55 protein-coding genes and 4 tRNA genes (2 of these 59 running past the window's edge) are annotated in these 55129 nt (G+C 73.3%); 24 read left to right on the top strand and 35 right to left on the bottom strand.

What is annotated here, in order from left to right; genetic code table 11:
* Positions 1-854, bottom strand: the 5' portion of a protein-coding gene (locus VKK44_RS22425; RefSeq protein ID WP_343443191.1) for an LCP family protein. 220 nt of this gene lie to the left of the window's left edge; only the first 854 of its 1074 coding nucleotides appear in the window; its start codon is at positions 852-854; its stop codon lies beyond the left edge, outside the window.
* Between the two features lie 157 nt (positions 855-1011).
* Here VKK44_RS22425 and VKK44_RS22420 point away from each other — a divergent pair, with 157 nt between their 5' ends.
* Positions 1012-1308 carry a hypothetical protein gene (locus tag VKK44_RS22420; RefSeq protein ID WP_343443190.1) on the top strand — a complete coding sequence of 99 codons (297 nt, stop codon included), beginning with the start codon at positions 1012-1014 and terminating at the stop codon, positions 1306-1308.
* A gap of 54 nt (positions 1309-1362) precedes the next feature.
* On the top strand, positions 1363-2532 hold the full coding sequence (locus VKK44_RS22415) for an expansin EXLX1 family cellulose-binding protein (protein WP_343443189.1): 1170 nt from the start codon (positions 1363-1365) through the stop codon (positions 2530-2532).
* Positions 2533-2591: 59 nt separating this feature from the next.
* Here the strand turns inward: VKK44_RS22415 and VKK44_RS22410 are convergent, their stop codons facing one another.
* The 4 genes from VKK44_RS22410 to bcp all read right to left on the bottom strand — a co-directional run bounded on the left by VKK44_RS22410 (position 2592) and on the right by bcp (position 4372).
* The gene (locus VKK44_RS22410) at positions 2592-3116 is read right to left on the bottom strand and encodes a GNAT family N-acetyltransferase (protein WP_343443188.1); all 525 of its coding nucleotides are present in this window, start codon (positions 3114-3116) and stop codon (positions 2592-2594) included.
* Between the two features lie 89 nt (positions 3117-3205).
* Positions 3206-3283, bottom strand: a tRNA-Leu gene (locus tag VKK44_RS22405).
* On the bottom strand, positions 3274-3870 hold the full coding sequence (locus VKK44_RS22400; RefSeq protein WP_343443187.1) for an HNH endonuclease signature motif containing protein: 597 nt from the start codon (positions 3868-3870) through the stop codon (positions 3274-3276). The genes VKK44_RS22405 and VKK44_RS22400 overlap by 10 nt, the downstream gene beginning before the upstream one ends.
* Before the next feature lie 31 nt (positions 3871-3901).
* The gene (gene bcp / locus VKK44_RS22395; RefSeq protein ID WP_343443186.1) at positions 3902-4372 is read right to left on the bottom strand and encodes a thioredoxin-dependent thiol peroxidase; all 471 of its coding nucleotides are present in this window, start codon (positions 4370-4372) and stop codon (positions 3902-3904) included.
* 124 nt (positions 4373-4496) lie between these two features.
* Between bcp and VKK44_RS22390 the strand changes: the two genes are divergently transcribed.
* The 4 genes from VKK44_RS22390 to VKK44_RS22375 are packed head-to-tail and all read left to right on the top strand — an operon-like array spanning position 4497 to position 7159.
* The gene (locus VKK44_RS22390; RefSeq protein WP_343443185.1) at positions 4497-5219 is read left to right on the top strand and encodes an energy-coupling factor ABC transporter permease; all 723 of its coding nucleotides are present in this window, start codon (positions 4497-4499) and stop codon (positions 5217-5219) included.
* The gene (locus VKK44_RS22385) at positions 5216-5611 is read left to right on the top strand and encodes a PDGLE domain-containing protein (RefSeq protein WP_343443184.1); all 396 of its coding nucleotides are present in this window, start codon (positions 5216-5218) and stop codon (positions 5609-5611) included. The genes VKK44_RS22390 and VKK44_RS22385 overlap by 4 nt, the downstream gene beginning before the upstream one ends.
* A gap of 16 nt (positions 5612-5627) precedes the next feature.
* On the top strand, positions 5628-6398 hold the full coding sequence (gene cbiQ / locus VKK44_RS22380; RefSeq protein WP_343443183.1) for a cobalt ECF transporter T component CbiQ: 771 nt from the start codon (positions 5628-5630) through the stop codon (positions 6396-6398).
* Complete coding sequence (locus VKK44_RS22375; protein WP_343443182.1) at positions 6395-7159, top strand: energy-coupling factor ABC transporter ATP-binding protein; 765 nt, start codon at positions 6395-6397, stop codon at positions 7157-7159. Before cbiQ ends, VKK44_RS22375 begins: the two co-directional genes overlap by 4 nt.
* A 98-nt stretch (positions 7160-7257) precedes the next feature.
* On the opposite strand, the gene VKK44_RS22370 is transcribed toward VKK44_RS22375, so the two are convergent.
* The 4 genes from VKK44_RS22370 to VKK44_RS22355 are packed head-to-tail and all read right to left on the bottom strand — an operon-like array spanning position 7258 to position 10215.
* Positions 7258-8373 carry a hypothetical protein gene (locus VKK44_RS22370; protein WP_343443181.1) on the bottom strand — a complete coding sequence of 372 codons (1116 nt, stop codon included), beginning with the start codon at positions 8371-8373 and terminating at the stop codon, positions 7258-7260.
* Entirely contained in the window at positions 8370-9086 is a 717-nt protein-coding gene (locus tag VKK44_RS22365; protein ID WP_343443180.1) for a DsbA family protein, read from the bottom strand. Before VKK44_RS22365 ends, VKK44_RS22370 begins: the two co-directional genes overlap by 4 nt.
* Entirely contained in the window at positions 9079-9597 is a 519-nt protein-coding gene (locus tag VKK44_RS22360; protein ID WP_343443179.1) for a MauE/DoxX family redox-associated membrane protein, read from the bottom strand. The genes VKK44_RS22365 and VKK44_RS22360 overlap by 8 nt, the downstream gene beginning before the upstream one ends.
* Positions 9598-9627: 30 nt before the next feature.
* A complete protein-coding gene (locus VKK44_RS22355) occupies positions 9628-10215 on the bottom strand; it encodes a sigma-70 family RNA polymerase sigma factor (protein WP_343443178.1) in 588 nt (195 codons plus the stop codon).
* A 201-nt stretch (positions 10216-10416) separates the two neighbouring features.
* Between VKK44_RS22355 and VKK44_RS22350 the strand changes: the two genes are divergently transcribed.
* The 3 genes from VKK44_RS22350 to VKK44_RS22340 all read left to right on the top strand — a co-directional run bounded on the left by VKK44_RS22350 (position 10417) and on the right by VKK44_RS22340 (position 13885).
* Positions 10417-12084 carry a copper resistance CopC/CopD family protein gene (locus tag VKK44_RS22350; protein ID WP_458351554.1) on the top strand — a complete coding sequence of 556 codons (1668 nt, stop codon included), beginning with the start codon at positions 10417-10419 and terminating at the stop codon, positions 12082-12084.
* A 16-nt stretch (positions 12085-12100) separates the two neighbouring features.
* Entirely contained in the window at positions 12101-12832 is a 732-nt protein-coding gene (locus VKK44_RS22345) for a YcnI family copper-binding membrane protein (RefSeq protein ID WP_343443176.1), read from the top strand.
* 144 nt (positions 12833-12976) lie between these two features.
* The gene (locus VKK44_RS22340; protein ID WP_343447975.1) at positions 12977-13885 is read left to right on the top strand and encodes a hypothetical protein; all 909 of its coding nucleotides are present in this window, start codon (positions 12977-12979) and stop codon (positions 13883-13885) included.
* 111 nt (positions 13886-13996) lie between these two features.
* Here the strand turns inward: VKK44_RS22340 and VKK44_RS22335 are convergent, their stop codons facing one another.
* The gene (locus VKK44_RS22335; protein ID WP_343443175.1) at positions 13997-15280 is read right to left on the bottom strand and encodes a glycosyltransferase family 87 protein; all 1284 of its coding nucleotides are present in this window, start codon (positions 15278-15280) and stop codon (positions 13997-13999) included.
* A 106-nt stretch (positions 15281-15386) separates the two neighbouring features.
* On the opposite strand from VKK44_RS22335, the gene orn reads away from it, so the two are divergent.
* Positions 15387-15944 (top strand): oligoribonuclease, encoded by a 558-nt coding sequence (gene orn, locus VKK44_RS22330; RefSeq protein WP_343447857.1) that lies wholly within the window; start codon positions 15387-15389, stop codon positions 15942-15944.
* A gap of 90 nt (positions 15945-16034) precedes the next feature.
* Positions 16035-16110, top strand: a tRNA-His gene (locus VKK44_RS22325).
* A 51-nt stretch (positions 16111-16161) separates the two neighbouring features.
* On the opposite strand, the gene VKK44_RS22320 is transcribed toward VKK44_RS22325, so the two are convergent.
* Both VKK44_RS22320 and VKK44_RS22315 read right to left on the bottom strand, forming a co-directional pair.
* The gene (locus tag VKK44_RS22320; RefSeq protein WP_343443174.1) at positions 16162-17460 is read right to left on the bottom strand and encodes a L,D-transpeptidase; all 1299 of its coding nucleotides are present in this window, start codon (positions 17458-17460) and stop codon (positions 16162-16164) included.
* Between the two features lie 189 nt (positions 17461-17649).
* Positions 17650-18927: a L,D-transpeptidase gene (locus VKK44_RS22315; protein ID WP_343443173.1), complete on the bottom strand. Its 1278-nt coding sequence runs from the start codon at positions 18925-18927 to the stop codon at positions 17650-17652.
* A gap of 187 nt (positions 18928-19114) precedes the next feature.
* Between VKK44_RS22315 and VKK44_RS22310 the strand changes: the two genes are divergently transcribed.
* Positions 19115-19190, top strand: a tRNA-Lys gene (locus VKK44_RS22310).
* A gap of 174 nt (positions 19191-19364) precedes the next feature.
* Here VKK44_RS22310 and VKK44_RS22305 read toward each other — a convergent pair.
* Together VKK44_RS22305 and VKK44_RS22300 are read right to left on the bottom strand one after the other, a co-directional pair.
* Complete coding sequence (locus tag VKK44_RS22305; protein WP_343443172.1) at positions 19365-20939, bottom strand: cellulose binding domain-containing protein; 1575 nt, start codon at positions 20937-20939, stop codon at positions 19365-19367.
* Between the two features lie 34 nt (positions 20940-20973).
* On the bottom strand, positions 20974-22095 hold the full coding sequence (locus VKK44_RS22300) for a polysaccharide deacetylase family protein (protein WP_343443171.1): 1122 nt from the start codon (positions 22093-22095) through the stop codon (positions 20974-20976).
* A gap of 285 nt (positions 22096-22380) precedes the next feature.
* On the opposite strand from VKK44_RS22300, the gene VKK44_RS22295 reads away from it, so the two are divergent.
* Positions 22381-23037 (top strand): flavodoxin family protein, encoded by a 657-nt coding sequence (locus tag VKK44_RS22295; protein ID WP_343443170.1) that lies wholly within the window; start codon positions 22381-22383, stop codon positions 23035-23037.
* Here VKK44_RS22295 and VKK44_RS22290 read toward each other — a convergent pair.
* The 6 genes from VKK44_RS22290 to VKK44_RS22265 form a co-directional block, all read right to left on the bottom strand.
* Positions 22980-23513 carry a hypothetical protein gene (locus VKK44_RS22290; RefSeq protein ID WP_343443169.1) on the bottom strand — a complete coding sequence of 178 codons (534 nt, stop codon included), beginning with the start codon at positions 23511-23513 and terminating at the stop codon, positions 22980-22982. The two genes, VKK44_RS22295 and VKK44_RS22290, sit on opposite strands and share 58 nt — an antisense overlap.
* Positions 23510-23890: a carboxymuconolactone decarboxylase family protein gene (locus tag VKK44_RS22285; protein ID WP_107156245.1), complete on the bottom strand. Its 381-nt coding sequence runs from the start codon at positions 23888-23890 to the stop codon at positions 23510-23512. Before VKK44_RS22285 ends, VKK44_RS22290 begins: the two co-directional genes overlap by 4 nt.
* A 2-nt stretch (positions 23891-23892) precedes the next feature.
* Positions 23893-25005, bottom strand: coding sequence for an MFS transporter (locus VKK44_RS22280; RefSeq protein WP_343443168.1), 1113 nt, complete (start codon positions 25003-25005; stop codon positions 23893-23895).
* 106 nt (positions 25006-25111) lie between these two features.
* Entirely contained in the window at positions 25112-25624 is a 513-nt protein-coding gene (locus VKK44_RS22275) for an aromatic-ring-hydroxylating dioxygenase subunit beta (RefSeq protein WP_343443167.1), read from the bottom strand.
* Positions 25621-26940, bottom strand: a complete 1320-nt coding sequence (locus VKK44_RS22270; RefSeq protein ID WP_343443166.1) for an aromatic ring-hydroxylating oxygenase subunit alpha — start codon at positions 26938-26940, stop codon at positions 25621-25623. Before VKK44_RS22270 ends, VKK44_RS22275 begins: the two co-directional genes overlap by 4 nt.
* Positions 26937-28103, bottom strand: a complete 1167-nt coding sequence (locus VKK44_RS22265) for a glycosyltransferase (RefSeq protein WP_343443165.1) — start codon at positions 28101-28103, stop codon at positions 26937-26939. The genes VKK44_RS22270 and VKK44_RS22265 overlap by 4 nt, the downstream gene beginning before the upstream one ends.
* 470 nt (positions 28104-28573) lie before the next feature.
* On the opposite strand from VKK44_RS22265, the gene VKK44_RS22260 reads away from it, so the two are divergent.
* Both VKK44_RS22260 and VKK44_RS22255 read left to right on the top strand, forming a co-directional pair.
* Complete coding sequence (locus tag VKK44_RS22260; protein ID WP_343443164.1) at positions 28574-31645, top strand: VWD domain-containing protein; 3072 nt, start codon at positions 28574-28576, stop codon at positions 31643-31645.
* 61 nt (positions 31646-31706) lie between these two features.
* A tRNA-Lys gene (locus VKK44_RS22255) sits at positions 31707-31782 on the top strand.
* 69 nt (positions 31783-31851) lie between these two features.
* Here VKK44_RS22255 and VKK44_RS22250 read toward each other — a convergent pair.
* Together VKK44_RS22250 and VKK44_RS22245 are read right to left on the bottom strand one after the other, a co-directional pair.
* Positions 31852-33690 carry a hypothetical protein gene (locus tag VKK44_RS22250; RefSeq protein ID WP_343443163.1) on the bottom strand — a complete coding sequence of 613 codons (1839 nt, stop codon included), beginning with the start codon at positions 33688-33690 and terminating at the stop codon, positions 31852-31854.
* On the bottom strand, positions 33687-34355 hold the full coding sequence (locus VKK44_RS22245) for a hypothetical protein (RefSeq protein WP_343443162.1): 669 nt from the start codon (positions 34353-34355) through the stop codon (positions 33687-33689). The genes VKK44_RS22250 and VKK44_RS22245 overlap by 4 nt, the downstream gene beginning before the upstream one ends.
* 30 nt (positions 34356-34385) lie before the next feature.
* On the opposite strand from VKK44_RS22245, the gene VKK44_RS22240 reads away from it, so the two are divergent.
* Positions 34386-35003, top strand: a complete 618-nt coding sequence (locus VKK44_RS22240; protein ID WP_343443161.1) for a DinB family protein — start codon at positions 34386-34388, stop codon at positions 35001-35003.
* A 20-nt stretch (positions 35004-35023) separates the two neighbouring features.
* Here VKK44_RS22240 and VKK44_RS22235 read toward each other — a convergent pair whose 3' ends face one another.
* On the bottom strand, positions 35024-36130 hold the full coding sequence (locus tag VKK44_RS22235) for an FAD-dependent oxidoreductase (RefSeq protein WP_343447855.1): 1107 nt from the start codon (positions 36128-36130) through the stop codon (positions 35024-35026).
* 30 nt (positions 36131-36160) lie between these two features.
* On the opposite strand from VKK44_RS22235, the gene VKK44_RS22230 reads away from it, so the two are divergent.
* Positions 36161-36880: a TetR/AcrR family transcriptional regulator C-terminal domain-containing protein gene (locus VKK44_RS22230; RefSeq protein ID WP_343443160.1), complete on the top strand. Its 720-nt coding sequence runs from the start codon at positions 36161-36163 to the stop codon at positions 36878-36880.
* 27 nt (positions 36881-36907) lie between these two features.
* Here the strand turns inward: VKK44_RS22230 and VKK44_RS22225 are convergent, their stop codons facing one another.
* Both VKK44_RS22225 and VKK44_RS22220 read right to left on the bottom strand, forming a co-directional pair.
* Complete coding sequence (locus tag VKK44_RS22225; RefSeq protein WP_343443159.1) at positions 36908-38584, bottom strand: Na+/H+ antiporter; 1677 nt, start codon at positions 38582-38584, stop codon at positions 36908-36910.
* 11 nt (positions 38585-38595) lie between these two features.
* The gene (locus tag VKK44_RS22220; RefSeq protein WP_343443158.1) at positions 38596-38745 is read right to left on the bottom strand and encodes a hypothetical protein; all 150 of its coding nucleotides are present in this window, start codon (positions 38743-38745) and stop codon (positions 38596-38598) included.
* A 310-nt stretch (positions 38746-39055) separates the two neighbouring features.
* Here VKK44_RS22220 and VKK44_RS22215 point away from each other — a divergent pair, with 310 nt between their 5' ends.
* From VKK44_RS22215 to VKK44_RS22200, 4 genes are all read left to right on the top strand, one after another.
* Positions 39056-40411, top strand: a complete 1356-nt coding sequence (locus VKK44_RS22215; protein WP_343443157.1) for a ricin-type beta-trefoil lectin domain protein — start codon at positions 39056-39058, stop codon at positions 40409-40411.
* An 88-nt stretch (positions 40412-40499) separates the two neighbouring features.
* A complete protein-coding gene (locus VKK44_RS22210) occupies positions 40500-42905 on the top strand; it encodes a ricin-type beta-trefoil lectin domain protein (RefSeq protein WP_458351553.1) in 2406 nt (801 codons plus the stop codon).
* A 75-nt stretch (positions 42906-42980) separates the two neighbouring features.
* Positions 42981-43586, top strand: a complete 606-nt coding sequence (locus VKK44_RS22205; RefSeq protein WP_343443156.1) for a DUF4760 domain-containing protein — start codon at positions 42981-42983, stop codon at positions 43584-43586.
* Positions 43587-43726: 140 nt separating this feature from the next.
* A complete protein-coding gene (locus VKK44_RS22200) occupies positions 43727-44464 on the top strand; it encodes a Clp protease N-terminal domain-containing protein (RefSeq protein WP_343443155.1) in 738 nt (245 codons plus the stop codon).
* Between the two features lie 47 nt (positions 44465-44511).
* Here VKK44_RS22200 and VKK44_RS22195 read toward each other — a convergent pair whose 3' ends face one another.
* The 4 genes from VKK44_RS22195 to VKK44_RS22180 form a co-directional block, all read right to left on the bottom strand.
* Positions 44512-45030 (bottom strand): hypothetical protein, encoded by a 519-nt coding sequence (locus VKK44_RS22195; RefSeq protein WP_343443154.1) that lies wholly within the window; start codon positions 45028-45030, stop codon positions 44512-44514.
* Between the two features lie 104 nt (positions 45031-45134).
* Entirely contained in the window at positions 45135-45320 is a 186-nt protein-coding gene (locus VKK44_RS22190; protein ID WP_343443153.1) for a DNA repair protein, read from the bottom strand.
* 82 nt (positions 45321-45402) lie between these two features.
* Positions 45403-46425, bottom strand: coding sequence for a sensor histidine kinase (locus VKK44_RS22185; protein WP_343443152.1), 1023 nt, complete (start codon positions 46423-46425; stop codon positions 45403-45405).
* A complete protein-coding gene (locus tag VKK44_RS22180; RefSeq protein WP_343443151.1) occupies positions 46418-47113 on the bottom strand; it encodes a response regulator transcription factor in 696 nt (231 codons plus the stop codon). Before VKK44_RS22180 ends, VKK44_RS22185 begins: the two co-directional genes overlap by 8 nt.
* A 116-nt stretch (positions 47114-47229) precedes the next feature.
* Between VKK44_RS22180 and VKK44_RS22175 the strand changes: the two genes are divergently transcribed.
* Complete coding sequence (locus VKK44_RS22175; RefSeq protein ID WP_343443150.1) at positions 47230-47895, top strand: GNAT family N-acetyltransferase; 666 nt, start codon at positions 47230-47232, stop codon at positions 47893-47895.
* A 172-nt stretch (positions 47896-48067) separates the two neighbouring features.
* Here VKK44_RS22175 and VKK44_RS22170 read toward each other — a convergent pair whose 3' ends face one another.
* From VKK44_RS22170 to VKK44_RS22155, 4 genes are all read right to left on the bottom strand, one after another.
* On the bottom strand, positions 48068-48775 hold the full coding sequence (locus VKK44_RS22170; protein ID WP_343443149.1) for a TetR/AcrR family transcriptional regulator: 708 nt from the start codon (positions 48773-48775) through the stop codon (positions 48068-48070).
* Positions 48738-49196: a thiol-disulfide oxidoreductase DCC family protein gene (locus VKK44_RS22165; RefSeq protein ID WP_343443148.1), complete on the bottom strand. Its 459-nt coding sequence runs from the start codon at positions 49194-49196 to the stop codon at positions 48738-48740. Before VKK44_RS22165 ends, VKK44_RS22170 begins: the two co-directional genes overlap by 38 nt.
* Positions 49193-49678: a hypothetical protein gene (locus VKK44_RS22160; protein ID WP_343443147.1), complete on the bottom strand. Its 486-nt coding sequence runs from the start codon at positions 49676-49678 to the stop codon at positions 49193-49195. The genes VKK44_RS22165 and VKK44_RS22160 overlap by 4 nt, the downstream gene beginning before the upstream one ends.
* Positions 49679-49816: 138 nt before the next feature.
* Complete coding sequence (locus tag VKK44_RS22155) at positions 49817-51271, bottom strand: glycoside hydrolase family 3 protein (protein WP_343443146.1); 1455 nt, start codon at positions 51269-51271, stop codon at positions 49817-49819.
* A gap of 124 nt (positions 51272-51395) precedes the next feature.
* On the opposite strand from VKK44_RS22155, the gene VKK44_RS22150 reads away from it, so the two are divergent.
* On the top strand, positions 51396-52601 hold the full coding sequence (locus VKK44_RS22150; RefSeq protein ID WP_343443145.1) for an ROK family transcriptional regulator: 1206 nt from the start codon (positions 51396-51398) through the stop codon (positions 52599-52601).
* 112 nt (positions 52602-52713) lie between these two features.
* Here VKK44_RS22150 and VKK44_RS22145 read toward each other — a convergent pair whose 3' ends face one another.
* A complete protein-coding gene (locus tag VKK44_RS22145) occupies positions 52714-53724 on the bottom strand; it encodes an ABC transporter permease subunit (protein WP_343443144.1) in 1011 nt (336 codons plus the stop codon).
* Positions 53721-54725, bottom strand: coding sequence for an ATP-binding cassette domain-containing protein (locus VKK44_RS22140; RefSeq protein WP_343443143.1), 1005 nt, complete (start codon positions 54723-54725; stop codon positions 53721-53723). Before VKK44_RS22140 ends, VKK44_RS22145 begins: the two co-directional genes overlap by 4 nt.
* Positions 54726-54801: 76 nt before the next feature.
* Here VKK44_RS22140 and VKK44_RS22135 point away from each other — a divergent pair, with 76 nt between their 5' ends.
* Positions 54802-55129 carry the 5' end (the start) of an ABC transporter ATP-binding protein gene (locus tag VKK44_RS22135; protein WP_343443142.1) on the top strand. Its footprint extends 569 nt past the window's final position, so only the first 328 of its 897 coding nucleotides appear in the window; it begins with the start codon at positions 54802-54804; its stop codon lies off the right edge, out of view.

Genomic DNA, 55129 nt, shown 5'->3' with positions numbered 1-55129 from the left:
CTCACCGCGCTCGACGTGGCCCGGACGAACGAGTTGAGCTTGGCCGGGTTCGCCAGCACACCGCCGGAGGCGGCCTTGTCCAGGATCGCCTTGATCACCTGCTGCTGGTGCCGGATGCGGGCGAAGTCGCCGTCGGGGAAGGCGTGCCGCTCCCGCGCGTAGTCCAGCGCGGCGGCCCCGTCCATGGTCTGCCGGCCCCGGTCGAACGTCCGGGTGCCGATCAGCGAGTACTTCGTGGTGAAACCCTTCTCCACGTCGATCTCGACGCCGCCCAGCGCGTCGATGATCTCCTTGAAACCGGCGAAGTCGACCATCGCCACGGTGTCCACCCGCACGCCGCTGAACTTCTCCACGGTCTGCACCATCAGCGGCACACCACCCCAGGCGTACGCGGCGTTGATCTTCGCGTCCCGGCCGCCCCGGCCCTGCTTCGAGCGCGGCACCGCCGTCCAGGTGTCCCGGGGGATCGAGATGAGCTGCGCGCTCGACCGGTCCCTCGGCAGGTGCGCCAGGATGATCGTGTCGCTGCGCGAACCACCGGTGCTCTCCGGGTCGCGGGAGTCACTGCCCAGGATCATGATGTTCATCGCGCCCTTGGCGCCGACCTGCGGCCGGGCCTGCTCGGGCACGTCGGCGAACGCGTCCACCCGCTCGATCGAGTTGTCGACGGAGCGGTAGTAGAGCCCGCCGGCCAACGCGCCGCCGCCGGCCAGCAGCACCACCGCGAGCAGCAGGACCAGGGCGACCCGCCGGCCCCGCCGGCGTCGCGGCGTCGGCTCCTCCGGCCCCTCCGGCTCCACATCGGACGCCGGGACGCTGGTGTCGGGGTCGGCGGGCGGCTGGCGGTCGGACATGCCGAGGATGCTACTGATTCACGTTCCGGCGTGGTGGCCCTCGTCCGGACGGACGACCCCGGCCGCCGGTCGGGCCACCCGGCCGGCGTGGGCCTTGCGGCCGGCGGTCACCGGATCGATGATGACCGAAGTGACCGGATCGGACCGAGGAGTCGAGATGCAGGTGCTCCACCAGCCGCGGGTGGCGTGGGACGCGGCCCGGGTGATCGGCGACGCGCTCAGGGACGACACTCTGTTCGACTGGCTCCGCCAGGAGTTCGGCAGCCTGTTCGGGCCCGCCGCCGGGGACGCCCTCGCCGAGAGCCGCGACCGGGTCCGCTGGGCCGGCGACGCCCGACTGCCGGTCGAGACCGGCCTCTGGCGGGTCCGCCTGGAGGACGCGCTGCGGCAGCGCCCGGAGCTCGCCGACGAGCTGGCCGGCCTCGCCTCGGTCGCCCGCGCGCACCGGTCTTAGCTTTCGCTTAGCCCGCTTGTCCGGCGACCACCCGGTCCGGCAGCATCGACCGGCGTGACCGACGGCAGCGCGCCCCACCCACCGACGCCCACCGGCGACGAGCCCCCGCCCGCCGGGCCCGGCCGTCGCCGCGCCCCGGCCCGGGCCCGCCGCCGGCTCGTCGCCGCCGGCCTGGCCGCCCTCGCCGCCGTGGTCGCGGTGACCCTCGCGGTACGCGGCGGCGCCGCCCCCGCCTGCGCCGCCCCACCCCGCGTGGCCCTGCCGCCGGCCGCCGTCGCGCCTCGCGTGGCCCTGCCGCTGGCCGCCGTCGCGCCTCGCGTGGCCCTGCCGCTGGCCGCCGTCGCGCCTCGCGTGGCCCTGCCGCTGGCCGCCGTCGCGCCTCGCGTGGCCCTGCCGCTGGCCGCCGTCGCGACTCGCGTGGCCCTGCCGCTGGCCGCCCCGCCGGTCGGCGGCGCCACGCACACCGGCAAGGCCACGTTCTACGACTCGAAGGGCGCCGGCGGCAACTGCTCCCGGCCCGCCGCGCCCGCCAACCGGCTCTACGTCGCGCTCGGCCCGAGCGAGTACGCGGCCGGCGCGTCCTGCGGCGGCTTCCTCGACGTCACCGGCCCGCGCGGCACCGTCCGGGTGCTCGTCATGGACCAGTGCCCGGAGTGCGCACCCGGGCACCTCGACCTCTCCGCCGAGGCGTTCGCCCGGATCGCCGACCCGGTGCAGGGCGTGGTGAAGATCAGCTACCGGGCCGTGGTGGACCCGCCGCTGCCCGGCCCGCTCACGTTCCGCCTCAAGGAGGGCGCGTCGCAGTGGTGGTTCGCCGTCCTGGTCGGCGACCACGGCAACCCGCTGCGCTCGGTGGAGGTCCGCCAGAACGGCTCGTGGCGCGCGGCGGCGCGTGAGGACTACAACTACTGGCTGATTCCGTCCGGCGCCGGCCCCGGCCCGTACGCGATCCGGGTCACCGACGTGTCCGGTCACCGGGCCACCGCCACCGGCATCCGGATGCTCCCCGGCCAGGTGCAGCGCAGCAGCACCCGGATGTACGGCGCCGGCATCGCCACCACCGCCCGTACGCCGAAGCCGTCCCGCTCCCCGTCGCCCCTCCACCCGACCCCGACCCGTACCGCCTCCCCGCCCCCGTCACCCCCGCTGTCGACCACCTCACCCGCGGCCACCCCACCCCCGCTCACGCCCCTCCGCGAGGCCGCCGCCCCCACCTGCGCCTGACCCGCGCCCCCGCGCCCCCTGGGAGCCCATGCCCGGCGGGCGTGCGGTCACACGGGCGGTCACAGGCGGGGGAGGTCCCGCCACATGAGGATCTCGTCCCGGGAGTCGGTGGGGGACAGGCGCAGGGCGGCGGGGAGCCGGCCGACCTCGCGGTAGCCGAGGCGGTGGTAGAAGCGATCCAGGCCGAGCCCGTCGCGGACTGTCACGTGCAGCGCCTCCACGCCCAGCGAGCGGGCCACCCGCTCGGCCTCGCGCATCAGCGCCGCACCGTGGCCGCGTCCCTGGGTGTCGGGATGCACCATGACGCGCTTGAGCACCCGCCAGTGCGTCTTGAGGTGGAAGCGGTTGTCGGCGATGACCAGGACGGCGACGAGCCGGTCACCCTGGTAGCCGGCCAGCAGCCGGTCCGGTCCGTCGGCGACCTCGGCGAGCGTCGACTCGGCGACCGGCCGCACCTCGGCGGCGCTCACCGGGGCGACGAAGCCGACCGCGCCGCCGGCGTTCGTCACCTCCACCCAGAGGGCGACGAGCCGTTCGCGCAGCTCGGGGGTCAGGTCGGGGTCAAGCACGAAACGCAGGTCCACGCCGCCATCCTGCGCGTGACGACACGGCCCGGACCTGCGTTCGTGACCTTCCCGACAGTCGCCGGTGCCGGGCGGCACCGGCGAACGGGTGGTAGGGCCGGCGGGACTCGAACCCGCACTGGTGCGGACCTAAACCGCATGCCTCCTGCCAATTGGGCTACGACCCCTTCACGGTGAACACCGTCGTCCTCCACGGCCATTCTGGCCGACGCCGCAGGCGCCTGCCGATCGGGAAGCCGGTCGGTGTCACAGCCTCCGGATCGTAGACCACGTCCGGCGCCGGCACGGCCGGCCTCCGGTTGCCGGCGTACGTGGCGGTCTGGCTGTGGCAGTTCGGGCAGAGCAGCCGCAGGTTGCGTGGCCGGTTGTCCAGGAAGTCGCCGTTGATGTGGTCGACGTGCAGCGTGAGCGGTGCACCCTGCCAGGTGGCGCCGATCCCGCACGCCTCGCACTCCTCCGGCAGGCCGATCGCGTACAGCGCCCGCCTGAGCCGATGGCCGGCAACCCTGCGGCTGCCTTCCGGGCGGTTCGCGAGCAGCGCCGTCACCGGCAGGCGGACGCCGCGCCCGCCCCTGTTGTGGGCCTGCCCGGTGAAGTGCGAGGTGTCGATGCCGAAGCGCTTGAGCTGCCGGCTGATGTGCGCGTGCGACCCGCCGCTGACCCGCACCCCGAGCAGCCGCATGACCTCGGTGACGCTGTGGGCCTGCGCGGCGGTCGCGGCCAGCAGCTCGGGGGAGTACCGGTAGCGAACCACGTGCCGACGGTAGCGGCGGCCTCCGACAGGTTCAGTCGAGACCGAGGTCGCGGCGCAGCTTGGCGACGTGCCCGGTGGCCTTGACGTTGTAGAGCGCCCGCTCGACCTTGCCGTCGGCGTCGATGACGAACGTGGAGCGGATCACGCCGGTGACGGTGCGCCCGTAGGACTGCTTCTCGCCGTACGCCCCGTACGCGGTCAGCACCGCCTTGTCCTCGTCGGCGACCAGCGGGAACGTGATGGCGTCCCGCTCGCGGAACTTCGCCAGCTTCGCCGGCTTGTCGGGCGAGATGCCGACCACCTGGTAGCCGGCGGACTGCAGCGAGGCGAGCGAGTCGCGGAAGTCGCACGCCTGCTTCGTGCAGCCGGGCGTCATGGCGGCCGGGTACGCGTACAGGATGACCTTGCGACCGCGCAGGTCGGCCAGGGAGAGCGTCGCGCCGTCGTCGGTGGGGAGGGTGAATTCGGGGGCGGGGTCGCCGGGGTTCAGGCGGTCGGTCATGGCGGTGACGATACCGCTGCCCGGGGGTCGGTGGCGGACGGCGACGCGCGGCCGGACGGTGATCATCACCATGGCTTGTTGCAAGGGATTGGCAACAACGCCGTCCGGGAAATAGGCTCGGCCCGTGGAAACCCTGGCGATGCACATCTCCAACGGGATCATCGACGGTCCCGTCGCCGCGATCTTCGCGGCCTTCGCGCTCGCCGCGCTCACGTTCTGCGTGCTGCGCGGCCGGGCCGACCTCGACGACCGGCTGGCGCCGATGGCCGGCCTGGTGGCGGCGTTCATCTTCGCCGTGCAGATGCTCAACTTCCCGATCTTCACCGCCGGCGTGAGCGGTCACCTGCTCGGTGGCGCGCTCGCGGCGCTGCTGGTCGGCCCCTGGGTGGGCGCGCTCTGCGTCGCCGTGGTGCTGGTCGTGCAGGCCCTGGTGTTCGGCGACGGCGGGGTGGCCATGCTCGGCCTCAACATCACCAACATGGCGATCCTCGGCACCGCCGCCGCGTACCTGCTGATCGCGTTGCTGCTGCGGGTGCTGCCGCGCACCCCGGCCGGGCTGGCCGTCACCGCGTTCGTCTCCGCGCTGGTCAGCGTCGTGGTCGCGTCGCAGGGCTTCGTGCTCCAGTACTGGCTGGGCGGCACCACCGACCTCGGTGGCAACCTCGGCGGGCTGGCCGGCACCATGGCCGTCGCCCACCTGCTGATCGGCATCGGCGAGGGCCTGATCACCGCCACCACAGTGGTCACCGTCGCCCGGGTCCGCCCCGATCTGGTGTACGCGCTGCGCGCCCTGAAGAAGCCGGCCGTCCCGGTTCCCGCCGTCCCGGTCGCCGGAGGTGCCCGATGAGCAAGCGTTCCTGGCCGTTCCTCCTCGGTGGCCTGCTGGTCGCCCTGCTGCTGGCCGGCGTGGTCAGCAACTACGCGTCGTCGCACCCGGACGGCTTGGACTCGTCGCTGCTCAAGGGCTGCACGGTGAACGCCGACGACGAGATCACCGGCGGTAGCTGCCCGGCCCAGCAGGCGAAGGACCACGAGTTGGCGGACAGCCCGCTGGCCGACTACGGCGTCCGGGGGATCGGCAACGACTTCCTCTCCACCGGCCTGTCCGGAGTGTTCGGCGTGCTGCTTACGTTCGCGCTCGGCGGTGGCTTGTTCTGGCTGGCCCGCCGCCGTGGCCCGGCGACCGGCCCGGCGACCGGCGACAGCGGGACCACGACCCAGCCCGCCGGCACCCGCTGAGCCGGGGGAGCGACGAATGGGCGCCGGGCACGGGCACGTGCTCTACCGCGAGTCCGGCTCGCCGGTGCACCGCCTCCCACCTGAGGTGAAGATCACCGCCATGGTGCTGTTCACCGTGGCGGTGGTGGCCACGCCACGGGAGGCGTACTGGGCGTTCGGGGGGTACGCGCTGCTGGTCGCCGCCGTGGCGGCCCTGGCCCGGGTCGGCCCGCGCTGGCTGCTCGGCCGGGCGCTGATCGAGCTGCCGTTCGTGCTGTTCGCGTTCGCGCTGCCGTTCCTGGGCGCCGGCGAGCGGGTCGGGGTGGCCGGGCTGAGCCTCTCCGTCGACGGGCTGCACGGCGCGTTCAACATCCTGGCCAAGGGCACGCTGGGCGTTCTCGCGTCGCTCCTGCTGGCCGCGACCACGACGACCCGGGACCTGATCCTCGGGCTGGACCGGCTGCGCTGCCCGCAGATCCTCACCCAGATCGCCACGTTCATGCTGCGCTACCTGGAGGTGCTGGTCGGGGAGGCCCGGCGGATGCGGCTGGCCCGGGTGTCCCGGGGCGACGACCCGCGTTTCCTCTGGCAGCTACGCGGCTTCGCGGCCGGGGTCGGCGCGCTCTTCCTGCGGGCGTTCGAGCGCGGCGAGCGGGTCTACCTGGCGATGGTCTCGCGCGGCTACACCGGCCGGATGCCGGCGGTGTGGCAGGGGGCCGGCGCGGCCACCGCCGGGCAGTGGGCGGTCGCCGCGACGGTGCCGGTGATCGCGGCCTCCATCGCCGCCGCCGCACTCGTCCTGCAATGATCGGGTACGTGCAGCAGCCGCCCTCCCTGGACATCCGTGGTGTCCGGTACGCGTACCCGGACGGTCACGTCGCCCTGCACGGGGTGGACCTGACCGTGCCGCGCGGCGACCGGGTGGCGCTGCTCGGGCCGAACGGCGCCGGCAAGACCACGTTGGTGCTGCACCTCAACGGCATCCTCACGCCGACCGGGGGCACGGTCGAGGTGGGCGGCCTGGCCGTCACCCGCGACCGGGACACGCTCGCCGAGGTGCGTCGCCGGGTCGGCATCGTCTTCCAGGACCCGGACGACCAGCTCTTCCTGCCGACGGTGGCGGAGGACGTCGCGTTCGGCCCGGCCAACCTGGGGCTGCGCGGCGCCGAGCTGGCGGAACGGGTCGACGAGGCGCTCGCCGCGGTGGGGATGGGCGAGCACCGGGACCGGGCGCCGCACCACCTGTCGTTCGGGCAGCGGCGGCGGGTGGCGGTGGCCACCGTGCTGGCGATGCGCCCGGAGATCCTGGTGCTGGACGAGCCGTCGTCGAACCTCGATCCGGCGGCCCGCCGGGAGCTGGCGGAGATCCTGCGCGCCCTGCCGGTGACGCTGCTGATGGTCACGCACGACCTGCCGTACGCGGCCGAGCTGTGCCCCCGCGCGGTGATCCTGGACGGCGGCCGGATCGTCGCCGACGCCCCCACCCCGGACCTCCTGGCCGACGCCCCCCTGCTCGCCCGGCACCGCCTCGAACTCCCCTACGGCTTCGCCGCCCCCCACCCTTCCTGACCCCCCCGCCCACCCCGGCGATCTTGCACTTTCCGCCCCCGCGAACCAGGACAGAAGCCGCACCTCGGGGGCCGAAACTGCAAGATCGCGCGGGGGGGTCAGCGGGTCGGGGTGGGGCGTGGGGTGAGCGGGTCGGGGGTGTGGGGGTGACGGGGGGCGGCGCGGGCGGCGGTGCGCAGGCGGAGCAGGCCGGCGGCGACCGCGCCGGCGCCGGTGGCCAGCGCCAGGGTGACCACGATCCGGATGAGCGTGGGCGGGCCGGCTGCCGGGGGGACCGAGCGGGACAGCACGGCGAGATTGGACACACCGGCGAACAGCGTGAGGCAGGCGCCGGCGAGCGCCAGCGTGAAGTCGGCGGCCGGCCGGCGGGCCAGCGCGTACCCGCCGGCAGCCAGCGCGCCGAGGCCGGTGAGCAGCGTCCACACCTGACCGGTGACCAGCTCGGCGACCAGGCCGCCGATCCCGGGCGCGCCGGTGTCGAGCGCCCGGCCGACGGTGAGCGCCACGGTGGCCGCGCCACCCACGGCGAGCAGCCCGCCGACCGCGCGCAGCGCGCGGACGCCGGCAGCCGTGCCGGCGGGCACCAGCCCGGCCGCGCCGATCGTCAGGAAGCCGAGGGTCGCGGCGACCCACCACGGGTACGGGTCGGGCGGCGGCACCCAGTCCAGCGTGCCGCGTACCTCGATCGGGGTGTCGCCGGCGCGCAGCGGCACCACCCAGTCGCGGACCCGCTGCGGGCGCTCCGGATCGGCGGCGACGGCGGCGGGCGGGCCGTCGGAGCGCCAGAGCGTGCGCTGGTCGTGCCAGCGGTGGGACGGTCCGTCGGCGATCCGCCGCCAGGCCGGCGCGGCGGCCGGGTCGGCCTCGGCCGGGAGCCGGGTCTCCCCGGCGATGGTGCGGTTCAGCCAGGTGGCCGGCGAGCGGCTGTTCTCGAACACGCCGGTCGGGCCGATCCGCAGGTACGGCTCCCCGGAGTAGCCGAGCACGGTGACGTCGGCGCCGGTGCGGTTGGTCAGCTCCAGCCGCGCGCCCGCCTCCACCATCCGGGCGGTCAGCCCGGTCCGGTCCGGGCCGACGCCGGTGACGGTGGCCCGGTAGTCGGTGCCGTCCGGCGCGTCCGCGCCGTGCGCGGCGGCCGGCGAGGCGAAAGCCAGCAGGGCGGTGGTCGCGGCGGCGACCAGCAGCCCGGCCCGGCGCAGCGGCGCGGGGATCACTTGCCGGCCGCCGCCACGGCCGCCTTGATCCCCGCCGGGCTCTTGTCCGTCAGCTCGGTGCCGTTGACCTTGATGGTGGGGGTGCCGGTCACGCCGGACCGGCTGGCCTCGTCGGTGACGTGCCCGGTCCACGCCGTGTACGTGCCGTCGTTCACGCAGGAGCCGAAGTCGTCCCGGTTCAGCCCGACGCCGACGCCGATGTCGATCAGCTCGTCGTTGCTGAGCCCGGCGCTGCCCTCGGCCGGCTGCCGGGCGAAGAGCTGGTCGGTGAACTCGCGGAACTTGCCGCCCTTCGCGGCGCAGCCGGAGGCGGCCGAGGAACGGGTGGAGTACTCGGTGGTGGAGAAGCGGTTCAGGAACGCGACCGGGTGGAAGACCACCTTGGCCTTGCCCTCGCTGACGAGCTGGTTGACGGTTTCGCCGTTGACCTGCTGGAACTGCTTGCAGACCGGGCAGAGGTAGTCCTCGTAGAGGTCGATGGTGACCGGGCCGGAACCGGAGACGATGCCGGTTCCGGCGTCGTTCGCGCCGGGCGGAGCGGTGAAGTTGTCGGACTTCTGCGAGGAGTAGACGGCCCAGCCGATGCCGCCGGCGATCACCAGCACCAGCACCGCGGCGATCGTGGTCCAGAGCGTCCGCTTGCGTCGTTTCTCCCGGGCGATCTGCTCGCGTACCACCCGGGCCGCGTCCCGGCGTCCCTTGCGACTACTCATCGTCGTCCTCCACGGTGTCGCCCGCGAGCCACCCGTCCACCGAGAACGGAGTGCGGGGCCAGATCAGCAGGAACCCGGCCAGTGCCAGGAACCCGAGGTCCCGGAGGATCTCCGGGAGGTAGCTCGGCGTCTCACCGGCGCCGAGCTGGCCGCCGCTGCCGAAGCACCCGCAGTCGATGGCCAGGCCGCGGGCCCAGGCCGAGGCGATGCCGGTGACGAAGACCACCAGCAGCGCCGCGGAGACGCCGGCGGCCACCCGGGTGGCCAGCCCGGCGAGCAGCAGCAGGCCCAGGGCCAGCTCCACGAACGGCAGCGCCGCGCCGATCACGGTGGCCACGTCGTACGGCATCACCTGGTAGGCGTTCACGGCCCGGCCGGAGGCGGCCAGGTCACCGACCTTGGCGCCGCCGGCGACCAGCCAGACGGTGGCCAGGCCGAGGCGGGCCGCGACGCCCAGCCAGGGGCGCAGCGCCGGCCAGCGCGCGGCGGGGGTGGCGGGGTGCACAGTCATTCGTCGTCCGGCGGTCACGAATGGTTCCCGCTATCCGGCCCGCGTGTCGCCGACGGCGTGGACCAGCTCGTCGCGGGCCCGGGCGACCCGGGAGCGGATGGTGCCCACCGGCACCCCCTCCACGTCGGCGGCCTCGGCGTAGGAGAGGCCGAGCAGTTGGGTGAGCACGAACGCGGCGCGTCGCTCGGCGGGCAGCCGGCGGACCAGGTCGGTGGCGCCGAGCTGGCCGGCCGGGTCCGGGTACGGCCGGTCGGTGGCCGCCTGGGCGGCGAGCCGCTCGTCGAGCCGGCGGCGGCGCACCACGGCACGCAGGTGGTCGGCGCAGGCCCGCCGGGCGATGCCGAGCAGCCAGGTCCGGGCGGTGGACCGGCCCTCGAAGCCGGGCAGTGCCCGCAGCGCCCGCAGGTAGGTCTCCTGGGTCAGGTCGTCCGCGCTGTCCGGGTCGACCAGGGCGGCGGCGAAGCGCCAGACCTCGGCCTGGGTGGCCCGGACGAACGCGGCCCGCGCGTCCGGGTCGCCGTCCCGGGCCGCCAGCGCCCAGTCGGTGACCGTCTCCCGCGCAGCCCCGGGCCCCGCCGGGTGGCGGTCGGCGGCGGTGTCGCGCGGGGCGGGGATCACGTCAGACGAGGTTACGCGGCGTACCTGTGCGGGACAGGGTCCTTCGGCCCAATCCGTGGTCCGGCACACGCCGGGAACTTTTCCCAGCCGCCCGCCGACTACCCCCGCATGACCCCCGACCAGCGCGCGGAGCGGGCGCTTCGGCGTACGCGCCGGAGGTGGGCTCGCCGGATGCCGCACGGTTCGGGAACCATGGCGGTCATGACTGCTGCCGTACGCCGCCCGCCCGGGGTTGTCGCCGCCCGCTCCGGGGCCGTCGCCGGGCTGCTACTCCTCCTGATCGCCCTGTTCCTCGCCCCGGCCACCCCGGCCAGCGCCCACGCGGTGCTGGTGAGCAGCAGCCCCGCTGCCTCCGCGGTGGTGCCCGAGGCGCCCGCCCAGGTGGTGATCACGTTCAGTGAGGGCGTCCGCAAGGTCCCCGACAAGGTGCGGGTGATCGCCCCCGACGGTTCGCGGGCCGACCGGGGTGAGCCGACGTTCCGGGGCGCCGAGGTCAGCATCCCGGTGGACCCGTCCGGCGGGCGCGGCACCTACCTGGTGAGTTACCGGGTCATCTCGGCGGACAGCCACCCGGTCTCCGGCGCGTTCACCTACTCGGTCGGCGCGCCGTCCGAGCCGCCGACCGACACCGGCTCCGACAACCGGGCGAACCCGGTGACCGAGAACGCGGTCAAGGTGGCGAAGTACGCCGGCTATGTCGGCCTGCTGCTGCTGGTCGGCCCGGCGCTGGTGCTGGCCGCGCTCTGGCCACGGCGGCTGTCGCGGCGCGGGCCGGCGCGACTGGCCCTGGCCGGGCTCGGCGTGCTGGTGGTGGCCACGCTGGCCGAGCTGTGGCTCCAGGTGCCCTACACCAACGGCGGCGGCCTGTTCGACGTCACCTCCGCGGGCCTGGGCGACGTGCTGGGCAGCGCCTACGGCACCACCCACCTGGTCCGGCTCGGCCTGCTCGCCGCGGCGGCGTTCCTGCTCCGTCCGCTGTTCGCCGGGCCGGTCGGCCGCACCGACGGGATCATCCTGGCGGTCCTGGGCGGCGCGGCGCTGTTCACCTGGCCGCTCGCCGGTCACGCCGCCGCCTCGCCCGCGCCGGCGGTCTCCGTGGTGGTGGACGCGGTGCACCTGGGCGGCATGGCGGTGTGGCTGGGCGGGCTGGTGATGCTGGCGGTCTTCCTGCTGCGCCGTGCCGACGAGCGCGAACTGGGCGCGATCCTGCCGATCTGGTCCCGTTGGGCCGCGCTCGCGGTGGCCGCGCTGCTGCTCGCCGGCACCGTGCAGGGCCTGATCGAGGTGGCCACCCCGAAGGCGCTCGTCGACACCACGTACGGCCGGCTGCTGCTCGCCAAGATCGTGCTGTTCGCGCTGGTGATCGGCGTGGCTGCGTACTCCCGGGCGCTGGTGCGGCGGCGTGTCGCCGCCGGCCGGCCGGGCGCGATGCGGCGGGCCGTGGTGGCCGAGCTGGCGATCACCGCGGTGGTGCTCGGCCTGTCCGCCACGCTGGTGCAGACCACTCCGGCGCGGACCGCGGGCGCCGGCGTGGCCGGCGGTTCGGCCGACTACTTCTCGGCCACGCTGAGCAGCCCGATCTACTCGCTCCAGGTGGAGCTGGACCCGGCCGAGACCGGCAACAACTCGCTGCACCTCTACGCCTACACCAAGGACAACCGGCCGCAGGCCGTGCAGGAGTGGAAGGTCACCGCGGCGTTGCCGTCGGCCGGGATCGAGCCGATCACGGTGCCGCTGCTGCCGCTGAGCGACAACCACGCCACCGGCGAGGTCAGCCTGCCGGCCCGGGGCGACTGGCAGCTCCGGGTCACCGTCCGCACGTCCGACATCGACCAGGCCACGGTGACCGCCACCGTGCCGATCAAGTAACGGAAGGTTCCATCTGATGATCCGTCTCCGGCGTTCCGCGACCGCCGCCGCGCTGACTCTCGCCGCCGTCACCGCGACCGTGCTCGGCCTGGCCGGGCCGGCCTCGGCGCACGTCACGATCAACCCGAAGGAGGGGACGCAGGGCGGCTACGGCCGGTTCGCGTTCCGGGTGCCGAACGAGAGTGACACGGCGTCGACCGTCAAGGTCGAGGTGAACCTGCCGGAGAACGCGCCGGTCGGCTCCGTCTCCACCATGCCGGTGCCGGGCTGGACGGTGGCGGTGGAGAAGCGCAAGGTCGACCCGCCGGTCGAGGTGCACGGCAGCCAGCTCACCGAGGCGGTTTCCAAGCTCACGTTCACCGCCTCGCCGAACGGTGGCGTGAAGCCCGGTGAGTTCCAGGAGTTCCCGGTGTCGATGGGGCCGCTGCCGCAGGTCGACACCATGGTGTTCAAGGTGCTCCAGACGTACTCCGACGGCAACGTCTCCCGCTGGATCGAGGAGCCCGCGCCGGGCGCGGCGGAGCCGGAGAACCCGGCCCCGGTGCTCGCGCTGGCCGCCGGTGGGGCGTCCGCGTCCCCCGGCGCGAGCGCGCCCGCCGTCGCGGCGGACGACGACGATGACGACGACGCCGACTCCGGGGCGGCCACCGCGTTCGGGGTGGCCGGGCTGGTCGCCGGCCTGGCCGGCCTGGTCCTGGGTGGGCTGGCGTTCGCGCGTACCCGGCGGGAGCCCGCCGCGAAGTCCTGAGCACGGCCGTCGTCACCGGCCCGGCGGATCACGTCCGCCGGGCCGGTGACCGTCGGTGGACCGGGTGCCGTGGATATCCGGCGATCGGTGGAGCGTCGTCGGTAAGGTCGGCCGGGTAGTTGGCTACCGAGAGGGACGACGCGAATGCGGTTCGTACGCACGATCGCCGGCATGCTGCTGCTGGCCGTGGGAATCCCGGCGCTGCTGGTGGGTGTCGGGCTCTGGCTCACCGCCCGGCACGCCGATCCGGCCGGCGGCTTCACCGCCCGCCTCGAACCGGTCCGCACCCCCGCCCGGGCGGTCGTGGTGACCGACGTGGACGCGCTGCTCCGGGCCGACCTGCCGGTGGCCCGCACCGGGCAGGTCCGGCTGCGGCTGGCCGCACGGGACGCCGGTGGCCCGACGTTCCTCGGCCTCGCTCCGACCGACCAGGTGGACCGGTGGCTGGCCGACGTCCCGCACAGCACCGTGCGGCGCGTCGCGGTGACCCGGGGGCCACTGCCGGTCGGTCTCGACCCGGCCACCGCCGGCGACGCCACCGCCGTCCCGGCCGGCCAGCCCTTCTGGGTACGCCAGGGCGTCGGCTCGCTGGAATGGCGCCCGGCCGAGCTGGGCGACCGGTCGTTGAGCCTGGTGGTGATGCGCGCCGACGGCGCCGCCGGCCTCGACCTGAGGATGCGGGGCGAACTGCGGGCCGGGTGGTTCCCGGGCGCGGCGTGGGCGTCGCTGGCCGGCGGGACGCTGCTGGTGGTCCTGGCCGTGGTGCTGCTGCTGCGCCCGCTCCGGCCCCGCGAGGTGGTCTTCGTGGTCGAGCCGGACCAGGTTCCGGTGCTGGCCGGGCGGCTCGGGATCGGCTCGCTGAGCGGGCTGGGCCGACAGCCGGACCGGGCGTCCGGGCCGGACCGGCAACTGGTCGCCGTCGGCTCGGCCAGCGGTGGGCGGAGCCGCCCCGCGATCGCCTCCGCGCCGAGTCGACGCCCCGCCAGCCTGGCCGACCTGCCGGCCGACCGCGACTGGTCGTGGCCGCCGGTCTCCCGGCGGGACGACGAGTGATCCCGCCCCCGGTACGACGGCAGGTGGCCCTCCGCGCTGCCGACGCGGAGGGCCACCGTCACCGGGGAATTCGGTGCTACCTGGGAGAAAACAGCGGTAGTTGAGACAATATTAGCGCCGAACGCCACCGTTTGCGAGATCTGTCCGTTCCGTGACCGTCGCCGACCGCCGGCGGACCGGCAGCACGGCCAGCAGCAGCAGACTGAGCAGCACGTACGCGTTGCGCGTGACGAAGTCGACCGGGTCGTCCGTCCGCGCCGGACCGGCGCCCCAGTCCTGGAACGTCACCACCCCGTACACGATCACCACGCCGGTGCCCACGGCCAGCGCGAGCAGGCCACGCCGCCGGCGGGCCCCGGCCGCCGTCGCCCGGTCGGCGTCCAGCGCGGCGTCCACCAGCACCACCACCGCCGGGATGAACCAGTACAGGTGATGGGTCCAGGTGATCGGGGAGATCAGGCCGCCGACCAGGCCGGTCAGGGTCAGGCCGGCCAGCGCGTCCCCGGCCCGCGCCGCGCGCGCCGCCCGCCACAGCCCGTAGCCGGCCACCAGCAGCGCGAGCAGCAGCCACGGCAGCCGGCTCGGCTCCTCCGGCGCGGTGATCCGGCTGAGCAGCCCGAACAGGGACTGGTTGCCGGTGTAGTCGGTGCGACCCACCCGGTCGGTGGCCCACAGCTCATGGGTCCAGAACCGCCACGAGTCGCCCGGCGCGAACGCCGCCGCCAGCAGCGTGGCCGCCGCCGCGGTCGCCGCCGCCACCGCCGCGGCCCGCCACCGTCGGGCGGCCAGCAGGTAGAGCACGAAGATGCCGGGGAAGAGCTTGAGCGCCGCCGCCAGCCCCACGCCTACCCCGGCCCAGCGCCGCCCCTGGGGTACGGCGAACAGCAGGTCGCCCAGGATCAGCACCACCAGCAGCATGTTGATCTGCCCGAAGGTGATCGTCTCCCGGGTGCTCTCCACCGCCAGCACCAGCAGCACGGCGACGGTCAGGCCGAACACGCGCGGCAGACCGTGCCGCCGCAGCACCGGCGTCACCAGCCAGCGGGTGGTGACCACCACGCCGGCCACGGTCAGCACCGTGAACGCGGCGATGGTGACCCCCAGCGGCAGCAGCGCGAACGGGCGCAGCAGCAGCGCCGCGAACGGGGGATAGGTGAAGTAGAGCGCGCCCTGCACCCGGTCCGGCTGGACGTAGTCGTAGAGCGGGTGCCCGGCCGCCCACCAGTCCATCGCCCGCATGTAGATCTTCAGGTCGAAGTAGTCGTGCACGAAGCCGGGCAGGTAGAGCGCCGGCAGCATGGCCGCCAGCGCCAGCACCGTGACCACCCGCCGAGCCGTACGCCCGCCCGCGTCGTCCGGGGTGACGGCGGGCGGGGCGACGGGTTCGGCTGGCACGGGGAAACCCTAGCGGTCCACCTGGCCGACCGTGCCGAGGCGCGGGCGGGTCGGCGGCGCGTAGTCTGTCCCGGTGGCTGATCTTCTCGTCTGGATCGATTGTGAGATGACCGGGCTCGACCTCGGTCGGGACGCCCTGATCGAGGTCGCCGCGCTCGTCACCGACCCCGACCTCAACGTGCTCGGGGACGGCGTGGACGTGGTCATCCACGCCGACGAGGCGGCGCTCGCGGGCATGCCGGAGATCGTGCGCACCATGCACGCCAAGTCCGGCCTGACCGAGGAGGTGCGCCGGTCCACGGTCACCCTGGCCGAGGCCGAGGACCTGGTGCTCGACTACGTCACCAGCCACGTCAAGGACCCGAGGACCGCGCCGCTGTGCGGCAACTCGATCGCCACCGACCGGGGCTTCCTGGCCCGCGACATGACCCGGCTCGACGCCCACCTGCACTACCGCATGATCGACGTCTCCTCGATCAAGGAGCTGTGCCGGCGCTGGTACCCGCGGGTGTACTTCGGCCAGCCGCAGAAGGGGCTGGCGCACCGGGCGCTGGCGGACATCCGGGAGAGCATCCGGGAGTTGGAGTACTACCGGCGGACCCTGTTCGTGCCGCTGCCCGGCCCGGACGTGGAAACCGCGAAGGCGATCGCCGCCCAGCTCTGACACCCGGGTCGGAACCCGGTGGACGGGCCCGCCCCGGGTGTGGCTATTATTGGTCCGCGCACCGCCCGGGTGACCGGAGCGGCGAGCATGGTGGCTGTAGCTCAGTTGGCAGAGCACCGGGTTGTGGTCCCGGTTGTCGTGGGTTCAATTCCCATCAGTCACCCCAACGAAGAAGCCCCCTCCTTTGGGAGGGGGCTTCTTCGTGTGCGCTGTGGGGTCAGGCGGTCGGCTCGGCGCTGGGCGTCCCGGCGGCCGGGCTGGTGTCGTCGCCCGGCTCGGCCGGCGGCTCGTACGGCAGGGCGCTGCCCTTGACGTACTCGTCCCAGCTCATGTTCCAGTCGGTCCAGCCGTTGCCGTTCTGGAGCTTGCGCTCGGTGCCCTTGACCGTGATCGGGTCGCCCAGGCGGGTGTTGGCGAACAGCCAGTTGCCGTCCTTCATCGAGACGTTGACGCAGCCGTGCGAGACGTTCGAACGCCCCTGCACGCCCTCGGACCAGGGGGCCGCGTGGATGAACTCGCCGCCCCAGGTGAGCCGCTGGGCGTAGTCGATCTCGGTGCGGTAGCCCTCCTCCGGGCCCAGCTCCTCCATGGTGTCGAAGACGGTGTGCCGGAGCTTCTCGATGACCACCATGGTGCCGCTGGACGAGGGGGTGCTCTTCTTGCCGAGACTCACCAGGATCGTCTTGACCACCTTGCCGTCCTTGGTGACGGTCATCCGCTTGGTGCGGTTGTCCACCGTCATCACGAACGACGGGCCGATCTTCACGTCGACGGTCAGGTCGGAACGGCCGTACCAGCCGTCGCCCAGCGGCAGCCCGTTGGCCCGCACCTGGTAGGAGACGGTGCTGTTGGCCTTCCAGAACGTCTTGGGCCGGTAGTGCACCTCGGTCGGGCTGATCCAGCGCCAGATGCCCTCCTGGGCCGGCTTCGCGGTCACCGTCATCCGGCGCTGCATGTCGTCGCGGTAGTCCTCCGGGATGGCCCGGCCGAACTTCACGATCAGCGGCATGCCCACGCCGACGACCTGGTTGTCACCGAGGAAGCTGGTCACCCGGACCTGCTTGGCCGGCTTGGCCATCACCGTGAACGTGCTGGTGGCGGTCGCCGCCTTCCCGTCGTCGCCGGTGGCGGTCACGGTCGCCGTGTAGGTCTGGGCGTAGTCCAGCGCGGCGGCGGGCTCCCAGCTCCTGCCGTCGGCGGCGAGCGTGCCCTCGACCGCCTTGCCGGTGGCGTCCTTCAGCTCGACGCTGGTCTCCTTCGCCTCCGTGGTGGTGAAGGAGATGGCGGTGGTGGCCGGGACGTCCTTGGCGTCGGCGGCCGGCTCGCTGATGGTGGCCGCCGCCTTCGGGGCCTTCTCGCCGCTGTCACCGCCGCCCTGCCAGCTCGACGGCTTGTCGCCGCCGCCGGTGCAGGCCGTCAACGCCATGGTGGCGACGAGCACCGCGGCGGCGAATGCGCGGCGTCCGCCGCGGCGGACGCTCCCGCCCCGGATCAGTTCGTCCTGGCCAGCTCGCATGATTCCCTCACAAGTGTGCTGCGCGATCCCCATCGTCTCTGGTCAGACGCGTCGGACCGGGTACCCGTTGCCGGGAGTGAACCGGAACACCCCGTGACGGTGTAACGATTCTGTCGTCGTCCGGCGCTTCGTTGCGGGGGACGAGTCCCGGCGCCGCCGGAAGCGGCGCGTCCGACAACGGTACGCCGCTCAGAACGGTGCGTCCTGCCCGCCCTTCGGCACCGGCAGGGCGCTGCCGGCGACGAACTCCGACCAGCTCAGGCTCCACGCCGTCCAGCCGTTGCCGGGCGCCAGCCGCCGCTCGGTGCCCTTCACCGTGATCGGGTCGCCGACCAGCGTCTTGCCGAACAGCCACCGACCGTCGGCCATCGAGACGTTGACGCAGCCGTGCGACACGTTCCGGCGCCCCTGCACCCCCTCCGACCAGGGCGCGGAGTGGATGTACTCGCCACCCCAGGTGAGCCGCTGCGCGAAGTCGATCTTCGTGACGTACTGGTTGTTCGGGTCCGGCTCGTCGCGGGTGTCGAAGACGGTGGACTCCTTCTTCTCCATCACCACCATCGTGCCGCTGGAGGACGGCGTGCTCTTCTTGCCCAGACTCACCGGCAGCGTGCGGATCACCGCGCCGTTCTCCGAGACCGTCATCTTCTTGGTCGCGTTGTCCACTGTCATCTCGAACGCGCGGCCGATCTTCGCGGTGGCGCTCCGGTCGACGTTGCCGTAGCGGCCGTTGCTCAGCGGGATGCCGGCCAGCGCCAGCCGGACGGTGATCGTGGTGCCGGTCTTCCAGTACTCCGGGGCGCGGTAGTAGGCCTGGGTGCCGTTGGCGACCCAGTGCCAGGCGCCGGGCTGCGGCGGGTCGGTCTGCACGAACATCCGCTTCTGCACCGCGGCCCGGTCCTTCTTCGGGATGCCCGGCGAGAACTCCGCGACCACCGGCATCGCCACGCCGTACGTCTTGTCGCTGAACAGGTAGAGGCCGGAGCCGATCGTGGACTTCGGCTTGGCCATCGTGGTGAACGTGCTGGTGCCCTGGTGGGTGGCGCCGTCCTTGTCGGTCCCGGTGATCGTGGCGGTGTACTTCGTCGCGTACTTCAGCGGGGCGGACGGCACCCAACTGGAGCCGTCGCGCCGCATCCGCCCGCTGACGGCCGCGCCGTCGGCGGTGGTCAGGACGACCTTCGACACCGTGCCGCCGCCCGGGACCCGCGCGCTGATCTCGGTGCTGGCCGGCCGGCCGGTCGCGCCGTCGGCCGGGCTCACCGTCAGCGGCGACCCGGCGGGGGCCGCGTCGCTCGGCGGGACGCTCGCCGGATCCGGCGCGGTGGACGAGACGCCCCCGACCTCCTGCTGCTGGCCGGGCACGAAGGCCGGCTTCTCCTCGTCGCCACCGCACCCGGTCAGTGCCAGCGACGCCGTGAGGACCAGGACGCCCACCATCGCCCCGGCCCGCGCGAACCTGCCCATGCCCACCCCTGTCGTAGCGTGCCTGGCGGACATCGTGCCCCATCGACGCCATCGCGCCCGCCCCCGATCGGCGCCGGCTGTCTGGTTTCAGCACTTTTGCCGGTTAAGCTCGACCGAAGGGTGGACCCCCGTATCGGATTGGAACCCCGCTCGGCGGGCATGCTAAGGTTCTTCCCGTTGTCAGCGAGCGCCGCTAGCTCAACTGGCAGAGCAGCGGACTCTTAATCCGCGGGTTCGGGGTTCGAGTCCCTGGCGGCGCACCAACGAGCAAGGCCCTGACCTGGCGCTTCACGCCGGGGTGGGGCCTTTTTCGTGTGGTGCCGTGCCGCCGGCCGAGCCGCGGCCCGGTGATCCGAGGACCCCGGATCCGAGTGGGGTGCGCAACCCGTCGAGGGCGGGCCCGGCAGCGGGCCCGCCCTCGGACGTGTCGTCCTGCGCTACCAGGTCAGCGGCAGGGTGCCGATGAACCGGGTGAGCGCGCCGGCGAGGAGCTGGTCGTCGCGTCGCGACGGGTGCCAGTCGCAGCCCAACTTGTCCAGGCCGAGCGCGTTGTCGTCGTAGTAGAGCGAGCGGACCCGGGTGTCGCCCGCGTCCGTCCGGGTCCGGACGACCTGCTGCACGGAGCTGGCGAGCGGCGTGCCGGACAGGTCCGGGTAGGTGAGCACGATGAACGTGTCGGGGCCGTACCGGGTCCGCAGCTTGTCGAGGAAGCCCAGGTACGCGGTCCGGAAGTCGGCGGCGAGCTGTTCGGGGGTGCTCCACCGCTCACCGGCGTGCAGGGCGGTGGAGAAGTCGTTGATGCCCAGGCCGACCACGACCAGTTGTGGTTGCCAGGTGGCCGGCTTCTGCCACACGGTGCTGTTCCAGAGCGCCTGGAGGTCGGTCTCGTAGTAGGTGCGGAAGTTGTCGGTGCCCCCGCCGTTGTAGTTGCGCACCATGCCCAGGCCGGACCAGGCGATGAGCTGGAAGTCGGCGTCCAGGCTCTGTGCGGTGAGGGCGCCGAACGTGACGTCGGCGTTCGAGTTGCGGGTGACCCCGCCGTTGGCGGAGCAGTCCCGGGTCGTCGACATGTTGCCGTAGCCGGCGGTCCACGAGTCACCGATGAACTCGATCTGCCGGCTGCGGGCGGCGGGCTTGGCCAGGATCACGCCACCGGGCGCGGCGACGAGACCACCGAACTCGCCGGCGGCCCACGGGCTCTCGGTGCGTTTGACGAGCCGTACGGTGTGGATGGCGTCGGCGAGGTTCCGGACCCAGTAGGTGGTCTGCCCGGGGGTGACCAGGGTGGCGACGATCGTGCCGTCGATCTGGACGGCGTAGTCGTTCTGGCTGTCGTTGAGCACGATCCCGACGCCGGTGCCCCGGAACCGCCCTTCGAAGTAGGTGCCGGGCCAGGTGTACTGGACGCTGCTCCCGACCGCCCGGACCCGCCCCACCGTGCTCGTCTGCGCGGCCGACGGCGGCGGCGGGCTGGTGGGCGGCGGCGGAGGCGTGGTGGTGGGTGGCCAGTTGGTCTGTGGCGGGCTGGTGGGCGGCGGCGGGCTGGTGGGCGGCGGCGGGCTGGTCGGTGCCGGCGTGGTGGTGGTCGGGCTTCCGGTGCACGGCACGCCGTTGAGCGCGAAGTCGGTCGGCGCCGGGTTCGCCGAGTTGTTCCACGAGCCGCTGAAGCCGACCTGCGCGCCGACGCCGGTGCCGAGGTTGCCGTTCCAGCCGGCGTTGGTGACGGTGACCCGGCCGCCGGACTGGGTCACCGTGCCGTTCCACAGCTGGCCGACCACCTGCCCGGCGGTGAACGACCAGGTCAGCCGCCAGTTGGTCAGCGGATCGCCGAGGTTGGTGAGGTCGACGTTCGCGCCGAAGCCGCCCGGCCACTGGCTGGTGACGGTGTAGGCGACCCGGCAGCCGGCGGCGGCCTGCGCGGAGACGGTGGTGGTGAGTGCGGCGACCCCGGCGACGGCGACGGTGGTGGACACCGCCACCGCCAACCGGAGCCGGGTACGGGTAGGGGGCATCGGTGCTCCTCCGGGCGACGGGACGACGGACGCGCTACGCGCCGGAGCAGGTGAGCGCGCTCGGGGCCGGGGAGCTGCTGCCGTTGGCGAGGAAGCCGAAGCTCGTCGACCCGCCGGCGTTGAGGGACCCGTTGTAGGCGGCGTTGCGCACGCTGACCGAGCCGCTGGCGCCGGTGGCCACGCCGTTCCACACGTTGCTGATGCTCTGCCCGCCGGCCAGGGTCATCCGTACCGTCCAGCCGCTGATGGCCGCGGTGCTGCTCACGGTCACCTCGCCCTGGAACCCGCCGGTCCAACTGCTGACCAGGCGGTAGGTGGCGGTGCAGGTGCCCGAGGGGTCCGACGGCGGCGGGGTGGTCGGCGGCGGCGTGGTGGGGGGCGGCGTGGTGGGGGGCAGGGTGGTCGGCGGTGGGGTGGTGGGCGGTGGGGTGGCGCCGTCCGGGGCGACCGCCCGGCCGGTGGCCGGCGAGATCATGCCGGCGCACAGGCCACGACTGGCGAGATTGCTGACGATCCGGGGGATGGCCGCGATCGTGTTCGCCGGCCAGTCGTGCATCAGGATCGACCCGCCGGCCTGGAGCCGGCCGGCGTTCTGCACGATCTGGTCGGTGCTGGCGTTGTTCCAGTCCTGGGAGTCCACGTCGGCGTTGATCTCGGTCAGCCCGAACTGGGCCTCGACCGCCCGCAGCGTCGCGTTGGACTCCAGGTAGGGCGGCCGGAACAGCTTGGGGGCCTCGCCGGTGGCCTGCTGGATCGCCTGCTGGGTCTGGGAGATCTCCGAGGCCATCTGGGCCTGGCTGAGCTGCGTCATGTGCGGGTGCGTCCAACTGTGGTTGCCGATCCACATGCCGGCGTCCCGCTGGGCCCGGACCAGCGCCGGATTGCTCTGCGCGTTCTGGCCGACGTTGAAGAACGTCGCCCGTACGCCGGCCGCCTTGAGGGTGTTGATCAGGGTGGTGGTGTTGCCCGGGGTGGGCCCGTCGTCGAAGGTCAGCGCCACGTAGCCGGTGCACGCGGCGGCCATCGAGGGCGCGGCGGTGACGGCCAGGCCGGACGTCACGGCGGTCAGCAGCGCGGCGGCGGCTGCTGCCACCAGCGCGGGGCGACGCGGGGATCGGGTGGGGGCAGCCGTCGGTCCGGCCGGGAAGGGTGTCATCGGTGGTTTCTCCCGCTGGCGTTCGAGGTGCTGCTCGGCGCCGTCGCGGATCGCTCTGCCCGGGAGTCGGTCCGCGTCGTGGCTCAGCGGCCCGCTGGCAGCGACGTCGGGTGGATGTCCACGGTCCGCCGGTTTCGGCGCACCGTGTGGTTCGGCCTGAGGCCAGCCCGGCTCCGGTGGAGATTATGCCGCTATGCTTCGACGGTCGTCAATGCCGCAGTCGGGTGCGGTCACCCGGGCCTGTCGGGCGGCCGGTGACGCCCGGTGGACAGGGAGGCCCCTCGCATGAAGATCGTTGCGTTGTCCTGCACCCAGAAGCGCCTGCCGTCGGTGACCGACGCGTTGCTGGAGGCAGCGATCACCGGCGTCGTCCGGGAGGTCGACGGCGCGGAGATCCAGCGGATCCGGTTGATCGACCATCGCATCGCCATGTGCGAGGGCGAGGACACCTGTCTCGATCCCGAGGTGGGCCGGTGCCCGATCGACGACGACTTCGCGCACGTCGTACGGCTGGCCGAGGGTGCGCAGGCGATGCTGCTCGCCATGCCGGTGTACGCGGGGAACGTCCCCGCGGTGCTGAAGATCTTCCAGGAGCGCCTGAAGAGCTTCATGAACGCCCGGCACCGACCGTTCGGCAACCTGACGGTCGGGACCATCGTGCATTCGCGCACCATGCTGACCGAGCCGGCTCTGGGCGCGTTGTTCCCGTGGTACCTGCGGCTGCGCAACAGGAACGTGGCGTCGGCCTGCTTCACCCGCAACGATCATCAGGACCTGACCCGCACCGCGGCGTACGACATGTGTGTGGCGGTGGGCCGGCAACTCGGCCTGACGCTCGCCGGCAGCCGGTCGCCGGCCGACGAGCGCACGCTGCTGCCGGTGGTTCAGTCGCCGGCTCGTCCGCGGTGCGGCGACCCGTCCGTCTCCTCGCCCGGGACGTGAGACTCCGCGCGCCAGGTGCACCCGTCGCCGGCCCGCACGCACGACACCGTGACGTCCGGTTCCACGTAGCGGGCGGCGATGGTCTCGTGAAGGGGCTGGCAGTACGTGCACGGTGAGGAGAGCGTCAGCACGACGCCGGCGCGGGCGGCCTTTCTGCGGTAACGCAGGATCCCGCAGTCGGTGTTGCGCAGGACGGTGCCCGAGGGCTGACGCTCGCTGGTCACCGCCGAGTCGTACAGCAGCAGCTGACGTTGCAGCCGGGTCATGAAGTGGTCGGTGGCGGACACCCCGGCGGGCCGCTGCGCCCGGAGCAGCGCCGCGGTGATGCGGGAGTTCGCCCGGATCCACGCGGTCAGGCCCGCCTCACCGTGCTCGCCCAGGACGAACTCCTCGGCGGCGGCCTGGGCCTCGAAGAACCGCTGGCGCCACAGGTCGACCTTCTCGTCCGGGTCGAGCGGGGACGGCTGACCGGTCACGCGGCCCTCCCGGTGGCGTCGTCCAGTTCGGCGAAGACCTCCTGGGCCACGCGCAGCCCGTTGTTGGCGACCGGCCAGCCACCGTAGTAGGCGAGCTGGATGATGACTTCGACGATCTTCTCCCGCGACATCCCGAGGTGCAGGGCGGCACCGATGTGCCCGCGCAGCTCCCAGTCGGTCCGGGCCAGCGCGACCGCGGTCAGCGCGACCAGTTCGCGCTCCTCGACGCTCAGGTGCGGGCGCGTCCAGATCTCCCCGAACAGGTGGTCGACCGTGATCCGCAGGAACTCCGGGTAGGAACCCGGGCGCGGCTCACGTCCGAAGACCTGCTGGAACATGGCCTCACCCCGCTCGTGGCGGTCAGCCGGCTGATCCATCGTCAACTCCTTCGGGTCGGACGAACGGTGGTCAACGTGCACGACGCCACGAAGGCGACGGCCAGCAGCGCGGCGCCGCTGGCGAAGGCGGCCGGAACGTTCACCCGCTCGGCGACGAGCCCCACGACGACCGGTCCGGCCACGGCGCCGAGGTCGGTGCACATCGAGAAGCCGGCGACGCCGCTGCCGGCCCGGCCGGCCACGACGTCACCGACCAGCGCGGCCGGCGCGGCGTTGAGCAGCGCCGATCCCGCGGCGTACACGCAGAGCAGCGCGACGAGCCAGGCGTACCGGTCGACGAACGCCAGGGCGGTGACGGAGGCCGCCGCCACACCGGTGCCGGCGATCATGGCGGTCCGGCGGCCGGCCCGGTCGACCATCCGGCCGGCCGGCATGATCAGCAGCGCCTGGACGGCGGCGGACAGGGTGAACGCCCACCCCACCCACGACACGTCGTGTCGCCACGCCACCACCACCAGCGTGGGGACCAGTGCGCTGCGCAGTCCGAACAGGACCCAGCCCTGCGCCAGCGCGGCGAGGCAGGCCACCACGTAGCGTCGGTCCCGCAGCAGCGCCGGTAGTCCGATCACCGCCCGGCCGGGCTCCGCGCCGGCGGTCCGGCCGGTGCGCAGCAGCGCCGGTGTCAGCACCGCGGCGGCCAGCAACATCGCGGCGTACGCCAGGAACGGCGTGGCGAGGGTGACGAGCGCGAGGAGCCCGCCCAGCGCCGGTCCGCAGATCCCGCCGAGCAGGAAGCCCGCCTCGAACACGGCGCTGGCCCGTCCCCGTCGGTCGGCGGGCGCGACCGCCAGGAGCATCGCCAGCGCGGACACCGAGAACAGCACCGAGCCGACGCCGCCGAGGCCCCGGAACACGAGCAGTTGCCCGTAGGACGAGGCGTTCGCGGTCAGCGCCGAGGAGACCGCACAGAGCAGCAGGCCGGCGACGAGGACCCGCCGCTCCCCGAAACGCACGCCCAACCGGCCGCAGAACGGGCTGGCGACCAGCCGCATCAGCGCGAACAGGGCGACGAGCGCGCCGATCCGGGCCGGTCCCGCCCCGAACGTCGCCGCGTACACCGGGAGCACCGGGAGCACCAGCCCCAGGCCCAACATGACGCATCCGCCGACGACACTGAGGACGTAGACCTCGCGCGGAAGACCCGGCTGGACGGCGGCGACGGGTGGGGCGCTGCCCGGGACGGCCGTCTTCACTGCCCGGTCACAGGATGATGCTGAGCTTTCCGTGCTCGACCAGCGTCTCGTGGTCCAGCACCACGACCCGTCGCCGGGCCCGGAACGACCCGCCCTCGACGACGAGCTCGAACCGGTACTTTCCGACGTAGGCGTCGGAGCGCCCGTGCCCGAACCGGTGTACGACGACATTCGCCGCCACGTCGAGGTGGGTGCCCCGGTCGGTCAGGATCTCCACGTTGCTGATCAGCCGGTTCGTCCGCGACCGCGGGTTCTCGCACCACACCTCGCCGTTGAGGAGCTGGTCGATGCGCTGGCGCAGGCGGGCGGCGTCGTCGTCGATGAGCCCGAGCACGTTCGCCCCCTCGTCGCGGACGTCGGTGGCCGGCACCCGGTAGCGGATGTCGTCGGTCAGCATCTCGTCGTACCACTCGCGCAGGCGCCACTCGTCGAGCAGTCGCGCCTCCCGGAAGAGGAACTGGTTGACCCGGTGCCACAACCGCACCTGGGCCGATTCGTCGACGGTCAGTTCGATGGTCATCGCGGTGCTGCCCCCTGCCGCTCCGCCGGCCGAGCGAACTCGTGGTGGTCGTCGTCGCCGTGCATCAGCCGATCCCACTGCCGCCAGAACTCACGGGCGGGAAGCTCGTCGGTCGTCTCCGGTACGGCCTTGTCCATACCGCGTGACAGGTCCGAGTAGCGGACCGACCGGTTGAGGTAACCCCGCTGGCACGACTCGATGATCTCGATGTCGTCGGGGGTGGCGAAGCCGGCGGGGCCGAGGAACGTCAGGTAGTGACTCTTGCGGAGTTCCCGGATGTCCGGATCCTCGTCCTTCGGGGCCAGCGCGACCGAGGTGATGGCCATCCGATCGGGGGCGATCGGGTCGATCTTGCGGATCGTGATCGCGATCGCGTCGATGATCATCAAGTTGGGGAAGATCAGCAGCGCGCGGTTGGTGCCGGTGATCCGCTCGGCGCGCTCGGCGCCGAACCGGTCGACGAACCCTGCGGCCGTCGCCTCGATCCGCGGCCGGACGTCCGGGCTGAACATCGGCGTCCAGTACGCGAGCGGGCGGGCCGCCGCCGGTGGCAGCTCGTTGGCGCCGTGTCCCAGCCCGAGGGCGCAGCCGAAGCCGCCTCGCCGTCGTGGTGGCACCGACCCCAGCGACTCCATGTAGCCGACGTAACGCTTGTGCAGGGCCCGGAAGTGGTAGATGTCGACGCTGTTCTCCATCATGAGCTTCCAGTTGGCCCGCGCGCCGTGGAGCTGCGCGCCCTGGATCACCTCCATCCCGACCTCGGACTGGTCGTCGATCAGATCGAGGTACTCCGTCGCGCCCGCCAGGTACTCGGTCAGGGTGCGCCGCTGTCGCGGGTCGAAGGTGACGAACACGAATCCGCGGTAGGCGTCAGCACGGTGCTGCGTGAGACCGTGGTCAGCCTTTCGGAAGCCCGGCCCGTACCCGTCCGGGATCGGGACCCCGACCAGGTCGCCCCGGTTGGAGAACGTCCAGTCGTGATAGGGGCACCGGAACGACCTGGCCTGCCCGGCCGGCTCCGAGCAGATCAGCGCCCCGCGGTGCGGGCAGCTGTTCGCGAACACCCGGATCACGCCGTCGGACCCGCGCGCCATGACCACCGGTCGCCCGCCGACGTCACGTGCCACGTAGGAGCCCGGTCCGGGCACCTCCGACTCGTGTCCGACGTACAACCAGCAGCGGTCGAAGATCCTGGTCATCTCCTGCGCGGCCAGCTCGCCGTCGGTGTAGGCGCGGCGATCCACCAGGAAGGAGTGGCGCTCCCGGTCGTCGATCACGATCGGGTCGCCCGCCGGTCGCCGCGGCTCGGTCGTCACCGCTCCTCCTCGCGCCGTAGCGTCCCGACCGTGTCGATGACCAGCTCCGCGGTCCGCGCGGCGGAGTCGCCGCACTCCGGCTGTGCGGCGCGCAGCCGGGCCCGGTAGTCCCGGGCGGGGTCGAGCAGGTCGGTGACGGCGTCGGTGACCGCCCGCGCGGTGACGTCGGCCGGCGCCAACGCCGTCCCGAAGCCCGCGCGGCCCACGAAGTGCGCCTGCACCGGCTGATCCACCGCCAGCGGGATCACCAGCATCGGTGTCGCCGCCCGGATCGACTCGGCCACGGAGTTGTACCCGCCGTGGGTGACGAACACGTCGGCGCGTTCGAGCACCTCACGCTGCGGCAGGTACGGGGCGGCGAGCACGTCGTCGGGCAGCGCGAGGTCCTCGGCGAGGTCGCCGACCGCGGCGATCACCTGGGCGCCGGTCGCCGCCGCCCCGGTGATGACCGTGCGCAGCAGGTCGGGTCGCCGGTAGAAGATCGTGCCGAAGGAGACATACACCACCGGACGGCCCGGATCGATCCGGTCGAGGCCCGCGAAGGCGACCTCGTCGCCGCGGCTTCCCGCCGCCCCCGGCAACCCGATCAGCTGCACACCGTCGTCGGTCACGCCGTCGTTTCCGACGAGCGCGGGAATCGTCGGCATCAGATTGAGAATCGGCGATCGCGCCGAATGGGTCCGGGTCGACCACCGCACCCCGTGCCGGGTCAGATAGTCGCCGACCTGCTCGTCGTAGGCCCAGCGTCCCCGTCGGTGTTCGCGCGGGCAGACGCCACCCAGGTTGGCCCAGATCATCCCGTAGGGAATGCCGGACGCCTCGGTGCCGACCATGGCCGACGCGGTGACCGGCAGCGAGTCGACGAGCACGAAGTCCGGCGCCGTCGCGCGCAGCGCGTCGGCCGTCTGGTCCGCCACCGGGGACGCCTGGAGCATCGCGCCGATCTTCGCCGGATCGTCGCTCCACGGTGCCATCTCGACCTTTCCGATCACCTGGACCGGCGTGGTGCCGAGGGCCCGGCGACGCTGGTCGTCGAGCATGCCCCCGTCCGCTGACAACAGCAGCAGCGTGACCTCGCCGCCGGCGGCGCGGAGTGCGTTGACCACCGGAACGTACGGGTTCAGATGACCGTGCTGCGTCGTGGTCAGGAGGGCGACGCGCATCAGATCTCCGATCCGTCGGGAAACGGCAACAACTCGTCCTCGGGCACGCGGGAAAGGCGCGACAACGAAAGGAAAAGCTGAAATGCGGCACGTTTCCCGGTGTTCCGCAAAGCCTGCCGGGATGAGGGATAGATGTCAATGCTTTGTGTCTGTCGTTCGCCGTCGCTCAGCGGCATGCAAACGTCATCAGCGCTTCGCCTGATCGGCACTTGAGTGTTTCGGACGAGTCTGAGAGGTTGGAGTGGCCGGTCTGGTTTTCGGCTGTTGTGGAAGGTGGTCGGGTCGGTCGCATTCGGTCGAGAAAAGTCAATGCGGGCGTACTCCCGCCGTTGCCTTTCGCGACCCTGCCCCCGGCCGGGATCCACCACAGCACCGCCGGGTAGGTCGCCAGCGGGCGCTACCCGTCGGTGGAACGACCGGTCCCCGACAGAGCACGGGAATCGCGGCGTCGCACCCCTACAGTCCGCAGCATGAGGTGGATGGTGCGACTCACGGCGGGGCTCGCCGTACTGGTGACGGCCCTGGCAGCCGGCGCGGCGAGCGCCGCCGCGCCGCCCGCCGACGACGGCCTCGGCCTGACCCTGCGCCCGCCGACGGCGGACTACCGCGTCGGCGACCAGGTCCGCCTGGACCTCACGGTTACGAACTCCACCGGGTCGGCCTGCGCGCTGCCCACCAGCGCCGTCGGCACCGCCCAGATCACCGGGGTACGCCGGGACGGCCGCGACCTCACGCCGACGCTCGCCCGCAGTTTCCACGACGACGGCATCGCGGCGGCGGCCACCGCCGGCCTGACCACCGTCGAACCCGGCGCCACCGCGACCGTGACGCTGACCGGCGTCCGGCTGCACGACGGCGACGCGCCCGGCGACGTGGTGCTCCGGTCGGTGGCCGCCACCGGGGACGGCGGTGGCCTGGACTCGCTCTGGCCGGTCGGCGCCCCCGGCCGCTACGAGGTCACGGCCGGCTACGTGCCGCTGCCGGTCGCCGGCGTGACGAACGCCTGTCCGGGCGCGACGGCGCTGCGGGCCGCCGCGTTCACGGTCGGCGGCACCGGCGGGCCCGGACACCGCTGGCTCCGGCCGGCCGCCGGTGCGCTGCTGTTGGTGGTGCTGCTCGTCGCGCTGATCGTGGTGTGGCGGCTCCGTCGCCGGCCGACCGCCGCCGCCGTGGCGCTGCTGCTGGTGGCCGCCGGTGCGCTGGTCGGCGACGCCCGGCCGGCACGGGCCGACTACTCGGTCGACCCCACCGCCGGCGTGCCGGTCAGCGGCGTCGACTTCCAGGCCGCGGTCGACGGCTGCCTGGCCGGGTTCGCGCTGCCCGGCGGGGACCCGGCCGGCCTGCTGCCCCGGCTGAAGGACCGGAAGGCGCCGACGGTGCGGATCATCCCCACCCCGGGCGGCTCGGGCGCGTTCGAGACGCCGGACAGCGCCGGCGGCAAGGGCTCGTCCACCGTCACCTGGAACCCCACCTCCACCGACCCGTACGAGGACGGGGTGGCCCGGGAGCCCTGCGCCGCGCTCTACCACGAGCTGAACCACGCCGACGACATCTCCCGGGACGCGGTCCCGTCGGGCCAGTGCGGCAGCACCGGGATTCCCACCGCGGAGGTGAAGGCGACGCTCGCGGAGAACCGCTACCGGGCGGCGAAGGGCCTGCCACCGCGTACGCAGTACAAGGGAAACCCGCTGCCGAAGAGCCTCGACGAGTGCAGGAAGCCGGCGAAGAAGACACCGCCGCCGAAGGGGCCCGTGAAGCTCTGCGAGGACGGGGCGGACTGCGGCGGCAGCAACGGCGACCCGCACCTGGTCACCTTCGACCGGGTCGCCTACGACTTCCAGGCGGTGGGCGAGTTCACGCTGGTCGCCGCCACCGGTGGCGACCCGCTGGAGGTGCAGGTCCGGCAGGTGCCGATGGCCGGCACCCGTACCGCCTCGGTCAACTCGGCGGTCGCGTTCCGGGTCGGCGGCCACCGCGTCGCGCTCACCCTCACCGACGGCGTCACCCGGGTCGACGTCGACGGCCGCCCGCTCGCCGCGCCACCGGAGCGCACCGACCTGGCCGGTGGCGGGAACCTGACCCGCCGTCCGTCCGACACCGGCGGCACCGACGGGTACGACGTCACCTGGCCGGACGGGTCCGCCGCCGCTGTCGACCAGATCGGCCGCTACGGCTACCGGGTGCTGGTGCGGCTCGCCGACGGCCGCGCCGGGAAGGTCCGTGGCCTGCTGGGCGACTTCGACGGCGACCCGGCCGACGACATCGCGCCCGCCTCCGGCGCCGCCCTCGCCCAGCCCGCCCCGTTCGCGGCGCTCTACCCGGCGTACGCGGACAGTTGGCGGATCACCGCGGACCGCTCGCTGTTCCGCTACGCCGACGGCGAGGACACCGGCACGTTCACCGACCGGAGCTTCCCCGAGCGGGAGGTGACCGCCGGCGACCTCGACCCGGCCCGCCGCGCCGCCGCCGAGCAGGTCTGCCGGTGGGCCGGCGTCACCGCGCCCGGCCCGCTCGCCGAGTGCGTCTTCGACGTCGCCGTCAGCGGACGGCCCGAGTTCGCCGTCGCGGGCGCCAGCACCGAACTCCTCGCCCCGCCGGCCGGTACGCCGATCAGCGCCGCGCCGATCGCCGCCGCCAGCCTCACGCCCGGCGGTGCGCCACTGACGTTCACCGGCCGCGCCGGGGACGCCGTCTTCGTCGACGTCACCGCGCCCGGCGTCGCCGACCGCTGTTCGCCGTACGTGCTCACCGACCCGGGCGGGCGGGAGATCGCGAGCGGCTGCAACGTGCAGGGTGTCGGCTACGTCGACCGTGTCGACCTCACCACCACCGGCCGGTACGCGCTACGGGTCACCGCCGCCGACGGCGACACCGGTCGCGCCGCCGTGCGGGTCTACGCGCCCCGGGACAGCGACGGCACGCTGCGACCGAACGGCCCGACCGTGACCGCGTCGATCGTGCAGCCCGGCGCCCGGGCGCGGTACCGGTTCACCGCCCGGGCCGGGGAGCGGGCCTACGTCGAGGTGCCCGGCAGCACGCTGCCCGACCAGTGCTCCCCGCTGGAACTGCGGGACCCGGCGGGGCAACTGCTGAGCAGCGGCTGCGTCGTCAACGGCGTCGGCGAGGTCGACGGCACGCTCCTGCCCGTCGACGGGACGTACACCGTGCTTGTCGACCCGGTCGAACGCGGCACCGGCACGGCCACGCTGCGCCTGGTCACCGGCCGGGACCGGGACGGGACAGTCCGGGTGGGCGGGCCGCCGGTCGTCGCCGGGACCGACCGGCCCGGGGCGGTCACCGGTTACCGGTTCACCGCCGCCGCCGGCACGTCGGTGACGGTCACCGCGACCGCCGCGACGCTGCCCGACCAGTGCGGCGTGCTGGTGCTGCGCGCCCCGGACGGCAGCACGCTCGCCACCGGCTGCGTGATCAACGGGGCCGGCGGGATCGACGCGACCACCCTGCCGGCGGCCGGCGAGTACACGCTGTCGGTGGATCCGTCGGGGGCCGCGACCGGGGAGGTCACGCTGGCGGTGCGATGAGGTGGCCCTGCCGTCGACGGCCGGCGCGGAGGCTGCTAACGTTCCGTCCCGTTGCCGGCGAGCGCCGCTAGCTCAACTGGCAGAGCAGCGGACTCTTAATCCGCGGGTTCGGGGTTCGAGTCCCTGGCGGCGCACCAACGAGCAAGGCCCTGACGTGGCGGTTCCGCCGGTCAGGGCTTTCTTCGTACCAGCCGCAGCCGGCCTGGTCACTCCCCGGCGCGCTCCGGCGATCCGCCGCGCCCGCGACCGGGGGGCTCCTCGCGTACGACGTTGCCGCTCCTCCTGCCGACGAGCGACGGGTCCACGTCCTCGGGTTCGATGAGCCCGGCGACGTGGCCGGAGGCACGCACGACCTCTCCACCGGCGACGAAGCTCCGCATGCCCGTCTCGCCGGTGGTACGGAGCGGAACGGCGAGGGTGCCCGACCGGCGTCCGCTCCGCCAGTCGAGTTCCAGCCGCCACCGCACGTCGCTGTTCTCGGTCACCGCCCGCACCACCAGCGTCCCCGGCACGGTGACAGCTTCGAAGGCGGGCCATACCAGCGGCTGGTCGAAGTCGAGGAGCAGATTGACCATCGGCCGCGGCCGGCCCCCGGAGTCCGCCGGGGCGGACGATTCCAAGCCGCACATGAGGGAATCGACGGAGTCGCGGTGATGGGGTTCTCGGGACTCCACGACCGCGCGGACTGCGGTGATCTCTCCGGCCGGTGCGGTGAGGTCGACCGAGACGACGTGCAGGTTGGTCGGCAGGAGGACCGGCTGGGCGGCGCGCCCGGACTCCGGCGGCAGCAGGAGCGCGGTCTCGATGTGGGTGAGGGCGCGGCCCCTGACGGGCTCGTGCCACTCGGCGGCGGCGACGGAGAACGTCTCGTCGAGGTAGATCTTGCCGGTGGGCGCTGTCACGGTGGGGCTGATCCGGAACGGGTGCCTGCGCGCGAGGGCCGTCGCCGCTCCGGGCACGTGCCGCAGCATGGGTCCGGAACCCGGCCGCCAGCCCGACCAGGGCGCGGGCCGGGACGGGACGCCGGGTCGTGCCGCCAGGCACGCGCCGAGCGCGTTGAGCATGCCCGGCAGTTCGGAATAGCGGACGTCGGCCCGGAACTCCATCCGCCGGACGCACCAGATGGCGAACTCGGTTGCCTGGTCGCGGGCCGCGACATCACCGTGCAGGTGGAAGCGGCGGAGCAGGGAGGCCACCACGTCCTGGGCGACCGGCGCGAGACCTCGCGGCACCCCGGCGGACGGCATGCGGGTGAAGGAGGACAGGAGCGCGCGGACCGCGTCCCGATCCGCATCCCGCCCCTCCGCCTCGTAGGCCAGAACCCGGGACAGGAGCAGCAGGATCGTCCGATCCCCGGCGGACGGGTCGTCAGGTCGCTCGTGCGTCGCCATCTCACAGGCCCGTGCGGCCCGTCTCGCCAGCGCGGCGTCCTGCTCCATGCCCGCCAGGAAGGGCAGCACCTTGGCGGCGTGATCCCAATGGAGGCCGGCCGCCGGCGAGCCGGACGGGGAGAGCGTCGCGGCGCGCTCGGTGGCCTCCCCGAAGGAGTGCATCAACTCGACGCCGGTGCCGTCGTCCACGTCGAGCAGGCGTCTCAACGTGAGAGCGAGGTTGCTCCAGATCACGAGATGGTCGCCCGGGACCCGGTGGAGTAGTTGCCGGTGAAGCCGCACGCACCACTGCAGGTCCGCCGGCGAGGTGTGGTCGAGCGCGCCCAGCAGGGACTGCGCGACGGCGACGAGCCGGTCGCCGCCGCCGGCCTGGTCCGGATCGCGCACCGCCGCCTCTACCAGCAGCCCGTACGCCTCGCCGAGGGCTTCCCGGTCGCGGGTCCACTGGTAGCGGGCGACGTGCAGGTGCGACAGGTTGACCAGCAGGCCCGGCAGGCCCGGGAAGCCGCCTGCGCGGGCCCGCGCGACTGCTCGCTCGGTCAGCGCGCGTGCCTCGTCGAAGTCGGCCTGGCGGCCACTGTGCCGATAGCGCTCGTACGGGACCGCGGCCGAGTTCGCCAGGGCTGCCGTTTCCGGGTCCAGGTGGGCGGTCATCGGTCGCCCGCCAGACCGGCGGTGGAGAACGGTTCGCCGTCGAGGTCGATCAGCGCGACTCCGTGCCGGCCGTCGCAGGTCCAGTGCAGGTCCAGCCGCCAACGCACGAGTTCGCCGGAGGCGTGCGCGATGAGGGCGAAGACCTCCGGATCGTCAGCGGTCACCTTGAAGGGAAAACCGGACGGGCCCTCGGCGAGCAGGCGCGGCGGATCCTCACTCAGCCACAGGTGGAAACGGCGTACCGGTAGCTGGCCCAGATGGTGCACCGGACGTGCCTCCGGAAGGGGTTGCCGGGACAGCACGACGGGCTCCATCCGACGCAGAATGACCGCCTGGGGCCCGCTGGTCTCGACGGTGATGTCGACGGCATGGCCGCTACGCGGCACGATCAGCGAGCCGACGTCCTCGCGGATCCTGAGATAGTTCCCCACTTCCAGCCGGGCGCTGACGGTCAACGGCGGACCCTGCACCGTCCTGACCGGATCGTCGGCCGCCGGTGCGGTTGCCGGTTCGGCCGCCGACCGCCGCCACAGCCACGCCAGCGCCGACACCACCACCGCAGCCGCGGCGGTCGCGCCGAAAATGGTGCTGGACCACTGGTCGGCCTTGTCTCGACCCTCACGAACCAGAAACCAGCCCAGCCCGGCCGCCGCCCCCACGGTCACCGTGACGACGATCGGGAACCAGACCCGTCGATGCCTCCACACCGGCACGGTGCCATCATCCCCGCCCGGGAGAGCTTCCTCAACTGGCGGGCGACCGTCCGGCTCGATGTTCGTCGGTTGCTTCCGGGCGGCGGTCTGGGATGCTTCGGCCATGCCTTCTTTCCGCCCACCTTCGCCGACCGGGTCGTCGCGCTGCCGGCCGGCGCCCAGTTCGAGGCGTTCCTCGACGAGCACCGCGACGCGCTCGACGGCTGCCTGGACGGGCTGACCGAGGAGCAGGCGCGCCGGTCGCTGGTGGCTTCCCGGACCACGCTGCTGGGCCTGGTGAAGCACGCGACCTTCGTGGAGAAGGTCTGGTTCGACGAGGCCGTCACCGGCCGGTCGCGCGCGGAGATCGGCATCCCGGAGCGCTCGGAGGAGTCGTTCGTCCTCGACGACGGCGACACGATCGCCACCGTCCGGCGGGCCCACCGCGAGGCCTGTGCGGCGTCCCGCCGTGCGACGTCGTCCCTCGATCTGGACGATATCCTGCGCGGGCACCGGCGTGGCCCGCTGCCGCTGCGGTGGGTCTACCTGCATGTGCTGCGCGAACTCGCCCAGCACTGCGGACACGCGGACATCCTGCGTGAGCAGCTCCTCGACGGTTGACGCCGCCCCGGTGATCCGCGTCAGCCCGGCTGCGGCGTGAAGAAGCGGACGATGTCGTCGGCCGCGGTGGGCGACAGCATCATCGCGTGCACCCGGGCGGACATCTCGGCGATCGGCTGGATCCTGCGGAACATCGCCTCCTCGTAGGCCCGGATCGCCGCCTCCGGGTCGGCGGGGGCGTCGACGAGAGCGGCGGCGAGTTCCGCGGCGTCGAGCATGGCCTGGTTGGCGCCCTCGCCCACCGGCGGCATGAGGTGGGCAGCGTCGCCGATGAGGGTGACGCCCGGCCGGTGCGCCCAGCGGGTGTCGGCGGGCATGGCCTGGATCCGGCGGGGGTTCGGCGGCCCGTCGCCGGCTTCGACGAGTGCGGCCAGGCGGGGGTGCCAGCCGTCGAACAGGGTCAGCAGGTCGCGCTTGCTGCGGCAGGTGGCCAGGCGCGGGTCGTCCGGGGGCAGGGAGATCCCGACCCGGATGCTGCCGTCGCCGAGGCGTTGCGCGGACAGGATCTGGCGTACGCCGACGCACCAGAGGTTGCCGGGGCCGACCAGGTCGGCGAGCTCCGGGTGGCGCCGGTCGGCGTCGCTGATGCCCAGCTCCACCACGGTGGACACGGCGGCGACGGGAGCGTCGGTGAGCAGCGGCCGGACGACCGATCGGGCGCCGTCCGCGCCGATGAGGACGTCGCAGTCGTCGCGGTGGCCGCCGTCGAGCGTCAGCCGGAAGCCGCCGCCGGGGCGCGGCGTCGCCGCGACGAGCCGGTGTCCCCACCGGACCGTGTCGGCGGGAAGCGAGTCGAGCAGAAGGTCACGCAGTACGCCGCGGTCGATCTCGGGGCGGCCGTCGAACGAGCCGGGTCGCGGCTCGTGGTGCACGAGCGTGTGGCCGGCCGGGTCGAGGATGCGGTGTTCCTCGCCCTGCGGCCGGGCCGCGGCCCGGAACCGGTCGGTGAGGCCCGCCTCGTCCAGCGCCCGTTGCCCGGACTCGGGGTGCAGGTCGAGCATTCCGCCCGGGGAGCGCGTCGTGCGGTCCGTCTCGCGTTCGTGGACCACCGCGTCGATGCCGTGCCGGTGCAGGATCCGGGCCAGCGTCAGGCCACCCAGGCCGCCGCCGGCGATCACGATTCGCATCGCCACCTCCATTACCGTACGATGTATTTCATGGATACACCGTACGGTAGCGTACCCCTGCCGGTCTGGGAACGCCCCGAGCCCCAGCCACGGGCGGCGCCGGTGCCGTTGACCCGGGCGAAGATCGCCGCCGCCGCGATCCGGCTCGCCGACGCCGACGGCCTCGACGGGCTGTCGGTCCGCAAGCTCGCCAAGGCGCTCGGCGTCGGCCCGATGCGCCTCTACGACTACGTGCTCAACCGGTCCGAGCTGCTCGACCTCATGGTCGACGCGGTGTACGCCGACATCGCCGAGGCCGACCGGAACGACGACTGGCGGGCCACCGTGCTGGCCGTCATGCATCGGACCCGCGAGGCCGCGCTCGCGCACGAGTGGTTCGCCGACCTGCTCGGCACGCGTCCCCACCTGGGCCCGCACGCGCTCGCCGTGGGCGAGGCCACCGCGGCGGCGCTCAGCCGGGCCCCCGCCGTGCACGGGGTCGACGATCTCCAACGGGCCCTGGGCGCGCTCAACGCGTTCGTCGTCGGGGCGCTCCGCCGGGAGATCACCGAGCGACGCACCGCCCGCTCGACCGGCACCGACGTGGCCGCCTGGCAGACCGCCCTCGGGCCCTATCTGACCCGCGTGCTCGACACCGGTCGTTATCCGACCGTCGCCCGGCTCGTCGTCGACGGCGCCCACCTCGACGCCGCCGAAACGTTCCACCACAACCTGGTCACCGTCCTGGACGGCATCACCGGCCGTCCGTGACGGCCTCGGTCGGTCGGTGGCGACCGGTCAGGTGGACCGCTTCGGGAGCAGCAGCTCCTCGTGGTCGAGTTCCCGTTCCAGCACGCGGAGTTCCTCGTCGGGCAGCCGGCCGGAGTCCCGCCAGCGGACCAGCTCCTCGCGCTGCGCGTCGATGGTCGCCCGGCGGACCCGCAGCGCCGTCTCGTACTCCGGTGAGGTGGGCATCTCGGACGAGCCGCTCTGCTCGATCAGGTCGAGCCGGCCCCGGTAGCGGGCCAGGCGGGTCAGGAGTTGGGTACGGATGGTGTTGACGGCCACCCCGCTCTCCGGATCCTCGACGGCGACGGCGTCGAGGCGGGCCAGGGCGGCCTCCACCGCGGCAGAGCGGGCCTCGTTGCGTACCCGGGCCTGGTCGGCCTCGTTGGCGCGCAGGCCGAGCCGCCGCACCAGCGGCGCGAACGTCAGGCCCTGCCCGACCAGCGTCACCAGGACGACCACGAACGTGCAGAACAGCAGCAGGTCACGGTCGGGGAAGGGGGCACCGCTGTCGGTGGTGAGCGGCAGCGTGAAGATCGCGGCCAGGCTGATCACGCCGCGCGTGCCGGACCAGCTCAGCGCCGCCACCTCCCGCGCGGTCAGCCGGTCGGCGTTGCGGTCGGCGCGGGCGACCTGCCGGGCGCTCGCCGGCTCGTCGGCGTCGTCCGGCTCGGCGATGCCACCGAGCCGGGTGTGCAGCGACCGGGGGAGCGACTGGGTCAGGACCAGCCAGGCGGGGCGCAGCAGCAGCACCACGCCGACGGACACCGCGACGGCGGTGACGATGGTCGAGGTGTCGTACTGGCGCAGGTTCTTGACGACCTCGGGAAGCTGCTGGCCGATCAGCAGGAAGACGAAGCCCTCGAGGAGAAAGTCGACCAGCCGCCACACCGCGTTGGTCTGGAGCCGGGCCGCCCCGGACCCGAACTGGGGCGTCTGGTGGCCGACGATCAGCCCGGCGACCACCACCGCGAGCACGCCGGAGACGTGCAGCTCCTCGCCGATCAGGTAGGCGACGAACGGTGTCGCGAGCGAGATCGCGTTGGACAGCAACGGGTCCGCGGTGAGCGGTCGGGCCAGCCGCTTCGCCCAGGCGACGACGGCGCCCACGGCGACGCCGCCGACCGCCGCGATCACGAACTGCGCGACGGCGCCGGGGAAGGAGAACGTCCCGCCGACGGCGGCGGCCACCGCGACGCTGAGCATGGTCAGCGCGGTGGCGTCGTTCAGCAGCCCCTCGCCCTGAATGATGGTGACCATCTTGGGCGGCAGGTTGACCCGGCGACCCACCGCCAGGGCCGCCACCGGGTCGGGCGGCGCGACGGCGGCCCCGACCGCGATCCCGGCGGCCAGCGTCGCGCCGGCCACGAACAGGTGGAACCCGATGCCGACGAGCAGGCCGGTGAGGAGCACCAGCACCACGGAGAGGCTGACCACGATGCGCAGGTTGCGGCGCAGGTCCAGCAGCGAGGAGTCCAGCGCCGCGCTGTAGAGCAGCGGCGGCAGCACCACCATCAGGACGAGGTCGGGGTCGAGGCCGATGTTGGGGCCGGGAAGCAGCGCGTACGCGATGCCGATGAGCGGCAGGAGCGCCGCCGCCGGCAGGCCGGTGCGGGCCGCCACCCACCGCACGGCGATGATGACCGCGACGGCGGCGAGCACGAACAACAACGTCGAGTGGATGCTCACCTCGACCGACCCTACACAGGGTGGTCCTCGGACCAGCCGGCGGCGGCCGGGGCCTGCCAGTTGACCACCAGCACCTCGCCGTCGGCGTCCCCGATCAGGTGCCGCCCGACGTGCCGTCCCACCGGCGACGCCATCGGCACCTCACCTGCCGGAAACGGCATTGACATATTTCACTGCCCGGCCTAGGGTCTGGTCGAATCGATTCGAGTCGCGTTGTGGCGTTCCAGCGACGACGGCGGGCGGTTCGGGTCGCGATCGGGTGCGTGCGGTGCGGGTGCCGCCACCGACGCGACGGCCGGCTGGTCCCGCACCGGGCATGCGGACCAGGGGCGAAGTCCGGGGAGCTGAGCCGACCACGGCGGACCCCGTCGTGCGTGTCCTCCCCGTGCCGGCCGACGGAGTGGCGGTACGGGGATCGCCGTCGATCCCCGTACCGAAAACGTTCCCACCAAGTGGCGAAGGAGCCGCGTCATGAGATTACGCAGCACCGTCTTCGGGCCCCTCGCGGCCATGGCGGTCCTGGTCGTGGTGGCCGCGACGACAGTGGCCGGCGGCCCGGGCGGGTCCGCGTCGGCCGCGGAGGCCGGGACGCTCGCCGGGACCGCCGGGTGCGGCCGGGCGCCCACGCTGACGAGTGGTCCCCGGTCCATTCAGAGCAGTGGCCAGAACCGCAGCTTCATCCTGCGGATCCCCGACAACTACGACCGGAACCACGCCTACCGGCTGATCTTCGGATTCCACTGGAACGGCGGCACCGCGAACGACGTCGACTCCGGTGGGGCGGACCGGGAGGCCTGGTCCTACTACGGGCTGCGACAGCAGGCGAACAACAGCACCATCTTCGTCGCGCCCCAGGGCAACGGCAACGGCTGGGCCAACCCCGGCGGTCAGGACGTGACCTTCGTCGACGACATGATCAGGCTGATCGAGGGGGATCTGTGCGTCGACACGACGCAGCGGTTCGCGCTCGGTTTCAGTTACGGCGGTGGCATGAGCTACGCGCTGGCCTGCGCCCGGGCCACCGTCTTCCGCGCCGTGGCGGTCTACTCCGGTGGTCAGCTCAGCGGGTGCGGCGGCGGCACGCAGCCCATCGCGTACATGGGGATCCACGGCATCGGGGACCCGGTGCTCAACATCTCCGCCGGACGCTCGCTGCGGGACACGTTCGTCCGCAACAACGGCTGCACCCCGCAGAACCCGCCGGAGCCGAGGGCGGGCAGCCTGACGCACATCACCACCACCTACGCCGGCTGCCGGTCCGGCTATCCGGTGGTGTGGGCCGCGTTCGACGGCGGCCACACCCCCGGGCCGGTGGACGGCGGCGGGGACAGCGGTGCCCGGACCTGGACGAAGACCGAGGTGTGGCGGTTCTTCACCCAGTTCGGTGGCGCCGACCCGACACCCACCCCGACGGCCAGCCCGACCACGCCGCCGCCGGGCGGCACGTCTGTCGTCCGCAACGCCGCCGCCGGTCGGTGCCTGGACGTCAACGGCGGCTCGCAGGCCAACGGCGCGGCGGCGATCATCTGGGACTGTCACGGCCAGAGCAACCAGTCCTGGACCTCGACCGCGGCCCAGGAGCTGCGGGTCTTCGGCGGCAAGTGTCTGGACGTCAACGGCGCCGGCACGGCCAACGGCAGCTCCGTGATCATCTGGGACTGCAACGGCCAGTCCAACCAGCGGTGGCGGCTCAACGCCGACGGCACGATCACCGGGGTCGGTTCGGGCCGGTGCCTGGACCTGGTGGGCGCCGGTACGGCCAACGGCACGCGGACCGAGATCCGGGACTGCACCGGCGCGGCCAGCCAGCGGTGGAGCCGCGCCTGAGTCGTTGACCGTTCTTTGTGTGAACGCTAACATATGATGTCTTATAGATCGACATTGATCTATTAATCGTGACCGGGAGGCGGATCGGATGTTCAGCACAGTGAGTCGTCCACGGAGATCGTGGCGGGCGGTGATGTCGGCGGCGGCGGCATCGGTCCTCGCGGCGGCGGCCGTCCTGACCGCGTCCGCCTCCCCGGCCCAGGCGGCCACCGCCATCACCGTCAACGGGGCGTCCGGCGGGCGGGCGCTCGACGGCGTCGGCGCGGTCAGCGGCGGCGGCGGGAACAGCAGACTGTTGATCGACTATCCCGAGCCGCAGCGCAGCGACATCCTCGACTACCTGTTCAAGCCGGGCTACGGCGCCGCGATGCAACTGCTCAAGGTGGAGATCGGTGGCGACACCAACTCCACCTCCGGCGCCGAGCCCAGCCACGAGCACACCCGGGGCGGCGTGAACTGCAACCGGGGCTACGAGTGGTGGCTGATGGAGCAGGCCCGGACGCGCAACCCCAACATCGGACTGATCGGCCTGGCCTGGGGTGCGCCGGGCTGGATCGGCAACGGCAACTTCTGGTCCACCGACTCGATCAACTACCTGGTGGGGTGGCTGGACTGCGCGGCCACGCACGGGCTGACCATCAACTACCTGGGCGGCTGGAACGAGAAGGGCTACAACACCACCTGGTACAAGAACCTGCGTTCCACGCTCAACTCCCGCGGCTACGGCAACGTGAAGATCGTCGCCTCGGACGACTTCGGGTGGGGCGCCGCCGACGACTCGCTGCGTGACCCGGCGTTCGCCAGCGCGGTGCAGGTCTTCGGCAGCCACTACGTCTGCGGCTACCGCAGCGCCCAGACCAACTGCCCCAGCTCCGCCAACGCCGTCTCCACCGGCAAGCAGCTCTGGGCCAGCGAGAACGGCTCCGACGACTACAACGCCGGCGCGCCGGCACTCGCCCGGGGCATCAACCGCGGCTACCTCGACGGCAAGATGACCGGCTATATCAACTGGCCGGCGATCGCCGCCATCACCCCCAACATCCCCTGGGCGACCACCGGTGTGGCGGTGGCCCAGCAGCCGTGGTCCGGCGCGTACTCGATCGGCAAGAGCACGTGGGTGATGGCGCACACCACGCAGTTCACCGCCCCGGGTTGGCGCTACCTCGACGCGTCCAGCGGCTACGTCGGCGGCAACCGCAACAACGGCAGCTACGTCTCGCTGAAGTCCACCAACAACAGCGACTGGAGCACCGTCATCGAGACGCAGGACGCCGGCGCGGCCCAGCAGCTCGACTTCACCGTCACCGGCGGGCTGTCCACCGGCACCGTGCGGGTCTGGGCGACCAACCTGCGGTCCAACAACACCGCCGACCACTTCGTCCGCAACACCGACATCACGCCGAACGGCGGGCGCTTCTCGCTCACCGTCCAGCCCGGCTACGTCTACAGCATCACCACCACCACCGGGCAGGGCAAGGGCACCGCGGTCAGCCCGGCGCAGGGCAACCTGAAACTGCCGTACAGCGACAACTTCGACAGCTACGCCACCGGCCGCGAGGCGCGGTACCTGATGGACCAGCAGGGCTCGTTCGAGATCGCCGGGTGCACCGCCGGGCGCACCGGCCAGTGCGTCCGCCAGATGTCGGAGCAGGCGCCGATCTACTGGACGACCGGCCAGGCCGAGCCGTACACCCTGCTGGGCGACCTGACCTGGCGCAACTACACCGTCTCCTCGGACGTGCTGCTGGAGAAGCCCGGTTACGTCCAGCTCATCGGGCGCGGCAACACCTACAACCACCAGGGGCCGCAGAACCTGAACGGCTACTACTTCCGGGTCACCGACGGCGGCGCGTGGTCCATCCGGAGCAACAACACCAGCGGCAACTGGCGCACCCTGGCCAGCGGCAACACCTCGGCGCTGGGCACCGGACGCTGGCACAACCTGTCGTTGAAGCTCAACGGCAGCACGCTGACCGCGGCGGTCGACGGCACCACCGTCGGCACCGTGTCGGACACCACCTGGGTCGCCGGCCAGATCGGGTACGGCACCGGCCAGGGCGTCACCGCCCAGTTCGACAACCTCTCCATCACGCCGGGCGACGGCTCCGGCAGCCCGACCGGAGAGATCCGCAGCGCGAGCGCCAACCGCTGCCTGGACGTCAACGGCGCCAGCCAGGCCGACGGCGCGGTGGTGCAGATCTGGGACTGCAACGGCGGCGCGAACCAGCAGTGGACGGCCGGCACGAACAACCAGCTCACCGTCTACGGCAACAAGTGCCTCGACGTGGCGGGCACGGCGTCCGGCAGCCGTGCGCGGATCATGACCTGCAACGGCGGCAGCAACCAGCAGTGGCGGCTCAACGCCGACGGCACCATCGTCGGCGTCGGCTCAGGGCTCTGCCTGGATGTCAACGGCGCGGGCACCGCCAACGGCACCGCGGTCCAGATCTGGACCTGCAACGGCGGCAGCAACCAGCAGTGGGTACGCGGCTGACCCACGACCGTCCGCCGACCCGGCCGTCCCGTCACGGGGCGGCCGGGTTGGCGCGTCCTTCCTAAGATGACGGTCATGGATGTCGCTGCGGTGACGAATGTGGTCGTGGCCGCGATCTCGGTGCTCACCGTCGTCGTCTCCGCGTTCTTCGCGCTCCGGCAGCTCCGGCTGTCGCAGAGCGCGAACCACACCCTGGTCGCGATCGAGCTGCTCACCCGCGACCGGATGAGTGACGCGTTCCTGGACAGCCAGCAGTTCGTGCTCACCGAGCTGGGGACCGCCTGCCCGCGCGGCGTGCCGGTCAGCGAACTGCCGGCCGACGCCCGCAAGCACGTGAACCGGATCGCGCTCTACTACAACGGGCTGGGCCAGATGCTGGCCTTCAAGGTGGTCGAACCGGCACTCCTGCTCGGCACCGGCGGATACCGCGCCCGGGAGGCGTGGGCCGTGCTGGAGCCGTACATCCTCGCCGAGCGGGCGGCGCGTGGCGAGTCGTACCTGTCCAACTTCGAGCATCTCGCGGTGCTGGCGACCGAGACGCCGTGGCCGGTCGCCGTGCGCGGGCTGGGCCTGCGCCGGTTCGGCCACTACCCGGCGGAGGTGGGCCCGGTGGTCGGACGCACCGGTGGCCCGGCTGCGACGCCGGTTCCCGTACGACAAGCCGCCCGGCCCGAAGAGTGAGCTGATGGCGCGGCTGCGGGCGCTGTACGAGTTGGGCCGTGGCCGGCGCGGGTACGGCGAACGCTGCCCGAGGACCCGTCCCCGTGAGGGTGCGTCAACCGAGGGTTGACGGAGGTGCTGCGTCAACCTATGGTTGACGCATGGACGAGACCGAACCGCTCAAGATGAGCCACCCGGTGCGCCTCGACGACCTGATCGAGGGCATCAAGAAAGCCCGCCCCGACGCACTCGACCAACTGGCCGACGCGGTCCTCCTCGCCGACCACCTCGGCGACGTCGCCGACCACCTGATCGGGCACTTCGTCGACCAGGCACGCCGCTCGGGCGCCTCGTGGACGGAGATCGGCCGCAGCATGGGGGTGAGCAAGCAGGCCGCCCAGAAGCGCTCCGCCGCCAAGGCTGAGACCGCCGCCGCGCTCGACCCGAACGCCGGGTTCGGCCGGTTCACGCCGCGCGCCCGCAACGTGGTGCTGGCCTCGCAGGAGGAGGCCCGGGCCGCCGGCCACGCCGAGATCACCCCGGAGCACGTGGCGCTGGGGCTGCTCGCCGAACCGGACGGGCTGGCCGCCGCGTTGGTCAAGGCGAAGGGCGTACCCCTGGAGATGTTCCGGGAGGCCGTGGCCGCGACCCTGCCGGCGAAGGCCGACCAGGTCCCGGACCTGATCCCCTACGACGCGCGCGCCAAGAAGGTCCTGGAGCTGACGTTCCGGGAGGCGCTGCGGATGGGGCACAACTACGTCGGGACGGAGCACATCCTGCTCGCCCTGCTGGAGGAGGAGGGTGACGGCGGCGTGCTCCGCGGCCTCGGCCTGACGAAGGAGGCGATGGAGTCCGCGGTGGAGGGCGCGCTGGCGGAGCTGGCCCGTAAGCGGGCCTGAACCGCGTCGGGCACGCGCCACGGGGGCGCGTGCCCGACGTGCGGGTGTCAGTCGGCGGCGGGGAATCCGTAGCGGGCGGCGTGCTCCGGGTCGGCCGGGTCGACCTGGCGGATGCCGGCGTCGGCGAGAAGCTTGTTCACCTCGTCGAGCCGGTCCCGGACCAGCCGGGCCTCCTCCTCGGTGACCCGGCCACGGTGCGGCCGGCCGGCGTGCTCGAGGGTGCCGTAGTCGATTTTCTCGGCGGTACGCCGCGTCTTCGGCGGCCGGACCCGCTCGGCGGTGCGCAGCAACTGCGCCATCGGCACGTCGGTCGCCATCGCGTCGAACTCGCTGGCGGTCAGCACCACCCGGCGCGGCTCACCGCCGCCGTGCCGGTCGTGGATCTCCACCACGGCCACGTCCAGCGCGGCGTCGTCGATGCTCTCCACGTCGACCGGGGTGGCGTCCAGTTGCACGGGCCCGGCGACCAGGTCCGGGTGCTCCAGCACGACGACCCGGACCACCTCGTCGTCGGGGGCCAGCACCTGGCCGGTGAAGTCGGAGACGTGGATCGTCTTCTTGCCCATGCGCGGAGCTTCTCCTGTCGTAGGCCGGAAATCGGACCACAAGACGCTACCGCACAGGCGTACGAAGGCCGGTACGACCGCCGCCCGGTGTGTCGCCGCCCGCCCTACCCTGTCGTGAGGCCGCGCCAGGCGGGGGTGCCGGCCGGCTGCGCGTTCAGCTCGGCCCAGCAGGGCCCCCGGTGTCGGGCCTCGCGGTAGGCCGGCTGCGCCGGGAAGCGGGCGGGCGCGTCGGCGGCCCGCCAGCTCCGCGCCGGGTCCTGCTGGAATCGGTCATTCGGCTTCTGAGGCATGACCACTACCGTCCCAGAGAAACTTGTCCATGTATGAAAGTGAATATGACGCGGGGGCGAGGCGTTCGGTTCCGCCGAAGCGTCAGATTCCGGCCGCCGGCAGGCGGACCACGAATCGGCATCCGTCGCTGACGTTCTGGACCTCTACCCGCCCGCCGTGCGCCTCAACCAACCCGCGCACGATCGCCAGCCCGAGCCCGCCCGATCCGCTCGGCTCCACCGCCGCCGGCGTACGGGCCGGCTCGCCCCGGAACGCCACGTCGAAGACGCGGGGCAGATCGCCCGCCGGAATGCCGCCACAGGTGTCCGCGACCGCCAACCAGGCGGTGTCGACGTCCCGCCCCGCGTCCACCGTCACCGTGCCGTCGGCCGGCGTGTAGCGGATCGCGTTCAGCAGCAGGTTGCCCACCACCCGCGCCAGCTCCCGCTCGCTGGCCGTCACCGCCGGCCAGCCCGACTCGGGGGCGACCAGCCGGATCCGGCGGGCGGCGGCCAGCGGCGCCGCGCCGGCCAACGCGTCGGAGACCACGTCGCCGAGCGCCACCGTGGACAGCGACAACCGGAGCGCCCCGGCGTTGATCCGGGACAACTCGAACAGATCGTCCACCAGCCGGGTCATCCGGTCGGTCTCGACCCGGATCCGGCGGTGGTACTCGGCCACCGTCACCGGCTCGTCGACCACCCCGTCCTCCAGCGCCTCGGCCATCGCCCGCAACCCGGCGAGCGGGGTCCGCAGGTCGTGCGAGACCCAGGCGACCAGGTCGCGGCGACCCTTCTCGATCCGCCGTTCCCGTTCCCGGGCCTGGTCCGCCCAGACCGCGGCGGCGGCCAGCCGCCGACCGAACAGCCACCCCACCGCCAGGCTCACCACGGCGGCGGCGGAGAGCGTGGTCAGCACCACCTGGAGGTCGTGCGGGGAGAGGAACATGGCCTGGGCGACCACCGCCACCCCGGCGGCCACCGCGCCGACGGTCGTGGCCAGCAGCACCGAGATGTGCACGGTGATCGACCGGCCGCGCAGCACCCGCAGCGCCACCGCGCCGGCCAACCCGACCGCGAGCGCCGCGGCCAGCGCCGCACCGAAGATCAGCGCGAGGTCACGCATCGGTCGGCTCGTACCGGTAGCCGACACCCCAGACGGTGACGATGCGTCGGGGCCGGGCCGGGTCGGCCTCGATCTTCTCCCGCAGCCGTCGCACGTGCACGGTCACCGTCGACTGGTCGCCGAAGTTCCAGCCCCAGACCCGCTCCAGCAGCTCGGCCCGGCGGAACGCCCGCGCCGGATGCCGCATCAGGTGCGCCAGCAGGTCGAACTCGCGCAGCGTGAGGGCCAGCTCCCGGCCGTGCAGGCGGGCCACCCGGGGGCCGGTCTCCACCTCCAGGTCGCCGTCCGTGAGCAGCTCCGGCAGCGTGCCGGCCGGCTCGCCGCCGGCCCGGCGCAGCACCGAGCGGACCCGCAGCACCAGCTCGCGCGGGGAGAACGGCTTGCCCAGGTAGTCGTCCGCGCCCAGTTGCAGGCCGAGGACCCGGTCGGCCTCGTCGCCGCGCGCGGTCAGCATGACGATGGGTACGCCGTCCGGCCGCTCCCGCAGCCGCCGGCACACCTCCAACCCGTCGAGCACGGGGAGCATCAGGTCCAGCACCACCAGGTGCGGCGGGCGGCGGGACACGGCGTCCAGGGCCGCCGCCCCGTCGCCGGCGTGTTCGACCTCGTAGCCGGCGTGCTCCAGGTAGCGGCAGACCACGTCGGCGACCGTCCGGTCGTCGTCGACCACCAGCACCCGCTGCGCCACGGTGCACCTCCTGCCGGCCGGTAGGCCAGCGTAGCCACGGGCGGGCGCGTGATCCATTGCCAGGTTCTTACGGCCGGGGGCGGGCCGGGCGGGCCCGGTGGGCGTACCGTGATCATGTGCTCGACCGGCGGCTCTTCCTGCACCTGGCGACCTGGTTGGGGCAGTGGCCGGCGGGCCCCGGGTTGCACGTGGTCCGGTCCTGGCGCCGCGCCCGCCCGGCGTGGGACGGGCGGCTGCGCCCGGCCATCGGGGTCACGGTCGGCGACAGCACCGTCCTCTCGGTGCCGCCGGCCCGGGTCGAGGCGGTGCGCGCGCTGGTGGCGGGGCGGTCGATCGAGGAGTGGCTGCCCGCGCTGCCGGCGACGGTCGGCACCCCGGAACTCACCACGAACCGCGGGGTGTTCCGCTGGTGCACCGACCCGGCGCCGCTGCCCGACGTGGGGGAGTGGCTCCCGCCGGAGATGCCCGGCGCCCCGCCCTGGCTGGGCCTCTTCGACCCCGACGTGCTGGTGGTCCGGGACGCCGACGGCGCGTACCTGGCCGGCGTGGGGATCAAGCGGCACGACGCGTTCGGGCACGAGTTGGCGGTGGGCACGGTGCCGGCGGCCCGGGGGCGCGGACTGGCCCGGCGGCTGGTCGCGCAGGCGGCCCGGCGGGTGCTGGCCGAGGGCGCGATCCCCACCTACGTGCACCATCCGGACAACCTGGCGTCCGCCCAAGTGGCCGAGGCGGCCGGGTTCCCCGACCGGGGCTGGACCTCGTTCGGCGTCTTCCCGCACTGACCGGCGGTGTGGGCGCGGACCGTGGCTCCCGGGCCGGATCCACGGTCCGCTGCCTCTCCCCCCAGGCCCCGATGTTGGTAACGCTAGGTGAAGCCATGCGGCCGAGCAAGACGCTGACCTTGTCCGGTTGCGGACTTGACCTGTGGAATCGTTGTCGCAGCCAAACGGTGGGTCAGTGACGCAGCGTGTGGATCAGTGTGACCGCCTGGCGGGTGACCGGGCGGAGCACCCGCAGCCGGGACAGCCCCACGAGCCGGTCGACCAACGGGACCACGCCGTCGATGAGCTGCCGGGTCTTGGCCTGGCCGGGCGAGCGGTCGTGCACCCAGTAGAGCACCACGCCCAGGTAGCCGAGCCAGAGCAGCTCCGGCAGGGCCGCCCGCAGCTCCTCGTCCAGTTTCGCGGTGGAGCCCGACAGCACCTCGCGGAAGAGCGCCACCGACGTCTCGCGGGGCGCCGACGACTCGGCGGAGAACGGGCTGAGCGGCGAGGTCGGCTCCGCCGCCGTTTTGAAGAAGGTGCCGGCGAACGAGTGGTACGGGCTCAGCACGTCGATGCCGGCGTGCAGCACGCCGGCCAGCCGCGGCGCGAAGTCCCGCTCCCGGGCGAGCACCGGCGCGGCGGCGGTGCGGTGCTCGCGCTGGGTGTCCGCGTAGAACTCCTGGATGAGGTGTTCCTTCGAGCCGAAGTAGTAGTAGGCGTTGCCCACCGCCACGCCGGCCTCCTGGGCGACGGCACGCATGGTGGTGCGCGCGTACCCCCGCTCGCGGAACAGGCGCATCGCGGTGTCCAGGATCAGCTGGCGGGTCTGCTCACCCCGGGCGGTCGCCCCACCGCTCGGGTCACCCGCACCGGTCGTCGGCGCACTCTGCTCGGTCATCGTGGTCACCGTATCCCGGTTCCCGGACGCGTTCGCGGACCGCGGCGGCGACCGCCACCACCCGCCGGGCCAGTGGCAGCAGGTGCGGGCGGGCCAGCCGTTCGGCGGTGGCGCGGTGCCCGGCGAGCGCCCAGAGACAGGCGAACCAGGCGCCGTCGCCGGTCCAGACCGCGCCGGTGTCGGCGACCACTGTCAGGTCCTGCAGCGTGGCGTCGTGGTCGAGCCCGGGGAAGCGGCGCCGGGCCTGCGCCGACCCGGCCGCCACGAAATCCAGCGGTACGAGGTGGTCCCGCGAGGCGAGCCACCGCCGGGCGGAGCGGCACAGCGGGCAGCCGGCGTCGTAGAGGACGGTGAACCCGCGGATCCCACCGGCCCCGTGCCCGGTGGGATCCAGCGGGTGCCCGCCGGGGGTGGACGTCACCGGGCCGGCGGGTTCGGGCCGGCGGGCGGGACCGGTCGCGGGCCGCCCTGCGGCGGGTGCGCGGCGCCCTGCGGCGGGAATACCACGCCGGGCGGCGGGAGCATGCCGGCCGGCGGGAGCGGCGGGTGGCTCGCCTGGTGGCGCAGCCGGCCACGTCGGTAGCGGCCGAGCGCGAACACGTTGAAGAAGTGCAGGGCGCCCAGGACCAGGAGCACCATCCCCACCTTCAGGGACAGTTGCTCCAGCGCCTGACTGGCGTCGCCGATCGGGTCGGACTCCTTCATGGCCACCGTGACGTAGCCGAGGTTGAGCAGGTAGAAGCCGACGACCAGCAGGCTGTTGACCGCCTCGGCCAGCCGGCTGTCGGGGAACACGTCCCGCAGGAAGACCAACCCGTTGCGGGAGAGCGTCCGCGCCACCCAGACGGTCAGCCCGATGCTGACCGCGAGGTACGCCAGGTACATCCAGACCTTCGCATCCATCCCGTCGCCCTTCTTGAACGCGTTCAAATTTGCGTCGCGCTGAGCGTACGACGTCTTTTGAACGTGTTCAAGTCGACGGTGCCCGAAACGCGCGCCGGCCCGCCGTCGGTGGACGGCGGGCCGGCGGGCACGGACGGATCAGCCGGTCAGACCGAGCACCCGGGCAGCGGCCTGGCCGTTGGCGTGGCTCGCGCCGTAGGTGGCGACGAACGCGCGCGCGCCGGTCGGTCGCCAGGCGCCCGGCCAGCCCATCTCCACCACGGTCACCGGGTGCGTGGTGGCCAGCGCCTCGACCAGCTCCCGCGCCCCGGGCAGCCGGTGCAGGTGCCGCCCGACCAGCACCACCGGGCGCTCGCCGGCGAGCCGGCCCAGCTCGCCCGGGTCGGTCTCGCCGGCCACCGCGCGGGCCTGCTCGACACCGCCGGCCAGGTGCGGGCCCAGCCCCCACGGCACCCGCCCCTCGGCGATCGTGGAGGTGGCGTGCACCTGCACCACCAGCGGGGCGACCGGACCGGGCAGGTCGCCCTCGACGTGCACCGCCCGCAGCGCGGCGGCGTAGCCGAGGTCGTCGGCGGCCGGGGCCGGGGCGTCGGCCGGCCCGGTCCAGCCGGCGAGCGCGGCGGTCCGGCCGGCGGCCTCCTCCACCCGGGCGCGGTCCAGCCGGCCGTCCCCGAGCGCGGCGACGATCTCGGCGGCGACGCGTTCCACCAGGGCGGCGTCGACCTGGGCGCCGATGCAGAGCAGGTCCGCGCCGGCGGCCAGCGCGCGTACCGCGGCCGGACCCACCCCGCCGGCGGCCAGCGCCGCGCCCTTCATCTCCAGCGCGTCGGTGATCACCGTGCCGGTGAAGCCGTACTCGCCGCGCAGCAGGTCGTGCAGGACCGCCCGGCTGAACGTGGCCGGGCTGTCGCCGGTCAGCGCCGGCACCCGGATGTGCGCGGTCATCACCGCGCGTACGCCGGCGTCGACCACCGCGGCGAACGGCGGCAGGTCCCGCTCCCGCAGCACGGCCGGCGGCACGTCGACCGTGGGCAGCTCGTGGTGGGAGTCGGTGACCGTGGCGCCGTGCCCGGGGAAGTGCTTGGCGCAGGCGGCCACACCGGCCGACTGGAGGCCGGCGACCGCGGCGGCCGAGTGCACGGCCACCCGCTTCGGGTCCGCGCCGAACGAGCGGGTGCCGATCACCGGGTTCTCGTCGGCGGTGTTCACGTCGACCGTGGGCGCCAGGTCGAGCGTGAGGCCGAGCGCGGCCAGCTCCGCGCCGATCGCCGCGTACACCGCCCGGGTGAGGTCCGGGTCGTCGACCGCGCCCAGCGCGGCGTTGCCCGGGTACGGGCTGCCGGTGGCGTGGGCCAGCCGGGTGACGTCGCCGCCCTCCTCGTCGATCGCGACGATCACGTCCGGGCGGCCGGCGCGCAGCGCCGCCGTGGACGCGGCCACCTGGGCCGGGTCGTGCACGTTCGTGCCGAACAGGGTGTGCCCGGCGAGCCCGTCGGCGAGCAGGTCGACCGCCCAGCCCGGCGGCACCGGGCCCGGGTACGCGGCCAGCAACGTGCCCAGCGCGAGCCGACGGAGTCCTGGATCCAGCCCCACTGTCGTTCCCCTTTCCCTGCCGGGTCGTCCGACCTCCGTCGGACGGGGTGGCCGATACGCTAACGGGCACCCTTCGGCAGGCGTTTTATGGTTAGAAACCTTACGAAAAATTGAGGACGTTGGCATGAGTGCGACCCGGCTGCCCGGCACCCCCCGACTGTTGCGGGCGCTCAACGACCGTGCGGCGCTGGAGCTGTTGCTCGAACGCGGCCCGCTGACCCGCGCCCGCATCGGCGAGCTGACCGGGTTGTCCAAGGTGACCGCGTCCCAGCTCGTCGAGCGGCTGGAGGAGCGCGGCCTGGTCGCCCGGGTCGGCGAGCAGGCCGGCGGGCGGGGCCCGAACGCCCAGCTCTACGCGGTGCGTCCGGGCAGCGCGTACGTGGTCGGCGTGGACGTCGGCGCGGAGCGGGTGGTGGCGGCCTGCGCCGACATCACCGGCACCGTCGCCGGCCGGGTCGAGCAGTCCACGAAGGACACCGACGACCCGGTCGGCGTGGTGCACAACGCCGTGGTGCAGGCCGCCAGCAGCGCCGGGGCGGAGCTGTCCGCGGTCCGCCGCGTCGTGCTGGGCACCCCCGGCCTGGTCGACCCGCAGACCGGCGACATCACGTTCGCGTTCAACCTGCCGCGCTGGCACAGCGGCCTGCTCGCCGCGCTCCGGGAGGACCTGGACACCCCGGTCGTGTTCGAGAACGACGTGAACCTCGCCGCGGTGGCCGAGGCGCAGTCGGGCGCCGCCCGGGGCACCGCCGACTTCGTGCTGGTCTGGGTGGACGCGGGCGTCGGCCTGGCGATCATGCTGGGCGGCCGGCTGCACCACGGCAGCAGCGGCGCGGCCGGTGAGATCGGCTACCTGCCGGTGCCCGGGGTGCCCATCCCGCGCGACGTGTCGCGGCGGGCCAAGCCGGCGTTCCAGCAGCTCGCGGGCGCCGACGCGGTGCGCGCGGTGGCGGCCGAGCACGGCTTCGCCACGCCGGACGCGGCCGAGCAGGGCGTCGCGGCGACCCGGGCGGCCGAGGCGGTGCAGGCCGCCATCGCCGCCGGCGCGGCCGGTGGCCCGGTGCTGGACGAGTTGGCCCGCCGGCTGGCGCTCGGCGTGGCGAGCACCTGCGTGGTGCTCGACCCGCCGCTGGTGGTGCTCGCCGGCGCGGTCGGCCGGGCGGGCGGGGCCGCACTGGCCGGCCGGGTGCAGCAGGAGGTCGCGGCGATCACGTTGGTCCGCCCCCGGGTGGTCAGCACCGGGCTGACCGAGGAGCCGATCCTGCGCGGCGCGTTGCGCACCGCGCTCGACGCGGTGCGGGACGAGGTGTTCGGCTCGACGGTCGGTTGACCGCCGACCTGTCACCGCCCCGGCCGCCATGTGAAGGAATTCTTCACGGTGCAGGCGAAGTCTGCAAGGAGTTGCCGGCGCGGCCCGTCCGATGCGGGCCGCGCCGACGTGCTCAGATCAGGTCGCGGCGGCGGAACACCGCGAACGCGGCGGCCACCAGCGCGGCGGTGAGCCCGACCAGGACCACCAGGCCCGCCGGCCACCCCAACGTGTAGGAGCCGTCGCAGAAACCGGAGATCCCGGTGCTACAGGCGTTGTCGTCCCAGAACCGCACCTGGCCGGCGAGCCACGCCCCCAGATAGCTGGAGAGCATGAACCGGTCCGGCCGGCCGACCTGGAGGATCTGGAACACCAACCGCGCGCCCAGCTCCCACACCACCACGTACGCGGCCACCGTGCCGAGCGCCGCCGAGGTGTGCCGGCCCAGCGTGGCGACGGCGAACCCGAGCGCCGCGGCGAGCAGCACCAGCACCACGCCGCGCGCCCAGACCGCGCCGAGCCCGGCCCAGAACTCGCCGCTCGTCCGGCCGGTCAGCCCCGATGCCTGGCCGATCAGCCAGAACGCCCCGAGGTACGCCACCGACGCCAGCACGGAGAGCCCGAGCAGACCGCCCAGCAGCGTGCCGAGCTTCGCGGCGAACACGGTCGGCCGGCGTGGCCGCCACAGCAGCAGGTTGACCACGCCGCCCGAGTTCAGGTCCGCCCCGATGTAGGAGGCGCCGACCAGGAACCCGAACAGCGCCAGGAACGCGATCAGGAAGTAGAGCAGCGGCTTGGCCTCCTTGGCGAAGACGAACACGCCACTGAGGTAGTCGGACGCGGTCGGCAACCGCTCGGACTGCGCCGGGTCGATCTGGGCGCAGTCGCGCGGCAGGTAGTCGTTCTCGTCCGGGGTGAGCGTGCCCGCCTTGATCCGCAGGCAGCGGTCGTGCGCCAGCTCCAGCCGGCGTACCTCGTCCGCGGCCTGCGACTGGGCCCGACTCAGCTCCACCTCGGTCGGCCGGTGCGAGCCGCCCAGCGTGGTCACCACCGTCACCGCGAACGCGACCGCCAGCAACACCACCATGAGCTGCACGAAGCGCCGGGCGGCGAGCCGCTCCAGCTCGGCACGGACCAGGTTCACGCGTCCACCTCCCGGCTGTCCCGGACGTCGAGATCGATCACGCCGTCGTGCGCCGGCGCGCCGTCCACCTGTCGCGGCACCGCCACGTGCTCGTCGCCGCCGGTCAACTCCAAAAAGACGCTCTCCAGGTCGGGCCGGAGCGGGACCAGCTCCTGCACCCACATCCCCTGCTCGCCCAGCGTGCGGCTGATCACCTCGGGGTCCACCACACCGGTCACCACCAGATGGTCGGGGTGCCCGGCCACCGACAGGCCGGCCCGGCCCAGCAACTGCGCGGCCGGCTCGGGCTCGGCCACCCGGACCCGCCACTGGTGCTGGTCGAAACCGGCCAGCACCTCGTCGACCCGGCCGTACGCGACCCGCCGCCCCCGGCTGACGATCGTCACGTGGTCGCAGATCAACTGGATCTCGGCGAGGATGTGGCTGGACAGCAGCACGGTCACCCCGGACGCGGCGAGCGACCGGGTCAGGTCACGCATCTCCCGGATGCCGGCCGGGTCCAGCCCGTTCGCCGGCTCGTCGAGGATCAGCAGCTCCGGGCGCTTGAGCAGGGCGGAGGCCACCGCCAGCCGCTGCTTCATGCCGAGGGAGTAGCCCCTGACCCGCTCCTCGCCCCGGTCCCGCAGGCCGACCTGCTCCAGCGCCTCGTCCACCCGGCTGGTGGGCACGCCGCCGGCGAGCGCCAGCAGCCGCAGCGTCCGGTGCGCGGTGAAGTTGCCGAAGAACTGCGGACTCTCCACGATGGCGCCGACCCGCCCGGCCACGTCCGGCAGCCGCTCCGGGGACCGGGTGCCCAACACGTGCATCGTGCCGGAATCCGGCCGCACCAACCCGAGCAGGGCCCGCAGCGTGGTCGTCTTGCCCGAGCCGTTCGGCCCCAGGAAACCGTGCACCTGGCCCGCCTCGACCAGCATGTGGAAGTCGTCGACGGCGACCCGGCGCCCATGACGCAGCGTGCGGAACGTCTTGCGGAGACCGGCGATCTCGATGACCGCGCTCATCCGCCTGCCTCCCGGCAGCGCTCGGGCATGAGTCGTCCTTCCTCAGGCGGTGACCAACGACACGGCGCCCCACCCTATGGCGACGGCGCCGCCCGTGGGGGGCGCCGGGCCGGGTGCGTGGTTGGATGGGGCGGTGACTGGTGACCTGATCCCCGGCGCCGTGGGCGCCCCCGCCCCCTCGACCGTGGACGCGGATCTGGTGGTCAGCCTCGACGGGGTCGGCGTCACGCGCTCCGGCACCGCGCTGGTGCGCGACGTCGACTGGCGGGTCGAGCTGGACGAACGGTGGGTGCTGCTCGGCCCGAACGGCGCCGGCAAGACCACCCTGCTCAACCTGGCCGCCGGCCGGCTGCACCCGAGCAGCGGCGTCGCGCACGTGCTCGGCGAGCGCATCGGCCGCACCG

The organism is Micromonospora sp. DSM 45708 (assembly GCF_039566955.1).
GTDB lineage: Bacteria > Actinomycetota > Actinomycetes > Mycobacteriales > Micromonosporaceae > Micromonospora.
This window is presented reverse-complemented; position numbering and strand designations above follow the sequence as displayed.

Bases quoted from the DNA above. Each gene is read 5' to 3' on its own strand.
- VKK44_RS22420 (WP_343443190.1), top strand. From the start codon at position 1,012: ATGCAGGTGCTCCACCAGCCGCGGGTGGCGTGGGACGCGGCCCGGGTG.
- bcp (WP_343443186.1), bottom strand. From the start codon at position 4,372: ATGACCGACCGCCTGAACCCCGGCGACCCCGCCCCCGAATTCACCCTC.
- VKK44_RS22385 (WP_343443184.1), top strand. From the start codon at position 5,216: ATGAGCAAGCGTTCCTGGCCGTTCCTCCTCGGTGGCCTGCTGGTCGCC.
- cbiQ (WP_343443183.1), top strand. From the start codon at position 5,628: ATGGGCGCCGGGCACGGGCACGTGCTCTACCGCGAGTCCGGCTCGCCG.
- VKK44_RS22375 (WP_343443182.1), top strand. From the start codon at position 6,395: ATGATCGGGTACGTGCAGCAGCCGCCCTCCCTGGACATCCGTGGTGTC.
- VKK44_RS22365 (WP_343443180.1), bottom strand. From the start codon at position 9,086: ATGAGTAGTCGCAAGGGACGCCGGGACGCGGCCCGGGTGGTACGCGAG.
- VKK44_RS22360 (WP_343443179.1), bottom strand. From the start codon at position 9,597: ATGACTGTGCACCCCGCCACCCCCGCCGCGCGCTGGCCGGCGCTGCGC.
- VKK44_RS22350 (WP_458351554.1), top strand. From the start codon at position 10,417: ATGACTGCTGCCGTACGCCGCCCGCCCGGGGTTGTCGCCGCCCGCTCC.
- VKK44_RS22345 (WP_343443176.1), top strand. From the start codon at position 12,101: ATGATCCGTCTCCGGCGTTCCGCGACCGCCGCCGCGCTGACTCTCGCC.
- VKK44_RS22340 (WP_343447975.1), top strand. From the start codon at position 12,977: ATGCGGTTCGTACGCACGATCGCCGGCATGCTGCTGCTGGCCGTGGGA.
- orn (WP_343447857.1), top strand. From the start codon at position 15,387: ATGACCGGGCTCGACCTCGGTCGGGACGCCCTGATCGAGGTCGCCGCG.
- VKK44_RS22320 (WP_343443174.1), bottom strand. From the start codon at position 17,460: ATGCGAGCTGGCCAGGACGAACTGATCCGGGGCGGGAGCGTCCGCCGC.
- VKK44_RS22315 (WP_343443173.1), bottom strand. From the start codon at position 18,927: ATGGGCAGGTTCGCGCGGGCCGGGGCGATGGTGGGCGTCCTGGTCCTC.
- VKK44_RS22305 (WP_343443172.1), bottom strand. From the start codon at position 20,939: ATGCCCCCTACCCGTACCCGGCTCCGGTTGGCGGTGGCGGTGTCCACC.
- VKK44_RS22300 (WP_343443171.1), bottom strand. From the start codon at position 22,095: ATGACACCCTTCCCGGCCGGACCGACGGCTGCCCCCACCCGATCCCCG.
- VKK44_RS22295 (WP_343443170.1), top strand. From the start codon at position 22,381: ATGAAGATCGTTGCGTTGTCCTGCACCCAGAAGCGCCTGCCGTCGGTG.
- VKK44_RS22285 (WP_107156245.1), bottom strand. From the start codon at position 23,890: ATGGATCAGCCGGCTGACCGCCACGAGCGGGGTGAGGCCATGTTCCAG.
- VKK44_RS22280 (WP_343443168.1), bottom strand. From the start codon at position 25,005: ATGTTGGGCCTGGGGCTGGTGCTCCCGGTGCTCCCGGTGTACGCGGCG.
- VKK44_RS22275 (WP_343443167.1), bottom strand. From the start codon at position 25,624: ATGACCATCGAACTGACCGTCGACGAATCGGCCCAGGTGCGGTTGTGG.
- VKK44_RS22265 (WP_343443165.1), bottom strand. From the start codon at position 28,103: ATGCGCGTCGCCCTCCTGACCACGACGCAGCACGGTCATCTGAACCCG.
- VKK44_RS22260 (WP_343443164.1), top strand. From the start codon at position 28,574: ATGAGGTGGATGGTGCGACTCACGGCGGGGCTCGCCGTACTGGTGACG.
- VKK44_RS22250 (WP_343443163.1), bottom strand. From the start codon at position 33,690: ATGACCGCCCACCTGGACCCGGAAACGGCAGCCCTGGCGAACTCGGCC.
- VKK44_RS22240 (WP_343443161.1), top strand. From the start codon at position 34,386: ATGCCTCCACACCGGCACGGTGCCATCATCCCCGCCCGGGAGAGCTTC.
- VKK44_RS22235 (WP_343447855.1), bottom strand. From the start codon at position 36,130: ATGCGAATCGTGATCGCCGGCGGCGGCCTGGGTGGCCTGACGCTGGCC.
- VKK44_RS22230 (WP_343443160.1), top strand. From the start codon at position 36,161: ATGGATACACCGTACGGTAGCGTACCCCTGCCGGTCTGGGAACGCCCC.
- VKK44_RS22220 (WP_343443158.1), bottom strand. From the start codon at position 38,745: ATGCCGTTTCCGGCAGGTGAGGTGCCGATGGCGTCGCCGGTGGGACGG.
- VKK44_RS22215 (WP_343443157.1), top strand. From the start codon at position 39,056: ATGAGATTACGCAGCACCGTCTTCGGGCCCCTCGCGGCCATGGCGGTC.
- VKK44_RS22210 (WP_458351553.1), top strand. From the start codon at position 40,500: ATGTTCAGCACAGTGAGTCGTCCACGGAGATCGTGGCGGGCGGTGATG.
- VKK44_RS22205 (WP_343443156.1), top strand. From the start codon at position 42,981: ATGGATGTCGCTGCGGTGACGAATGTGGTCGTGGCCGCGATCTCGGTG.
- VKK44_RS22200 (WP_343443155.1), top strand. From the start codon at position 43,727: ATGGACGAGACCGAACCGCTCAAGATGAGCCACCCGGTGCGCCTCGAC.
- VKK44_RS22195 (WP_343443154.1), bottom strand. From the start codon at position 45,030: ATGGGCAAGAAGACGATCCACGTCTCCGACTTCACCGGCCAGGTGCTG.
- VKK44_RS22190 (WP_343443153.1), bottom strand. From the start codon at position 45,320: ATGCCTCAGAAGCCGAATGACCGATTCCAGCAGGACCCGGCGCGGAGC.
- VKK44_RS22185 (WP_343443152.1), bottom strand. From the start codon at position 46,425: ATGCGTGACCTCGCGCTGATCTTCGGTGCGGCGCTGGCCGCGGCGCTC.
- VKK44_RS22170 (WP_343443149.1), bottom strand. From the start codon at position 48,775: ATGACCGAGCAGAGTGCGCCGACGACCGGTGCGGGTGACCCGAGCGGT.
- VKK44_RS22160 (WP_343443147.1), bottom strand. From the start codon at position 49,678: ATGGATGCGAAGGTCTGGATGTACCTGGCGTACCTCGCGGTCAGCATC.
- VKK44_RS22150 (WP_343443145.1), top strand. From the start codon at position 51,396: ATGAGTGCGACCCGGCTGCCCGGCACCCCCCGACTGTTGCGGGCGCTC.
- VKK44_RS22140 (WP_343443143.1), bottom strand. From the start codon at position 54,725: ATGAGCGCGGTCATCGAGATCGCCGGTCTCCGCAAGACGTTCCGCACG.